Genomic DNA, 55,886 nt, shown 5'->3' with positions numbered 1-55,886 from the left:
TAGGTACCAAACAGACCACGCGGATGGTTCAGACAGGTATGGCTTCTGAAGTTTATGTGGCTGAAGATTGTGATCCGCAGCTTACTTCCAAAATCATTGCTTTGTGTGAACAACACAATGTGAAGTGCACGAAAGTGGACACAATGAAAAATCTCGGCAAAGCTTGCGGGATTGGAGTAGGAGCAGCAATGGCTGCTGTCGTAAAATGATACGGTAAGGAACGTTTTTGTCCGAGAACTTTTAGGGATTCTCCAAGGCAAAAACTTTTCATTTGTCTTTTTATGAACCGCCTGGGTCTGTGGACTTAGCGTAAGAGGTTTATAAAGAAACATGAAAAATTGAGGAAGGGGGTGGCAATCACATGCCAACTATTAACCAACTGGTACGTAAAGGACGTCAAGCTAAAGTTGATAAGTCCAAATCACCAGCTTTGCAAAAAGGGTTCAATGCTTTGAAACGTGAATCAACTAACATCAGTGCCCCACAAAAACGTGGTGTCTGCACTCGTGTAGGTACAATGACTCCACGTAAACCAAACTCTGCACTTCGTAAGTATGCCCGTGTTCGTTTGACGAACCGTCTCGAGGTAACTGCTTATATCCCGGGTATCGGACATAACCTTCAAGAGCACAGTGTTGTTTTGATCCGTGGAGGTAAAGTTAAAGACCTTGCAGGGGTTCGTTATCACATCGTTCGCGGAGCTCTTGATACTGCAGGCGTGAACAACCGTATGCAAGCTCGTTCGAAATACGGTGCTAAACGTCCAAAAGCTAAAAAAGCCTAAAATATTATAAGTAGCAGTCCTGAATATCTTCTGGGTTAATCCCAGGAGGTGTAGGATGTGCTCATGAAGAAAGAAAGGGGGATATCCATGCCACGCAAAGGTCCAGTTACGAAAAGAGACGTGTTGCCAGATCCGGTATACAGCAGCAAGCTGGTTACTCGTTTGATCAATCGCATCATGCTCGACGGAAAACGCGGTGTTGCTCAAAGCATTCTGTATAATGCGTTTAAGTTGATTCAAGAACGTACGGGTAATGACCCTATGGAAGTATTTGAAGCAGCAATCAAAAATATCATGCCAGTCCTGGAAGTTAAAGCTCGCCGTGTCGGCGGTGCCAACTACCAAGTACCAATCGAGGTAAAACCAGAGAGACGTACTGCTTTGGGATTACGTTGGCTCGTGAACTACTCCCGCAACCGCGGTGAGAAAACAATGGAAGAGCGTTTGGCGGCTGAGATCATCGACGCTTCCAACAACACAGGCGCTTCCGTTAAAAAACGTGAAGATACGCATAAAATGGCTGAAGCGAACAAAGCGTTTGCTCACTACCGTTGGTAGGATTCGGTTCACAATAATAACTTCAATTTTGAAGGGAGACCCATTTCATGGCAAGAGAGTTCTCCTTGAAAAATACACGTAATATCGGGATCATGGCTCATATTGATGCGGGTAAAACCACGACAACTGAGCGGATCTTGTTCTACACAGGACGTACGCACAAAATCGGTGAAGTACACGAAGGCGCTGCGACAATGGACTGGATGGAACAGGAACAGGAGCGCGGAATTACAATTACTTCCGCTGCGACTACCGCTGCTTGGAAAGGCCACCGCGTTAACATCATTGATACCCCGGGACACGTTGACTTCACTGTTGAAGTTGAACGTTCCCTTCGTGTATTGGACGGAGCAGTTGGTGTATTCAGTGCGAAAGAAGGCGTTGAGCCTCAGTCCGAAACCGTATGGAGACAGGCTGATAAGTACGGCGTACCTCGTATCGCTTACGTAAACAAAATGGATATCATCGGTGCTGACTTCCTGAACGTTGTATCTGACATGCGTGATCGCCTTCAAGCGAACGCAGTTGCGATTCAACTTCCTATCGGCGCTGAAAATGATTTCAAAGGTATCATTGATATCGTTGCACAAAAGGCTCATATGTACAAAGATGACCTGGGACAAGATATCGAAGAAACCGAAATTCCTGCGGAATTTGTTGAGCAAGTTGCAGAACTCCGGAACGAATTGGTTGAGCGTGTTGCAGAACTCGACGAAGATTTGACAATGAAATACCTGGAAGGCGAAGAGATCACTATTGATGAGATCAAAGCGGCCCTCCGTAAAGGTGTTGTTGATGTTAAGATCTTCCCGGTTATCTGTGGGTCCTCGTATCGTAACAAAGGTGTTCAACTGATGTTGGATGCTGTTATCGACTACTTGCCGGCTCCAACAGACGTTGCATCTATCACTGGTCATCTTGAAGATGGAACTGAAGCAATTCGTAAGTCATCCGATGAAGAGCCTTTCTCCGCATTGGCCTTCAAAATCATGACTGACCCTTACGTTGGTAAGTTGACATTCTTCCGCGTTTACTCCGGTGTTCTTCAATCCGGATCTTACGTATTGAACGCAACTAAAAACAAACGTGAGCGTATCGGTCGTATCCTTCAAATGCATGCGAACAGCCGTCAAGAGATCACTGAAGTTTACTCCGGTGATATTGCAGCTGCTGTAGGTTTGAAAGATACGGGTACAGGTGATACACTGTGTGATGAGAAAAATCCGGTTATCCTGGAGTCAATGAACTTCCCTGATCCGGTTATCGAAATCGCCGTTGAACCTAAAACCAAAGCTGACCAAGATAAGATGGGTGTTGCTCTCGGTAAGTTGACTGAAGAGGATCCTACTCTTCGTGCTCATACTGATGAAGAAACAGGCCAAACGATCTTGGCAGGTATGGGTGAGCTTCACCTTGATATCATCATTGACCGTATGCGTCGTGAGTTCAAGGTTGAAACTACCGTGGGTAAACCACAAGTAGCTTACCGTGAAACTTTCCGTGCACCAGCGCGTGTTGAAGGTAAATTCGTTCGTCAATCCGGTGGTCGTGGTCAATACGGTCACGTATGGGTTGAGTTCGAACCTCTCGAGGCGGGTACAGGCAGCCAGTTCGAAAGTAAGGTTGTCGGTGGTTCTGTTCCAAGAGAATACATTCAACCAGCTCTTGCAGGTATCGAAGAGCAAATGAAAAACGGCGTTATCGCAGGCTTCCCGCTTGTTGACGTTAAGGCTACAATCGTAGACGGATCTTACCATGATGTCGATTCCAACGAGATGGCATTTAAAATTGCCGGATCGATGGCGCTGAAAGCTGCGAAAGACAAATGTAAGCCGGTTCTGCTTGAGCCAATCATGAAAGTAGAAGTAACCGTTCCAGAAGAGTATATGGGTGACGTTATGGGTATGCTTAACTCCCGTCGTGGCCGCATCGAAGGTATGGATTCCCGTAGTGGAGCCCAAATCATCCGTGCTAAAGTACCTTTGTCTGAAATGTTCGGATACTCTACAACTCTTCGTTCCGGTACTCAAGGACGCGGCGTATTCTCCATGGAGCTTTCTCACTATGAAGAAGTTCCTAAGAGCATCGCTGAAGAGATTGTTGCCAAAACAAAAGGAACCGAGTAGTTTTCTCTCATTGAATGAAAGTGCATAAGAGTCATGTATTCTTTGCACTTCATTTAGTGAAAACATAAAATTATAATTTTAAGGAGGCCACGTTCAAATGGCAAAGGCTAAATACGAACGTAATAAACCCCACGTTAACATTGGTACTATTGGTCACGTTGACCATGGTAAAACAACTCTGACTGCTGCAATCACTACTGTATTGTCTAAAACTTACGGTGGCGCAGCAATTGCATTCGATCAAATCGATAAAGCTCCAGAAGAGCGCGAGCGCGGTATCACAATCTCAACATCACACGTTGAGTATGAAACTGACACTCGTCACTACGCTCACGTAGACTGCCCAGGTCACGCCGACTATGTTAAAAACATGATCACTGGCGCGGCACAAATGGACGGAGCTATCTTGGTAGTATCCGCAGCTGACGGCCCAATGCCACAAACTCGTGAGCACATCTTGCTCTCCCGTCAAGTAGGCGTACCTTACATTGTTGTTTTCTTGAACAAATGTGACATGGTTGAAGACGAAGAGTTGTTGGAATTGGTTGAGATGGAAGTTCGCGACCTTCTTAACGAATATGAGTTCCCAGGTGATGATACTCCAATCACTCGTGGATCCGCTCGTGAAGCTCTGCAAAACCCTGATGGTGAGTGGGCTCAAAAAATCGTTGAGATGTTCAAAGAGATCGATACGTACATCCCATTGCCTGAGCGTCAAACTGACAAACCTTTCTTGATGCCTGTCGAGGACGTATTCTCCATCACTGGTCGTGGTACTGTTGCTACTGGCCGTGTAGAGCGTGGTACTGTTAAAGTCGGCGAAGAGATCGAAATCGTTGGTATTACTGAAGAAACTAAAAAATCCGTAGTTACGGGCGTAGAAATGTTCCGTAAATTGTTGGACTCCGCTCAAGCGGGCGACAACATCGGTGCATTGTTGCGTGGTGTTGATCGTACTCAAATCGAGCGCGGTCAAGTACTTGCAAAACCAGGTTCTGTTAAGCCACACACAGAATTTACTGCACAAATCTACGTTTTGACTAAAGAAGAGGGTGGCCGTCACAAGCCTTTCTTCACTGGATACCGTCCACAGTTCTACTTCCGTACAACTGACGTAACAGGCATCATCAACTTGCCTGAAGGTACTGAAATGGTAATGCCTGGTGATAACATCACGGTTACTGTTTCCTTGATCTCCCCAATCGCGATTGAAGAAGGAACTAAGTTCTCCATTCGTGAAGGCGGACGTACAGTAGGTGCAGGTTCCGTAGCATCGATCCAAAAATAATTCGGCTTAACGCTGAATAAAGCATATGCAACAGTGTACTGGAACGAGTAACATTGTATTGTAACGAAGCTTCGGAAGAGTTCTTTATCCGACATCGGATAAAGAACTCTTTTATTATGTAATAGTTTCGGAACCTGCGTCATACGAAATGAACATCATTTACGAATGTAGATTGATTGGTAAGGCAGCATGAATATTGAAGATAAACACTGCACTAAACGAAGTCATTTCATCAGAAAAGATAAGTTTAAATGTTTTTCTTAAATATGCTTGCAATACGCCCATCTTTTCTATATAATAATGAATGTTGTTCTGTGACGTTGCGATGATGTGAGAGGTTACTGGCACACCCGGCCCCTTTGCCATGGGACAGTGGCTAGAAAATTTTCACGGAGTATGTCCGATAAAAAATTGGGCGATAGAAGGAGGGACTAAAATGGCAAAGCAAAAAATTCGTATTCGTTTGAAAGCTTACGACCACAGAATTCTTGATCAATCCGCGGAGAAAATTGTTGAAACAGCAAAACGTTCGGGTGCAGGTGTATCCGGTCCGATTCCGCTTCCTACTGAAAAACAAATCATTACTATTCTTCGTGCGGTGCACAAGTACAAGGATTCTCGGGAACAATTCGAACAACGCACACATAAGCGTTTGATCGACATCGTTAACCCGACTCCACAAACTGTGGATGCCTTGATGCGCTTGGATCTGCCGTCCGGTGTAGATATCGAAATTAAATTGTAATACAAGCTACAACAAAGATCATGTATAAAGGAAAAGAGGTGTCAACATGAAAGCAATCTTAGGAAAAAAACTCGGAATGACTCAAGTATTTACACCTGAGGGTAACGTTGTACCAGTAACGGTTATCGAAGCAGGCCCTTGTGTTGTTTTGCAAAAGAAAGACATTGAGAATGATGGCTACGAAGCAATTCAAATCGGTTACTCCGATAAGAAAGAGAAAAATGCTAACAAGCCAGAAGCAGGTCACGCTAAAAAAGCGAACACTGCCCCTAAGCGCTACGTTCGTGAAGTTCGCGGTATCAACATCGCTGAATATGAGGTTGGCCAAGAACTGAAAGCTGACATTTTCGCTGAAGGCGAATTCGTTGACGTAACGGGTATTTCTAAAGGTAAAGGTTTTGCCGGCGTTATCAAACGTTGGGGACAAAGCACTGGACCTATGTCACACGGTTCGCGTTACCACCGTGGCCCTGGTTCAATGGGTTCGATCCAAGCTAACCGCGTTCCTAAAGGCAAACGCCTGCCAGGACACATGGGACATGATACTGTTACAATCCAACGTCTTGAAGTAGTTAAAGTAGACGCTGAACGTAATGTGTTGCTCGTGAAAGGTTCCATTCCTGGACCGAAAAACAGTCTCATTAAAGTTAAAGAAACAGTGAAAAAATAACCACTGAAGAAAGGAGGAACACAAAATGCCAAAAGTATCAGTTTACAATGTAGATGGTAGCCAAGTAGGCGAAGTTGAATTGAACGATGCGGTTTTCGGAATTGAGCCGAACCAACACGTTCTGTACGATGCAGTTCTTATGCAACGCGCTTCCCTTCGTCAAGGTACCCACAAAGTAAAAGGACGTTCTGAAGTACGTGGCGGTGGACGTAAGCCTTGGAAACAAAAAGGTACAGGTCGCGCTCGTCAAGGTTCAATTCGTTCACCACAATGGAAAGGCGGCGGTATCGTATTTGGTCCAACACCACGGAGCTATGCGTATAAACTGCCTAAGAAAGTTCGCCGTTTGGCGATCAAATCAGCTCTTTCATCCAAAGTGATCGACAATGACATTATCGTTCTGGACGCTCTCACGCTGAGCTCACCTAAAACGAAAGAATTTGCAGCCATCTTGAATAACTTGAAAGTTGGACGCAAAGCTTTGATCGTAGCTCCTAGCTATGATGATAATGTGGCTCTTTCCGCACGGAATATTCCAGGCGTGAAATTCGTAGCTGCTGACGGCATTAATGTTCTTGACGTGCTTTCGCACGACAAACTGATCATTACGAAAGAAGCAGTTCAGAAGGTAGAGGAGGTGCTCGCGTAATGAAGGATCCTCGTGATATTGTAAAACGTCCGATTATTACGGAACGTACTGCTGACATGATGAATGACTTGAAATATGTATTTGAAGTCGATATCCGTGCAAACAAAACCGAGATCAAGAAAGCCGTGGAAGCTATTTTCAACGTAAAAGTGAAAAACGTGAACACGCTTCGTGTTCCAGCTAAGCCAAAACGGTACGGACGTTATTCCGGATATACTAGCGAATGGAAAAAAGCGTTTGTAACGCTGACACAAGACAGCAAAACGCTTGAGTTCTTTGAAACTGTATAATTGAATTTTTGAAGTAAGGAGGGAAACCCAGTGCCAATCAAAAAGTATAAACCAACATCCCCGGCAAGACGGAACATGTCCGTTTCTACATTTGAGGAAATCACCACAGATCAGCCGGAGAAATCGTTGTTGGCCCCATTGAGCAAACAAGCAGGCCGCAACAACCAAGGTAAAATTACAGTTCGTCACCATGGTGGTGGACACAAACGTAAATACCGTATCATCGACTTCAAACGTACTAAAGATGGAATACCGGGCCGTGTTGCTACGATTGAGTATGACCCGAACCGTACATCTAACATCGCTCTGATTCACTATGCTGATGGTGAAAAACGTTATATCATCGCTCCTAAAGGTTTGAAAGTTGGAGATCAAGTATTCTCTGGACCTGAATCAGACATCAAAATCGGAAACGCATTGCCACTCGAAAATATTCCAGTAGGTACTGTTATCCACAACATCGAGTTGAAACCAGGTAAAGGCGGACAATTGGTTCGTGCTGCTGGTACAGAAGCTCAATTGCTTGGTAAAGAAGAAAAATACGTTTCTGTTCGTCTCTCTTCCGGAGAAGTTCGTCGTATTTTGAAAGTTTGCCGCGCAACAATTGGATCTGTTGGTAACCAAGACCACGAGCTCATCAAAATCGGTAAAGCCGGTCGTAGCCGTTGGTTGGGTAAACGTCCTGAAGTTCGTGGTGTAGTAATGAACCCTAACGATCACCCACACGGTGGTGGTGAAGGTCGTGCTCCAATCGGACGTAAATCGCCAATGTCACCATGGGGTAAACCTACTCTTGGTTACAAAACGCGTAAGAAAAATAAAGCTTCTGATAAATACATCATTCGCCGCCGCACGAAGTAATACACATTGTGCATAACTTCGTGAGGCATCTGCGGATGCATAATAGCTACGTTTGAAGGGAGGATCTCCACATGGGTCGCAGTTTGAAAAAAGGGCCATTCATTGATGGCTACATGCTGAAAAAGGTAGAAGACATGGAAGCATCCGGTAAAAAGCTTGTTATTAAAACCTGGTCCCGTCGTTCTACAATTTTCCCGCAATTCATCGGACACACATTTGGCGTATATGACGGTCGTAAACACGTACCAGTATACGTAACTGAGGACATGGTCGGACACAAATTGGGTGAGTTCGCTCCAACCCGTACGTACAAAGGCCATACTGATGATGATAAGAAAACAAGAAGATAAATGAATATCTTTAATGTTTGAGAGGAGGTTACACAATGGAAGCAAAAGCACATGCTAAGTTTATCCGGATTGCTCCTCGTAAAGTTCAACTCGTTGTTGACTTGATTCGCGGCAAGCAAGTAGGTGAGGCGGTTGCCATTCTCCGTCACACTCCGAAATCTGCTTCTCCTATCGTTGAGAAGTTGCTTAATTCCGCTATTGCGAATGCGGAACATAACTATTCTTTGGATGTTAATAACTTGGTTATCTCGCAAGCTTACGTGAACCAAGGACCGACAATGAAACGTTTCCGCCCTCGTGCAATGGGACGTGCAAGTCGTATTAACAAACGTACTAGCCACATCACTTTGGTGGTATCTGAAAAGTAGAAGGAGGGGAAATGTGTGGGCCAAAAGGTAAATCCAGTCGGACTCCGTGTCGGAATTATCCGTGACTGGGAATCTAAGTGGTATGCAGGTAAAGACTTCGGTGATCTTTTGATGGAAGACGTGAAAATTCGTGAATTCCTGAAAAATAAATTGAAAGACTCCGCTATGTCTCGTGTTGAAATCGAGAGAGCGGCTAACCGCGTAAACGTAACGATTCACACTGCGAAACCAGGTATGGTTATCGGTAAGGGTGGTTCGGAAGTTGAAAATCTGCGTAATCAAATTACGAAAATCGCAGGCGGTAAAAAAGTACACATCAACATTTCTGAAATTAAGAACCAAGACCTGGACGCAATCCTGGTAGCTGAAAGCATCGCACAACAATTGGAACGTCGTGTTTCTTTCCGTCGTGCTCTGAAACAAGCTATTCAAAGAACAATGCGCTCTGGTGCAAAAGGTATTAAAACTCAAGTGGGCGGACGTCTTGGCGGTGCTGAGATTGCTCGTTCGGAAGGCTACAGCGAAGGAACTGTTCCACTGCACACGCTTCGTGCCGACATCGACTACGGTACAGCAGAGGCTCATACTACTTACGGCCGTATCGGCGTGAAAGTATGGATCTATCGTGGAGAGGTTCTTCCTACGGCTAAGAAACAAGCTGCTAAGGAAGGAGGCAACTAATCATGTTGGTACCAAAACGTGTAAAACACCGTAAGCAACAACGTGGACATATGAAGGGCCAAGCTAAAGGCGGAACTACGCTGAACTTTGGTGAATATGGTCTGCAAGCTACGGAACCGGCTTGGATTACGAACCGTCAAATCGAAGCGGCTCGTATTGCGATGACTCGTTACATCAAACGTGGTGGTAAAGTTTGGATCAAGATCTTCCCAGACAAACCAATCACTCAAAAGCCTCTCGAGGTTCGGATGGGTAGCGGTAAAGGTAACGTAGAAAAATGGGTTGCAGTTGTGAAACCAGGTAAGATCATGTTTGAACTTGCTGGTGTACCGGAGGATGTTGCTCGTGAAGCAATGCGTCTTGCCGCTCATAAACTGCCAATCAAAACGAAGTTTGTGAAACGTGAAGAATTGGGTGGTGAAGCAAATGAAAGCTAGTGAATTTCGCAACCTAACCTCTGCTGAAATCGAGCAAAAGATTGCCGGATTTAAAGAAGAACTCTTTAACCTCCGCTTTCAACTCGCTACCGGTCAGCTGGATAACCCGACTCGAATCCGTGATGTGCGGAAAGAAATAGCTCGTGCTAAAACCATTATCCGTGAAAGAGAATTGGGAATCGGTTAATTAGGGATCGGATGTATAATCCGTCCGTAATCAGGAAGGAGGCCAACAATGAGCGAAGAACGTAACGCACGTAAAGTGCAAACCGGTAAAGTGGTCAGCGATAAAATGGACAAAACGATTGTTGTTGCTGTAGAAACTTACAAAAAACACAACTTGTACCATAAACGCATTAAGGTTACTAAAAAATTCAAAGCGCATGACGAAGAAAACACTGCGAAAATCGGTGACACGGTGAAAATCATGGAGACTCGTCCGCTTTCGAAAGATAAACGCTGGAGACTTACTGAAATCGTAGAAAAAGCGGTTATCATCTAATGCATCAGCAGCATAGCTGAAAGGAGGAATACTAAATGATTCAACCATTTACACGTTTGACTGTGGCTGACAACTCCGGTGCGAAGGAACTGATGTGTATCCGCGTACTCGGCGGTACGGGACGTCGTACAGCTCAAATCGGTGATCTGATCGTTTGTTCTGTAAAACAAGCAACACCAGGCGGCGTTGTCAAAAAAGGTGATGTAGTTAGAGCGGTTGTCGTTCGTACGAAGCGTTCTGTACGTCGTAAAGACGGTTCCTACATCGGTTTTGATGAAAATGCAGCGGTTGTTGTAAAAGACGACAGAAGCCCGCGTGGAACACGTATTTTCGGACCTGTTGCTCGTGAACTTCGCGAGAAAGACTTCATGAAAATCGTTTCCTTGGCCCCAGAAGTTATCTAAAGCTTAATCTCGTGATGTTAGAAACAGGAGGTGTACGAAATGCCAAGAGTGAAAAAAGTTCTGGAATCCCATAACAATAAACTTCATGTTAAAAAAGAAGATACAGTTATGGTGATCAGCGGTAAAGACAAAGGTAAAAAAGGCCGTGTCATCGCTGCTTATCCTCGTGAGAACCGCGTCCTTGTGGAAGGTGTTAACATGATTAAAAAACACCAGAAGCCTAACCAGCAAAATCCGCAAGGCGGCATTATCGAGAAGGAAGCTCCGATTCACGTTTCCAACGTAATGCACATCGATCCAAAGAGCGGAAAAGTAACCCGTGTAGGTTACAAAGTGTTGGATAACGGAAAGAAAGTGCGCGTTGCTAAACGTTCCGGAGAAATTATCGACTAATTGAACCGAATGAGAAAGGAGGTCTATGATTCATGGCAGCAAGAATGAAAGAACGTTACCTGAACGAAATTGCTCCTGCTTTGATACAGAAGTTTAACTATACAACGGTAATGCAAGTGCCGAAAATCGAGAAAATCGTTATCAACATGGGTGTGGGCGACGCTGTCCAAAACTCCAAAGTGTTGGATTCCGCAGTAAACGATTTGCAATTGATCGCAGGTCAAAAACCTGTAATCACTCGTGCTAAAAAATCTATCGCAGGTTTCAAACTGCGTGAGAACATGCCTATCGGTGTGAAAGTAACATTGCGCGGCGAGCGCATGTACTTCTTCCTCGATAAACTGCTCAACGTTACGCTTCCTCGTGTCCGCGACTTCCGCGGTGTATCGAGTAAAGCTTTCGACGGACGTGGTAACTACACACTGGGTCTGAAAGAACAATTGATCTTCCCAGAGATCGAGTATGATAAAGTAGACAAAGTCCGCGGTATGGATATTGTCATCGTAACAACGGCGAAAACAGACGAAGAATCCCGTGAATTGCTCACGCAACTCGGAATGCCTTTCGTAAAATAATGTTGCTATAACGTTTCCGGGTGTCTGGAAAGACTCCCTTTTCTCCGAAATTATTTAGGAGGTGTCAGGCTAAGTGGCAAAAACTTCGATGAAAGTTAAACAACAACGTACACCAAAGTTTAAAGTACGTGCTTATACACGCTGTGAGCGTTGCGGACGTCCACATTCGGTCCTGCAAAAGTTCAAAATTTGCAGAATTTGCTTCCGTGAATTAGCTTATAAAGGCCAGATCCCTGGCGTGAAAAAAGCAAGCTGGTAAAAAGTCCTGAACGGGAAGGAGGTTAACTCACAATGACTATGTCTGATCCAATTGCAGATATGCTTACTCGTATTCGTAACGCGAACACAGTTCGTCACGAAACGGTAGAAATGCCTGCTTCGACAATGAAAAAACAAATCGCCGATATCCTGAAGCGTGAAGGTTTCATCCGTGACGCTGAAGTTATCGATGATAACAAACAAGGGATTATCCGTGTTTTCCTGAAATACGGTCAAAATAACGAGCGTGTTATTACTGGTCTGAAAAGAATCAGTAAACCTGGTCTTCGTGTTTACACGAAAAGCAACGAAGTACCTCGTGTACTTGGTGGTCTGGGTATCGCTATCATCTCGACATCCAAAGGTATCATGACGGACAAAGAAGCTCGTCAATCAAAATCCGGCGGAGAAGTCGTCTGCTACGTATGGTAATATAACGTCACAAGATAGGAGGTGCAACATATGTCTCGTATTGGTCGCAAACCAATTACAGTACCAAGTGGTGTGGACATCACACTGGACAACACCGTTATTACGGTAAAAGGACCAAAAGGATCTTTGACTCGTGAACTTCATAAAGATATGAAGGTAACAGTTGAAAACAACGAAATTACAGTTGTGCGTCCTTCCGATAACAAAACTCACCGTTCTTTGCACGGCACAACGCGTAGCGTTGTAAACAACATGGTGAGTGGTGTTACTGAAGGATTCGCAAAATCTCTGGAGCTGGTTGGGGTCGGATATCGTGCAAGCAAATCCGGAGATAAAATCGTTCTGAACGTTGGCTACTCTCACCCGGTTGAAATTACACCGGAAGCGGGAATCGAATTCGAAGTTCCTTCGAATACGAAAATCATCGTTCGCGGAATCGATAAAGAGCGTGTAGGTGCTTACGCTGCTAAAATCCGTTCCGTTCGTGAACCTGAGCCGTACAAAGGTAAAGGTATTAAATATGAAGGCGAGCGTATCATCCGTAAGGAAGGTAAAGCCGGTAAGAAGAAATAAGATTTTTCTTGCCGCCTTTGCGCGGTTTTCGGCTTGCTTGCTTCTTGTGTTTCTAATATACCCCGTGGCTTCCGGTTTGAAGCCAGCGAGGTAACCTGAAAGGAGTGAATCCCTGAGATGATTACGAAAACAGATAAAAACAAGGCACGTCTGAAAAGACACCTGCGTGTTCGTAAGAAAATCCAAGGAACGGCAGCACGTCCTCGTTTGAACGTATTCCGTTCTGGTAAACATATGTATGCTCAAATCATCGATGATGTAGCTGGTGTTACGATCGCTTCCGCGTCTACTGTAGACAAAGAATTGAGCGGCGACATCCAAAATGGCGCATCTGTTGAATCTGCTCGTAAAGTCGGCGAACTCGTTGCTAAACGTGCGAAAGACAAAGGCGTTTCAAACATCGTATTTGACCGTAGCGGTTATCTGTACCATGGTCGTATCGCAGCATTGGCTACAGCGGCTCGTGAAGCAGGACTTGAGTTTTAAGATATTTTTCAAAAGGAGGTTAACGACTTGCGTGTAGATCCGAATACTTTGGAACTGACTGAAAGAGTTGTAAATATTAATCGCGTAGCTAAAGTAGTAAAAGGCGGACGCCGTTTCAGCTTTAGTGCACTGGTTGTAGTCGGCGACGGCAACGGCTGGGTTGGAGCTGGTATCGGTAAAGCGGGCGAAGTACCTGATGCAATTCGCAAAGGTATTGAAGACGCTAAGAAAAACCTTGTACACGTTCCACTCGTAGGAACATCGATTCCTCACTTGGTAACAGGTAAGTTCGGCGCAGGACGCGTTCTGTTGAAACCAGCATCTGAAGGTACTGGTGTTATCGCTGGTGGTCCTGTACGTGCGGTTCTCGAACTTGCTGGTGTAGGTGACATTTTGACAAAATCTCTGGGTTCTTCGAATTCCATGAACATGGTCAATGCGACTTTGGAAGGTTTGTCCCGTTTGAAACGTGCTGAAGACGTGGCTAAACTGCGCGGCAAATCCGTCGAAGAGCTTCTGGGTTAAGGAGGGAATCTCATGGCTAAATTAGAAATTACCCTCGTCCGCAGCTTGATCGGACGTCCGGAGACGCAAAGAACAACTGTGAAAACATTGGGCTTGCGCAAAATCAACAGCAAAGTGGTTCAAAACGACAATCCTGCCATTCGTGGTATGATTAACAAAGTAAGCCACTTGGTAGCTGTTAAAGAAGTAGAAGCTTAAAAAAGGGTTAATCCCACAAATCTTTAAGGAGGTGCAACGAACGATGAAGTTACATGAGCTTTCACCATCTCCTGGATCCCGCAAAGAACGTAAACGTCTTGGTCGCGGTCCAAGTAGTGGTACTGGTAAAACATCAGGTCGCGGTCACAAAGGACAAAACGCTCGTTCCGGCGGTGGTGTTCGTCCGGGCTTCGAAGGTGGACAAAATCCATTGTATCGTCGCTTGCCAAAACGCGGTTTCGTAAACCCAACTCGCAAAGAATATGCAGTTGTGAATACTGAAGACCTGAACAGTTTTGCTGCGGGTACTGAAGTAACTCCAGAATTCTTGATGACGACTGGCGTAGTTAAAAACGCTAAATCCGGAATCAAAATTCTGGGTAACGGTGAAGTCACTGTGAAGTTAACTGTTAAAGCTAACAAGTTTTCTCAATCTGCGGTGGAGAAAATTGAAGCTGCCGGCGGTAAAACCGAGGTGATTTAATGTTCAAGACCCTAAAGAATATCTGGCGGGTTGAAGATCTGCGCAAAAGGGTATTATTTACCCTTTTTGTACTGATCATTTACCGCATCGGATCCTTCGTTCCAGTACCTGGGGTTAATAAAGAGGTTTTCGAAGCGACAAATTCTGCGGGTAAAGAAGTTTTTGGACTTCTCAATACGTTCTCGGGTGGAGCGCTCTTTCAGTTCTCGATATTTGCGCTCGGGATCGTGCCTTACATCACTGCGTCTATCATAGTGCAGCTGCTTTCCATGGACGTTATTCCTAAATTAGCGGAGTGGGCAAAGCAGGGTGAACAAGGTAAGAAGAAATCTGCACAACTGACCCGTTATTTAACGGTAGGTCTGGCATTGATTCAAGCGTTTGGTACGTCGATCGGATTCAACCGCTTGTACAATACAGAAATGGTGCCTAACGCAACATTTGCAGATTATATCTTGATCGCAATTGTACTTACGGCCGGTACTTCATTCTTAATGTGGCTTGGTGAGCAGATCACCGAGAAGGGCATAGGAAACGGGATTTCGATTTTGATCTTTGCGGGTATCCTATCAACGGTACCTAATATTATCAAACAAACGATCGAATCCGACTTCATCCAAGCTGATCAACTGTTCATGAACATTCTTAAAGGGGTAATCGTCGCAATTGTTATTGTGCTGATTATCATAGGTGTCATTTACATCCAGCAGGCGATTCGGAAAATTCCTGTACAGTACGCTAAACGTGTCGTAGGTAACAAAATGTACGGTGGACAGAACACACATATCCCGCTGAAGATTAATGCAGCAGGTGTTATCCCTGTCATCTTTGCTTCATCTCTGTTGATGTTCCCATCGATCATCGCAAACTTCTGGGCTGATCGTACATGGGCACAGTGGATCGGAGCCAATCTCACTACTCACAAACCTTTGGGTATGTTACTCTATGTAGTGATGATTTTCGGGTTCACATTCTTCTATACTTTTGTACAGATGAATCCACAGCAGATGGCTGACAACATGAAAAAGAACGGCGGTTACATCCCAGGCATTCGTCCGGGTAAAGCAACCGAGAAATATCTGACCCGTGTCATGACTCGTTTGACAACGGCAGGTGCCATCTTCTTGGCAGTAATTTCCGTTCTGCCTGTAATCTTGGGGGCACTTTCTGGTTTGCCTCAATCAGCGCAAATTGGAGGAACTTCTCTCCTGATCGTTATCGGTGTTGCGCTGGATACGATGAAGCAAATCGAAAGCCAATTGATCAAACGCCACTACAAAGGTTTTATCAATAAATAGGCAATAGGTACCGGTCAAGCTAAGATTTACTTGCCGGCACCTATTGTGCTGTTTGTTGATGTAGGGTAGTCTTGGAGGGAGTGACATAACGTGAACATCCTATTCATGGGCCCTCCGGGGGCAGGAAAAGGAACGCAAGCAGACGTCATTGTGAAAGAGTTCGGTATTCCCCACATTTCAACAGGCGATGCATTTCGTCTCGCGATTAAGCAGGGAACTCCCATTGGCCTGAAAGCCAAGGAATATATGGATCAAGGATTGCTCGTACCAGATGATGTAACCATCGGCATTGTTGAAGAACGTTTGCAGCAGCCTGATTGCAGAGAAGGATTCCTCTTGGATGGATTTCCAAGAACCCTGTCTCAAGCAGAAGCGCTCGATGGCATTCTGGATCGACTGAACTCAGGTCTCGATCATGTAATCAACCTGAAAGTGGACCGCAACAAATTGCTCGCCCGTTTGACGGGGCGTCGCATTTGTAAGAACTGTGGCGCCACATATCATGTCGTGTTCAATCCACCCAAGCAGGAAGGTATTTGTGATAAATGCGGCGGTGACTTGTACCAGCGCTCTGATGATAATGAAGAGAGCGTAGGCACACGTCTCGACGAATATATCAACAAAACAGCACCACTCCTCACATTTTATGAGAACAAAGGCCTTCTTCGTCAAATGGACGGAGAGCAGGATATCGATCAAGTTTCTCATGAAATCGTGTCCCTGCTGCGAGGTTAATTGAATGATCATTGGTAAGTCCGAAACGGAACTGGGCTTGATGAGGGAAGCAGGGAGAATTGTTGCGGAAACGCATCGTCTCTTGGCAGAGCATATCGCTCCCGGTATTACGACTGGAGAACTTGACCATATGGCCGATCAATACATCCGCAGTCAAGGAGCTGTGCCGTCTTTCAAAGGTTATAACGGTTTCCCTGCCAGTGTGTGCGCTTCAGTGAATGAAGAGTTGGTGCATGGATTTCCCGGCAAACGAAAGTTGAACGAGGGCGATATCGTTACGTTTGACATTGGCGCGCAGTACCAGGGTTATCACGGAGATTCCGCCTGGACTTATCCAGTCGGCCGTATTTCCGAAGAAGCCCGTCGTCTTCTGGACGTTACCGAGGCTTCGTTATACGCAGGTCTGGCGCTGGTAAAACCGGACGTTCGCTTGTTTACAATATCTCATGCGATTCAGAAATATATTGAAGATGAAGGGTTCTCGGTAGTACGTGAATATGTCGGTCACGGTATAGGAGCGGATCTGCACGAAGAACCACAGATTCCGAACTATGGTCTTCCTGATCGGGGACCACGGCTTAAAGCGGGCATGGTGCTGGCCATAGAGCCGATGGTTAACGCAGGTAGACGGTATGTGAAAACGTTGGAAGATAACTGGACTGTCGTCACTGTTGATGGATCGTTATGCGCCCACTTTGAACACACCGTAGCAGTTACACATGAAGGCATGGAAATTTTCACAAAACTGAATGCGTAGGTGATAAGGCATGAACAATCAGTCTAATCCGCAGCTCGGTCAACTTGTGAAGATCCGTAAAGGCCGCAATGCGGACCAAGCCGCAGTAATTGTTGCTATAGCGGACAGTAAGTTCGTATATATTGCGGATGGGGACAAACGTAAGTTTGATCAACCCAAGAAGAAGAACATTCTTCATCTTGAACTCCAGCCGATGATTAGCGGCGAGGTTGTAAACAGTTTAAACGAGAGTGGTCGGGTGACAAACGGAAAGCTCCGCTATGCGGTTCATTCGTTTCTGGAATCCACCAACATTCAAGCTGAAGAGAAAGGAGACTGACTAATGGCCAAGGAAGATGTCATTGAAGTGGAAGGTACGGTTCTCGAACCGCTACCGAATGCAACGTTCAAGGTTGAGCTTGAGAACGGTCATCAAATTCTCGCTCACGTTTCCGGCAAGTTGCGGATGCACTTTATCCGTATCCTGACTGGAGACAAAGTGGTTGTTCAGTTATCACCTTATGATTTGACAAAAGGTCGTATAACTTACCGTAAATAGTAGTAGACAGTTGCAATGAACTGTGAAGCTTATGAAGCGGGTTTTGCCCGGCAAAACTTGCGAAAGCTTCGAAGCCGGTTTTACAATAGTAGAACAAGGTCAATGCTTACGAAGAGGGTTTTGCTCAGCAAAACTTTGAGGAGGTAATTCACATGAAGGTAAGACCTTCGGTCAAGCCGATTTGCGAAAAATGCAAAGTCATTCGCCGCAAAGGGAATGTTATGGTTATCTGTGAAAATCCGAAACACAAACAAAAACAAGGTTAAAGAAGGGGGTGTAGCGTAAAATGGCACGTATAGCTGGTGTGGATTTGCCACGTGATAAGCGCGTTGAGATCGCCTTGACTTATATTTTCGGAATCGGTAAAACGACTTCCCAGAAAATTCTGAGCACAACAGGCATCAATCGGGACACTCGTGTCCGTGATTTGACGGAAGATGAAGTCAGCAAATTGCGTGAAAGTATCGACAAAGAGGTCAAAGTAGAAGGTGACCTGCGTCGTGAAATCTCTTTGAATATTAAACGTTTGACGGAGATCGGTTGTTACCGTGGAGTTCGTCATCGTCGTGGTCTGCCTGTTCGTGGGCAACGTACGAAAACGAATGCTCGTACTCGTAAAGGTCCTCGTCGTACTGTAGCGAACAAGAAGAAATAATAAGGGGGGATAAGAGAAAATGGCTAAACCGAAAAAAGTCGTACGTACTAAACGTCGTGACCGTAAAAATATTGAATCTGGCGTGGCACATATCCGCTCCACGTTCAATAACACTATCGTTACCATTACGGACCCTCACGGAAACGCAATTTCGTGGGCAAGCTCCGGCGGCCTCGGATTCAGAGGTTCCCGTAAATCGACTCCGTTTGCTGCACAAATGGCTGCTGAGACTGCTGCCAAAGCTGCAATGGAACATGGGATGAAAGCCGTTGAGGTTATGGTTAAGGGACCAGGCGCAGGCCGTGAAGCAGCGATCCGCTCTTTGCAAGCTGCTGGTCTTGAAGTTAACCTGATCAAAGACGTAACTCCAGTCCCGCATAACGGATGCCGTCCTCCAAAACGTCGTCGTGTCTAATGAGATTTGCCCCTGCGTGTGGTATATTTCCGGCACAATCTGCTAATAATGGTTGTTTAGGCATACTACTACATGTTTTCGCAAGAGAAGGTAAATGTTTCATAGAGGACCGACGTTTTGAAGGAGGGGTATTGCAGTGATTGAAATCGAAAAGCCGAAAATTGAGACGGTAGACGTCAACGATGATGGCACCTATGGGAAATTCGTAGTAGAACCGCTGGAGCGCGGATACGGTACGACGCTTGGAAACTCGCTTCGCCGAATCTTGCTCTCGTCACTGCCGGGTGCGGCAGTGTCTTCGGTTCAAATCGATGGCGTTCTGCATGAATTTGCTACAGTTCCTGGCGTAATGGAAGATGTTACGGAGGTCATTCTTAACCTGAAAGCTTTGTCGCTTAAAATTCACTCTGATGAGGAGAAAGTGCTCGAGATTGATGCTGAAGGCGAAGGAGCAATTACGGCTGGAGATATCCGTGCTGACTCCGATGTGGAAATCCTTAACCCGGATTTGCACATTGCTACGCTCGGACCAGGTTCGAGACTTCACATGCGTATTTTTGCCAATCGCGGTCGCGGCTACGTCCAGGCAGATCGGAATAAACGCGATGACCAGCCGATCGGCGTCATCCCAGTCGATTCCATCTTCACCCCGATCAGTCGCGTTAACTACGCTGTGGAAAATACGCGTGTCGGCCAAGTAACCAACTATGACAAGCTCACGTTGGAAGTTTGGACTGACGGAAGTATTCGTCCTGAAGAGGCTGTAAGCCTTGGCGCTAAAATTTTGACCGAGCATCTGATGCTCTTCGTGGGTCTTACAGACGAAGCGAAAGATGCAGAGATTATGGTCGAAAAAGAAGAAGACAAAAAAGAAAAAGTACTCGAAATGACGATCGAAGAGCTGGATCTCTCTGTTCGTTCCTACAACTGCCTCAAACGTGCCGGTATTAATACCGTACAAGAGCTGACTACGAAAACGGAAGAAGACATGATGAAAGTCCGTAACCTCGGACGCAAGTCTTTGGAAGAAGTTCAAGAGAAGCTTGAGGAACTTGGTTTGGGACTCCGTACAGAAGAATAGACAGCCGAGTGCTTGAAGTGAAGGAGGGAAAACAATGGCATACCAAAAGTTGGGCCGTAATTCCAGCGCACGTAAAGCTTTGTTCCGTGACCTGGTAACCGACCTGTTCTTATACGAACGCATTCAGACAACTGAAGCGAAAGCAAAAGAGGTTCGCTCTATTGCTGAAAAACTGATCACTAAAGCGAAAAAGGGAGATCTTCATGCCCGTCGCCAAGTGGCAGCTTATGTTCGCCGCGAAACAATCGATGGTGAGCAAGATGCAATCCAAAAACTGTTTAGCGAATTGTCCGGTCGTTACGCTGAGCGTCCAGGTGGATACACTCGTATCCTTAAACTGGGACCTCGTCGTGGTGACGCTGCGCCTATGGTTTACTTGGAACTGGTTGACCGCGCGTAAAACAGATGAGATGAGGAAAGGGGACAGAATCACTGATTCTGGATTAACCCTTTTTTTCTCTTCATTTCGGAATTCGTGCTGTAATAGAAGCTCCGAAAGGGGCTTCTTTTGCTGTTCGGGATAGGCACATGTATAGTATGGAACAAAGGTGTGGTATTGATGCGCAACTTGTGTATGACGTTAACTTATGATGGCACTGCCTATTACGGCTTTCAGGTTCAGCCAGGAGGGAACACCATTCAGGATCATCTTGAAGATGCCATTCGTGCTTTAACCGGTGAGAAGGTTAAAATTACGGGTTCAGGCAGAACGGATGCAGGCGTTCACGCGCGCAGACAGATCTTCAATTTCCCTACGGAATCCCAGATCCCGATTGAACGATGGTGTATGGCGCTCAACTCCAGATTACCATCCGATATTATCGTTATTGATGTGGTTGAAGTACCTAACGATTTTCATTCTCGCTATGCTGCGAAAAAGAAAACGTATCGGTATACCGTCAATGCGAATCAATTCCCGGATGTATTTAACCGGAGGCTGCAATATCATCACCATGCCAAGCTGGACATTGCGGCAATGCAGGAGGGGTTGCGTCATTTTATTGGTACGTATGATTTCACCTCCTTTGCTTCACGCAAGTCTCAGAAAGAAAATCATGTACGTTCGGTATACGAAGCATGGATAGAAGTGGACCGTTCAATGTGTAGGGACCATCCGCGCGATCAGGGTGTCATTCACATCTATGTGAGTGGTAACGGCTTTTTGCAGCATATGGTTCGTATTATTGTAGGTACACTGCTGGAGGTCGGAGAGGGCAAACGGAAAGCCTCTGACGTACCGAATATGATTGCTGCTTGTAATCGTTCTTCTGCAGGACCTACTGCGGTTAGCTGCGGTTTAATGCTCTGGGACCTTGAATACAAAAAAGATTAAATTTGCGAAGTGAAATGCTTAATTAACACTTGCGATTTAAGCTCCTATCATGTAATATAAAAGTTGTGTTTTCTTAATGGCTTTCCCACAGCCCCAATTAAGAGGGTCACAACGAAAGAACTATCCATCAACACCTAAAGTTATCACTTAATGAATGAAGATAAATGAATATAATGATGTTGAACATTTTAAGGAGGAACTTTTCATGCGTACCACGTACATGGCGAAGCCTAACGAAGTTGAGCGCCAATGGCACATCATTGATGCCGAAGGCAAAACGCTCGGACGTTTGGCGAGCGAAGCAGCTGCTTTGATCCGCGGCAAACATAAGCCACAATTCACTCCACATGTGGACACTGGCGATTTCGTTGTTATCATCAATGCAGAGAAAATTGTATTGACTGGTAAAAAAATGCAAGGTAAAAAATACTACCGTCACTCGATGCACCCAGGTGGTTTGAAAGTAACTACTGCTGAAGAGATGGTTAAAAACAAACCGGAACGTATGTTGGAATTGGCTGTTCGCGGTATGCTTCCTAAAACTCGCATGGGCGAGAAAATGAAGTTGAGACTTAAAGCGTACAGAGGCACTGAGCATCCACATGCAGCACAAAAACCAGAAGTTTATGAACTTCGCGGTTAATTAAAAGGAGGACAGTTTCATGGCACAAGTACAATACTATGGGACAGGTCGTCGTAAACATTCGGTAGCTCGTGTTCGCCTTGTACCGGGTGAAGGACGCATTGTCATCAATAAACGTGATATTAATGAATACTTCGGTTTGGAAACACTCAAACTGATCGTAAAACAACCACTGAACCTGACAGAAACACTCAGCAACTATGATGTTCTTGTTATCGCTCATGGTGGCGGAATCTCCGGTCAAGCCGGCGCTATCCGTCACGGTATCTCCCGCGCTCTGTTGAAAGCAGATCCGGAATACCGTGCTTCCCTGAAAAAAGCAGGATTCCTGACTCGTGACCCACGGATGAAAGAGCGTAAAAAATACGGTCTCAAAGCCGCACGTCGCGCACCTCAGTTCTCCAAACGTTAATATGCATTACAAGCCTTTGGCCTCGGCCAAAGGCTTTTTTGTATTTTACAGACCAATAGGTGTATTAAATGTTCTTTACTTTAGAAGATGCACCAAAGTAGCTTCGGGTTCCTCTGTATCGGTTAAAGTTTCTTCCTCCAGCTAATACTCCAGTAAACGCAACCCTCCTATAGCACAAAGATCAATTTGCAGGTTAGAACATCATAATGGTTGTAATCATTCATTTTTCATTCTCAATTTTCATCAGTTTTTCTTATGGTTTTGATAAAGGTCCCTTACAATTGAAGAATAGGATTCCCGCATTTATCTCATTATTAAATCCTTCTCATTTTTCTATATTCCTTCGATTCTATAGAGTTATTCTATACTTCGTTTTATCAAATTGGCACCATAAACCCAGCAGTGGCAAAGGATTTCAATGACAACGAGTCGAGGATAAAATAAAAATCGAAGGTGCTACACATGGATGCTTTTATCCACAAATCGATTAAATGCATAATTAACACCAAATTATATTCAAAATGAACAACAAAAAAATGGGACAAAACTGATGTTTTTTACCATATGGCAGGCATTGACATCCCCCCTGAAAGATTTATACTATACATAATTCATATTAGATTAGTCGGCTTTAGTGATTGTTGAAATGCAGAATGGGGGAAATTCAGACATGAACTTGTTGGAGAAAGAAGAACTTGCACGGACGAAAGCTGAAGAGTTGGAAAATGCAAGTCCAGAGGATATTATTCGTTATGCTATTGAGACGTTTCCAAATATCACTTTTGCATGCAGCTTCGGTGCTGAGGATGTTGTACTTGTAGATATGCTTCAGAAGATCAGCCCATCCACGGATATATTTTATCTAGATACTGATTTTCATTTTAAGGAGACATACGAAACTCGTGACAAAATGAAAGAGAAATACAATCTAGATTTTGTACGTGTGGCTCCGAAAATTACTCCGGAGGAGCAGGCGGCTCAACATGGAGAACAATTGTGGAAGTCGGATCCTAATACTTGTTGTAATATTCGGAAGGTTGAGCCGCTGACACGTATTCTATCCCAATACGATGCATGGATTACCGGTATTCGGAGAGATCAAGCACCGACGCGTGCAAATACGAAGAAGGTCGAATATGATGCCAAGTTTGGACTCATGAAGTTTAACCCGATCGCGCACTGGACTTCAGAGGATGTATGGGATTATATTCGTTCTAATAATGTTGTGTACAACCCACTTCATGATCAGAATTACCCGAGTATCGGTTGTGAGTATTGCACACGTCAGGTTATGCCAGGAGAAGATCCACGTGCGGGACGCTGGTCTGGGAATGAGAAAACGGAATGTGGTCTTCATAAATAATTTAGTTAGAGTAAGTGATGGTTTTTTTAATGCACATGCACTGAATTCATTCTTGATGATATAAAAAATGGTGAAACAGGGAGCTGACAAGATGACTTCGATTCTGCCTCATGGAGGTACGCTGATTCAGCGTGTCGTACAAGGAGAAGAACGGGAACAATTATTACGAGAGAGTGAGAAACTTTCCTCTATACGTATTAACAGCTGGACAATTTCGGATTTGGATCTCATTGGTGTGGGTGCATTCTCACCGCTTCAAGGTTTCATGAATGAAGAAGACTATCTTTCAGTTATATCTCGTATGCGTCTTGCTGACGGAACAGTCTGGAGTATACCCATTACCTTAGCTGTAGATGAGCAGCAGGCTGCATCACTCCAGATCGGTGAGACTGTGGCACTTATTGGCGATAATGACCGGGTAACCTATGGATTGCTGGAAGTGAAGAGCTTATACAACGTAGATCAGGGTGAAGAAGCATGTCGTGTCTTCAAGACGGATGATCCAGAGCACCCGGGTGTGAAGAAACTGCTGGAACGACCTGCAACGTATGTAGGAGGTCCAATTCAAGTGCTGAATCGTTCCAAACCGGCCAAGTTCGAACAGTTCTATTATGATCCTGCTGAGACACGGAAAACGTTCCAGGATAAAGGCTGGAAGACGGTTGTCGGATTTCAGACGCGTAATCCGGTCCATCGTGCCCATGAGTACATTCAGAAGAGCGCAATGGAGATTGTGGACGCCTTGTTCTTAAACCCGCTTGTAGGCGAAACGAAGTCTGATGACGTGCCTGCCGATGTACGAATGAAGAGTTATTTGGTTTTGCTGGAGAACTATTATCCGGCTGATCGTGCGTTCCTAGGCGTATTCCCGGCGGCTATGCGGTATGCGGGCCCAAGAGAGGCCATTTTCCACGCGATGGTACGTAAAAATTATGGTTGTACTCACTTTATTGTAGGCCGCGACCATGCAGGTGTGGGTGATTACTATGGAACGTATGAAGCGCAGGAGATTTTTACTAACTTCACACCGGAAGAACTCGGTATCACGCCTTTGTTCTTCGAACATAGTTTTTTCTGCACCAAATGTGGAAACATGGCATCAAGCAAAACCTGCCCGCATGATAAAGAACACCATATGGCACTGTCTGGCACGAAAGTACGTGGCTTGCTAAGAGATGGCCAATGCCCTCCACCTGAATTTACGCGGCCTGAGGTAGCTGAGGTGCTGATTGAAGGAATGGCCGAGCAAGTCCGCTCCTAACGGTATATTTGTCCATCTTGTCCCATATAGATGATTAGAGTCATTTATAGGGACGAGGTGGTTTTTTTATGCGTAAAAATATGGGTAAGCACTTTGTGATCTGGATTAGGTTACGCACCATGAAGAGGGTCATGTTAAGCCTATGTTTGCTTGCCATGTTTGTGGCAGTGGTGACTTATGAGTTGCCCTCCTCCAAAATGTCTGGTTACTGGGGTCTGCCATTAGCGGGTAAAGTCATTGCCATTGATGCAGGACATGGTGGACCAGATGGGGGAGCAGTGAGTAAGCAGGGAGTCATTGAGAAAGATATCAATTTATCCATTGCGCTGTATGTACGAGATTATCTGCAGCAAGCAGGGGCCCTGGTTGTGATGACTCGAGAAATAGACACCGATCTGGCTGCTTCAGATACCAAAGGGTACTCCAAACGCAAGACGGAAGATCTGAAACAAAGGGTAAGAAGAATCGAGGATAAGCAGGCAGATCTCTTTATTAGCATTCATATGAACAGTGTTCCTTCGAACCGCTGGAGTGGCGCTCAAGTTTTTTATACACCCAATCATCCCGATAATGAAGGATTAGCCAACCTGCTTCAGCAAGAAATGATTCGTAATCTGGAAAATACAGATCGAATCGCGAAAACGGTAAATACCGTTTATTTGCTCCAGGCGTTAAAAATTCCCTCGGCACTTGTGGAGGTGGGTTTCCTTTCTCACCCGGAAGAGGCGCGTCTGCTTGCTGATGAAACCTATCAGCGCAAAGTGGCTGCATCCATCTATAATGGAATTCTCCGTTATTCATCAGGAGAACGTCCTAAAAGTTAGTCACAACGAGAAAGGTAATGATATAATTGGATCAGCATACCTAATTACATGCCAATAGATAAAGCTGAGGTGCTGTCTGATGTTATCAAAAGAACAGATACTTGAACTATTGCAGCCATTGCAGGAACCGCAATTGGGCGTAAGTTTGACTGAACTGCAGTGGGTCCGTGATGTCATGGTTAAAGAAAATCATGTTGCTCTTACTATGGTGACGCTGGAGAACCGCATAGAGGATACAACTGCTCTAAGCGATGCCGCGCGCAACCTGTTGTCCCAACACGGAGTGAATGATGTACATATTCGTCTGCGTGCAGCGTCAGAGCATGAGCGTGAGAGCCTGAACATGGGACAAGCGGATCATGAGGACGACGAGGACGAAGTGCTTGTCAAAGGCCATGCAGCAGGGCTGGACGGGCATGAGTTGTTAAGTCCTGAATCCGGCGTACGTTTTATTGCTGTTGCTAGCGGTAAAGGAGGCGTCGGCAAATCGACGGTAACCGTTAACTTGGCTGCGGCTCTGGCACGTCAAGGCAAGAAGGTTGGCTTGATTGATGCAGATATATATGGCTTCAGTGTACCTGATATGATGGGCATTGAGGAATATCCAGTCGTTGAGGACGGAATTATCCAACCTGTTGAGCGTTTCGGGGTAAAAGTCATGTCGATGGGATTCTTTATTCGGGAGAATAACCCGGTGATCTGGCGTGGACCTATGTTGGGGCGGATGTTGCGCCAATTCTTTACCGATGTAAACTGGGGAGAGTTGGATTATATGCTGCTTGATCTGCCTCCGGGTACGGGGGACGTCGCACTAGACGTACATCAGATGCTGCCTCACAGCAAAGAAATCATCGTTACAACACCGCATGCAACCGCTGCTTTTGTAGCTGCACGTGCAGGTGCCATGGCCATTCAGACGGAACATGAGCTGCTTGGTGTGGTTGAGAACATGGCTTATTATGAATGCAGCAAATGCGGAGAGAAAGATTATGTATTTGGCCGGGGCGGTGGGGGTACTCTTGCCGAGAGTCTTCATACAGAGCTGCTTGCGCAGATTCCACTGGGAGCGCCGGATAATCATATTTCGGAGCCGGATTTTTCCCCATCCGTGTATAAAGCAGATTCAAGCATCGGTGCGATCTACGACGAGGTTGCCCAGTCTGTTGATGCCAAGTTTTAATTTTTCTAATGACGTAAAATATAAAAAAAGGCCCACATCCATGGATGCGGGCTTTTTTTTCAACATGTGATAACTTTTAACTTTAAAGTATTATCGACTTACGATCCTCCATTACTGCCATCGCCGCTACTGTTGCCATCACTACTACCGTCATTGCTGCCGCTTCCGCCATTTCCATTGTCGTCTTTGCTTTGTCCGTCCTGTTTGCCACCTTGTTCTGTTTTAGGTTGCAACTCATCCTGGACTACCTTTTTAAGCAAAGTCAGCACTTCCATCCGGAACAAAGGATTTTGCATGACTTCCTGCATAACGGTCATCGTTTGTTTACGATATTCTGGTGTTTTGGTCATATCCATGAACATCTTGGATACTTCCGGAGACTTCATGACATCTCCAATGGACTTTTGATACGTAGGATCTTTGATTAACTGCATATGCAGTTGTTTGCTTTGGGAGTTGATCACTTTGGCGAATTCACCTGCAAACTGTGGATCCGTCATAATTTTCTCGAATTCCTTCTGGTATTCAGGAGCCGTAATGGTATCTTTTACAGCTATACGTATTTGTTCTGAAGATTGCATAGGCATTAACATTTTCATACCCACCGTGCCAGATCCACCGCCTGAAGCTCCACTTTGGCCAGAAGCACCACCTTCACCACCACCAGAAGAACTTTGTCCGGTGAGAGCTTCCTCGACCGCCTTTTTGCCTTCGTCACTTTTGAGAATATCCACGACCATCGTTTTCATCTCTTTATAACCGCCCTGAGGAGGTGAATAATTCTGATCTGAGCCACAGCCGGCGAGCATGACGGATAGTCCAAGTACGACACAGCATAACTGCCACAAAGGCCGTTTCATGTGCACAACCCCTCCTTGATTAGATACTGGATGTAGTATGTGATGGTAAACCGCTAAATATGTTGAATGATGATGGTTTTTTGCTGTGAAGGTTGGTAAAATAAACTCTCGGGGGTGGAAAACATTTGAATTTACGTAAATGGTTTTTCCTATTTTGGTCAGCTTTGCTTATTGGGGCTGCAGGATCATTAGTAACGGGTCTAATTATGATGTTGGTTAATGGAGAAAAAACGAATGGAATGACCGATTTTTTAATTTATCTCCTGATCTTGTTTGGTTCCGGTATTATGATTAGCGTGTATTCGCAAATGGGTTTTTTCGCATACTTGATATTGAACTATATGGGCAAAGGTGTATTTTCGAAACGCAGTTGGCAAATTGTACAGATTGTTCTAACCGTTTTGGCGTTGCTTGATGTCATGTTTTTACGTTTGTTTGTTGGTGGGGAACGAGAACGGCTATCCGATATTGTGCTTGGAATCATTATTTTGGCAGCTGGAATTGTTACCGCTTACGTAAAGGTGAAACAGACACATATTTCGGCGCTAGTGCCTACACTCTTTTTTATGGTGGCTGTTACCGTGGTGGAGACGATCGGTGTGTTGCGAATTGATGTGAATGCGGCTACCATCTTTATTGTGGTTCCACTGTTAATCTGTAATGCATACCAAATGATGATATTGCACAGGCTGGTAGATGGGTCCATGGAGCAACGGGTGAGTGGAAAGACAGAGCAGGTACAAGAAAGTCATGCGTAGCGATTATCTTACAAAAAAAAACGCCAAAAAGAGCTAACCTGGTTAGCTCTTTTCATTTATGGCGCTTCAGCGCCTTTTTACAAGGGAACGCTCCCAAGTTACAATACAGTTTGCCAGCAATACTGATTTATTAACGTTTACTGTACACTGGCTTGGTCGCGAACTTCCCTACCTTTGACACTTGAATGGTTAAGCAGCTCAGAAACCGTCACGAACTCATACCCTTGATTTTTTAACTTGTCGATTATGGCGGGTAATGCTTCATGCGTTTGTTTCGAGGAATCACTGGCGTGCAGCAGCACGATGTCACCCGGATGTGCCTTGCTGACTACACGATCAACAATGGTCTGTACACCAGGGTTCTTCCAATCCTGAGAATCAGTGTCCCATTGAACAACTTGATAATTTAGACTGCTGGCAACCTGGAGAACACGTTTGTCAAAGTCGCCATTAGGCAGACGTAGCAATTTCGGTTCTTTTCCCGTTAGATCGGTTAAAATGCTATGAGCTGTCGAAATTTCTTTACGGATCTCCTCTTCAGTCAGACTGCTGTAATTATCATGTTTGTGACCATGACTGCCAATTTCGTATCCTGCGTCTTTAATGGCTGTTACAATCTCGGGGTGTGTCTTACTCCAGGGGGAGGACAAGAAGAAAGTGGCCTTCTGAACTTTATTTTCTTGGAGGACCTTCAGAATAGGCTCTGTCCTTTTATCTCCCCAGCTAATGTCAAAGGTGAGTGCAATAACCTTCTTCTCGGTTGGAACGCTGTATACGGCGGATGGTGCATCCTCCGAGAATACAGAAATATTGCCGCTCTCCAGATAAATAATCCCGATAGCAAAGACGGCAGCAACCAGCACAATCAGGAAACGTTTGATCTTTTTGCCGCTAAATACATAGAACGAGTTCATTTCAATAAGCGCCCCTCTCCCATAAGAAATGCTTGTTTACTCTCCAATGTATGCTCGTACCTCGTAGTTATTCGTATCAGACGTTTGTTTGTCCAACATCTTGGTTTCACAGGAGGATATTATGTTAAAATTCAGTACATTTCTTAGAGCTTTAGGTTCCATTCGTGGTGCATTAATTTGGTCGATCGTATTGTTTGTTGTTGGCATAGGCACGGGATGGGTGAGTACGGGGCCACTTGAGGATATATTATTGAATCAAATTGGGGGACTAAAGGAGGTTAGTGAGCGGCTGGAGCAGGGGAGCAATGTACAATGGAACTTCTTCCTCTTTATCTTTTTCAATAATGCGATCAAAAGTGTACTTGTAATCTATGCCGGTATCTTTTTTGGCATTCTGCCTGTCGTTTTCCTGTTGATCAATGGAATGGTTATCGGTTTTCTGGTACACACCACAATGAATTATGGGGCCAGCTTCTTTGATATTGTTGTAAAAGGGCTTCTTCCACATGGCATTATTGAAATTCCGGTAATTATTATCGCATGCGCATTCGGTCTAAGGTTTGGTGGATTGGTTCTCAAAAGTCTTGGTCAATTTGGCGGGGAGAAACGAAACACAATTGGTAGCCAGTGGGGTGTGTTTATGCGCACAACGGTAACTGCATCCTTTTGGATTGTTATTTTGCTTTTTGTTGCAGCCATTATCGAAAGTACACTTACCTACAGCTTGGTGCGTGGATAAATTTGTATGGGATGACATTCATAAATTTTCAGAAAGTTGACCATAACAATAAAACGGGTTTCAGTAGCAACCACAAAAGGACACAACAAAGATGATCCTAAGGTTTGCTACTATAACCGGCGCTGTCCGATATATAGCCTGAATTAAAGGGGCTCGAATATGACATACACTGGGCACGCCATTATCCATATGCAGAAAAAGGAGAACTCTAATGCTGGGTATGCTGTTTAACGAGAAGGAATGCAAGGAACTGGATTATGTATTGCGCAAAGAGCTCGATGAAATGTTGTTCGACTTAAGTGACAACCGTCTCGATCAAGAAATTAAATACGCCATAGCGAGTCGCTACAAGACTGTATTCCGTATGTATGCACGCTTTGCGCCACCCAAAGAGCTATCCAAATATGCTAGAGGCGGTAAATTAAAAAAATCCAAGCCATAATGATGTGGTCGGTGGGATACTGAAGATTACCAATATAAGAGAGGTGCGGCCCGTAAAGCCAGCGCTGTACCTCAGACACCATGAATCAGGAATAGGTAGAATAGACAGCTTTGAAAAGGGATATGAAACAATTTGTCGAAAAAGGGTTGACCTTTTTTGTTCAATATGATAAATTAATTTTCGTTCCTTTTTTAAGGAAAAGTTAACCGAAACAAGCGCTGGAATAAAGCGATTGAAAATAAATCGAAAAAAAGTGCTTGCAAAGTAAACTTAAACATGATATATTATAAAAGTCGCCGCTGAAAATACGGTGACAAGAAAAATCGGAACAAATTGAATGTTTGATCTTTGAAAACTGAACAACGAGTGAGTAATGATCTTGCTTGCGAGATCGACGCTGAGAAATCGGTACAAGTCTTCGGACTGTATGATTTCAAAGCAAATAAAAGAGATTTTTAATCTCGTCAGTTTCAAAATGAGCTTATCGCTCTTTTCAATACTTTATTGGAGAGTTTGATCCTGGCTCAGGACGAACGCTGGCGGCATGCCTAATACATGCAAGTCGAGCGGACTTGATGAGAAGCTTGCTTCTCTGATAGTTAGCGGCGGACGGGTGAGTAACACGTAGGCAACCTGCCCTCAAGTTTGGGACAACTACCGGAAACGGTAGCTAATACCGAATAGTTGTTTTCTTCTCCTGAAGAGAACTGGAAAGACGGAGCAATCTGTCACTTGGGGATGGGCCTGCGGCGCATTAGCTAGTTGGTGGGGTAACGGCTCACCAAGGCGACGATGCGTAGCCGACCTGAGAGGGTGATCGGCCACACTGGGACTGAGACACGGCCCAGACTCCTACGGGAGGCAGCAGTAGGGAATCTTCCGCAATGGGCGAAAGCCTGACGGAGCAATGCCGCGTGAGTGATGAAGGTTTTCGGATCGTAAAGCTCTGTTGCCAGGGAAGAACGCTTGGGAGAGTAACTGCTCTCAAGGTGACGGTACCTGAGAAGAAAGCCCCGGCTAACTACGTGCCAGCAGCCGCGGTAATACGTAGGGGGCAAGCGTTGTCCGGAATTATTGGGCGTAAAGCGCGCGCAGGCGGTCATTTAAGTCTGGTGTTTAATCCCGGGGCTCAACCCCGGATCGCACTGGAAACTGGGTGACTTGAGTGCAGAAGAGGAGAGTGGAATTCCACGTGTAGCGGTGAAATGCGTAGATATGTGGAGGAACACCAGTGGCGAAGGCGACTCTCTGGGCTGTAACTGACGCTGAGGCGCGAAAGCGTGGGGAGCAAACAGGATTAGATACCCTGGTAGTCCACGCCGTAAACGATGAGTGCTAGGTGTTAGGGGTTTCGATACCCTTGGTGCCGAAGTTAACACATTAAGCACTCCGCCTGGGGAGTACGGTCGCAAGACTGAAACTCAAAGGAATTGACGGGGACCCGCACAAGCAGTGGAGTATGTGGTTTAATTCGAAGCAACGCGAAGAACCTTACCAGGTCTTGACATCCCTCTGATCGGTACAGAGATGTATCTTTCCTTCGGGACAGAGGAGACAGGTGGTGCATGGTTGTCGTCAGCTCGTGTCGTGAGATGTTGGGTTAAGTCCCGCAACGAGCGCAACCCTTGATCTTAGTTGCCAGCACTTCGGGTGGGCACTCTAAGGTGACTGCCGGTGACAAACCGGAGGAAGGTGGGGATGACGTCAAATCATCATGCCCCTTATGACCTGGGCTACACACGTACTACAATGGCCGGTACAACGGGCTGTGAAGCCGCGAGGTGGAACGAATCCTAAAAAGCCGGTCTCAGTTCGGATTGCAGGCTGCAACTCGCCTGCATGAAGTCGGAATTGCTAGTAATCGCGGATCAGCATGCCGCGGTGAATACGTTCCCGGGTCTTGTACACACCGCCCGTCACACCACGAGAGTTTATAACACCCGAAGTCGGTGGGGTAACCGCAAGGAGCCAGCCGCCGAAGGTGGGATAGATGATTGGGGTGAAGTCGTAACAAGGTAGCCGTATCGGAAGGTGCGGCTGGATCACCTCCTTTCTATGGAGAATCGTTTCCCGAGTGGAAACATTCAAATACGCAGCTTAGCTGCAAAACGACTCACTCGTTGCTCAGTTTTGAGAGCTCAAACTCTCAAACGTTTGGTGGCGATAGCGAAGGGGTTCCACACGTTCCCATCCCGAACACGACCGTTAAGCCCTTCAGCGTCGATGGTACTTGGACCGCAGGGTCCTGGGAGAGTAGAACGCCGCCAAGCGTAAACCCATTACGGGTTTCAATATAATATATAATGTGGGCCCTTAGCTCAGTTGGTTAGAGCGCACCTCTGATAAGGGTGAGGCCGGTGGTTCGAGTCCACCAGGGCCCACCATGTATACCTTATAATCTAATATGGGGCCATAGCTCAGCTGGGAGAGCGCCTGCCTTGCAAGCAGGAGGTCAGCGGTTCGATCCCGCTTGGCTCCACCAACAAGATTTTACAAGCTTGTTCTTTGAAAACTAGATATCGAAACGAAAATTGCGATTTAGAACATTCCTTTTAGGGATGAATGCTTGTTCGGTTCAAGTAACCGAAACAACAATCATCCTAGCTGAACTTGTGTTAAACAAGTTTCAATAAATAGTGAAAACTGCATTGCGATGGTATCGAATGGGAGTGACTTTTGGCTTTGCGCAAGCAAAACAAGGGAAGCGAGCAGTCGAAACCGGAGCAAATATGGTTAAGCTACTAAGAGCACACGGAGGATGCCTAGGCGCTAGGAGCCGATGAAGGACGTGGCGAACAACGAAACTGCCTCGGGGAGCTGTAAGCAAGCTTTGATCCGGGGGTGTCCGAATGGGGAAACCCAGCTGGGGTAATTTCCAGTTACTCATAACTGAATACATAGGTTATGTAGAGGCATACCAAGGGAACTGAAACATCTAAGTACCTTGAGGAAGAGAAAACAATAGTGATTCCGTCAGTAGCGGCGAGCGAACGCGGAGAAGCCCAAACCAGAGAGCTTGCTCTTTGGGGTTGTGGGACGTCTCACATGGAGTTACAAAGGAACCGGTTAAGCGAAGAGGTCTGGAAAGGCCCGCCAAAGAAGGTAAAAGCCCTGTAATTGAAAGTCTGTTCTCTCCGAGATGTATCCCGAGTAGTGCGGGGCACGTGAAACCCCGTATGAATCCGGCAGGACCATCTGCCAAGGCTAAATACTTCCTAGCGACCGATAGTGAAGCAGTACCGTGAGGGAAAGGTGAAAAGCACCCCGGAAGGGGAGTGAAATAGAACCTGAAACCGTGTGCTTACAAAAAGTCAGAGCCCGTTTTAGGGGTGATGGCGTGCCTTTTGTAGAATGAACCGGCGAGTTACGTTCCCGTGCAAGGTTAAGGTGAAGAGCCGGAGCCGCAGCGAAAGCGAGTCTGAATAGGGCGACTTAGTACGTGGACGTAGACCCGAAACCGGGTGATCTACCCCTGTCCAGGGTGAAGGTGCGGTAACACGCACTGGAGGCCCGAACCCACGCATGTTGAAAAATGCGGGGATGAGGTGGGGGTAGCGGAGAAATTCCAATCGAACTCGGAGATAGCTGGTTCTCCCCGAAATAGCTTTAGGGCTAGCCTCGGAAAACAGAGTCGTGGAGGTAGAGCACTGATTGGGTGCGGGGCCCGCAAGGGTTACCAAGCTCAGTCAAACTCCGAATGCCATAGACTTACTTCCGGGAGTCAGACAGTGAGTGCTAAGATCCATTGTCAAAAGGGAAACAGCCCAGACCATCAGCTAAGGTCCCCAAGTGTGTGTTAAGTGGGAAAGGATGTGGAGTTGCACAGACAACCAGGATGTTGGCTTAGAAGCAGCCACCATTGAAAGAGTGCGTAATAGCTCACTGGTCGAGTGACTCTGCGCCGAAAATGTAACGGGGCTAAACACACCACCGAAGCTATGGCTTGATGCTTTGCATCAGGGGTAGGGGAGCGTTGTATAAGGGTTGAAGGTGTACCGTAAGGAGCGCTGGACATTATACAAGTGAGAATGCCGGTATGAGTAACGAAAAGATCAGTGAGAATCTGATCCGCCGAAAGCCTAAGGGTTCCTGAGGAAGGCTCGTCCGCTCAGGGTAAGTCGGGACCTAAGGCGAGGCCGAAAGGCGTAGTCGAAGGACAACAGGTCGAAATTCCTGTACCACCGTAAGCCGTTATGAGCAATGGGGGGACGCAGCAGGGTAGTGACGCGGACTGATGGATGTCCGTCTAAGCAGTGAGGCTGATGTGTAGGCAAATCCGCACATCGTAAGGCTGGACTGTGATGGGGAGCGAAAATTATAGTAGCGAAGGTCATGATCTCACACTGCCAAGAAAAGCCTCTAGCCAGGTGATGGTGCCCGTACCGCAAACCGACACAGGTAGGCGAGAAGAGAATTCTAAGGCGCGCGGAAGAACTCTCGTTAAGGAACTCGGCAAAATGACCCCGTAACTTCGGGAGAAGGGGTGCCCCGGTAGTGTGAATAGCACGAGGGGGCCGCAGTGAAAAGGCCCAAGCGACTGTTTAGCAAAAACACAGGTCTGTGCGAAGCCGTAAGGCGAAGTATACGGGCTGACGCCTGCCCGGTGCTGGAAGGTTAAGGGGAGCGGTTAGGAGCAATCCGAAGCTGTGAACCGAAGCCCCAGTAAACGGCGGCCGTAACTATAACGGTCCTAAGGTAGCGAAATTCCTTGTCAGGTAAATTCTGACCCGCACGAATGGCGTAACGACTTGGGCGCTGTCTCAACGAGAGATCCGGTGAAATTTTAATACCTGTGAAGATGCAGGTTACCCGCGACAAGACGGAAAGACCCCATGGAGCTTTACTGCAGCTTGATATTGAATTTGGGTACGATCTGTACAGGATAGGTGGGAGCCTTTGAAGCAGGAGCGCAAGCTTCTGTGGAGGCACCGTTGGGATACCACCCTGATCGTATCTAGGTTCTAACCTGGTACCGTAATCCGGTGCGGGGACAGTGTCAGGTGGGCAGTTTGACTGGGGCGGTCGCCTCCTAAAGAGTAACGGAGGCGCCCAAAGGTTCCCTCAGAATGGTTGGAAATCATTCGAAGAGTGCAAAGGCATAAGGGAGCTTGACTGCGAGACCTACAAGTCGAGCAGGGACGAAAGTCGGGCTTAGTGATCCGGTGGTACCGCATGGAAGGGCCATCGCTCAACGGATAAAAGCTACCCTGGGGATAACAGGCTTATCTCCCCCAAGAGTCCACATCGACGGGGAGGTTTGGCACCTCGATGTCGGCTCATCGCATCCTGGGGCTGAAGTAGGTCCCAAGGGTTGGGCTGTTCGCCCATTAAAGCGGTACGCGAGCTGGGTTCAGAACGTCGTGAGACAGTTCGGTCCCTATCTGTCGTGGGCGTAGGAAATTTGAGAGGAGCTGTCCTTAGTACGAGAGGACCGGGATGGACGTACCGCTGGTGTACCAGTTGTTCCGCCAGGAGCACCGCTGGGTAGCTATGTACGGAAGGGATAAGCGCTGAAAGCATCTAAGCGTGAAGCCCCCCTCAAGATGAGATTTCCCAGTATGTAAGACCCCTTGAAGACGACGAGGTAGATAGGCTGGGGGTGGAAGTGCAGCAATGCATGGAGCTGACCAGTACTAATCGGTCGAGGGCTTATCCAATATGCAAGTTGTAAGTCGCACATTTCGTTTCGGATCTAGTTTTCAGAGAATGATCTCTGAATGTAAGCTAAGCTATGCGTTTGGTGGCGATGGCGGAGGGGTTCCACACGTACCCATCCCGAACACGACCGTTAAGCCCTCTAGCGCCGATGGTACTTGGACCGCAGGGTCCTGGGAGAGTAGGACGCCGCCAAGCGAACTCTTTCATCTTACATAGAAAACAGGCTCTGCATGTTGACGTTGTACGATGAATTGCATTTGCACTGCAAATGCATATTATTCCCTGATAGCTCAGTTGGTAGAGCACTCGACTGTTAATCGAGTTGTCACAGGTTCGAGTCCTGTTCGGGGAGCCATTTGCTCTCATAGCTCAGTAGGTAGAGTGCATCCATGGTAAGGATGAGGTCACCGGTTCGATCCCGGTTGAGAGCTTTGGAAATGGGGCCCGTTGGTCAAGGGGTTAAGACACCTCCCTTTCACGGAGGTAACAGGGGTTCGAATCCCCTACGGGTCATAGCTATATTTATTAGCTTAATAAAGGGATGAGAATCCCAAAGGTTCGTCGGAGGATAAACTTCGTTAGTAATGGCTTCGCAGTCTCGAACGAAGTGAGAGTATCCCCTACGGGTCATAGGATGGAGGCTTAGCTCAGCTGGGAGAGCATCTGCCTTACAAGCAGAGGGTCGGGGGTTCGATCCCCTCAGCCTCCACCACTTAACTTAATGGGGATTAGCCAAGCGGTAAGGCAACGGACTTTGACTCCGTCATGCATAGGTTCAAATCCTATATCCCCAGCCATTTTAAATTTTAGTTTGAGTCATTAGCTCAGTTGGTAGAGCACCTGACTTTTAATCAGGGTGTCGAAGGTTCGAGCCCTTCATGACTCACCATTACATGCGCGTGTGGCGGAATTGGCAGACGCACTAGACTTAGGATCTAGCGTTTCACGACGTGGGGGTTCAAGTCCCTCCACGCGCATAGGTTTTGCGGACGTGGCTCAGCGGTAGAGCATCGCCTTGCCAAGGCGAGGGTCGTGGGTTCGATTCCCATCGTCCGCTCCAATATTTTGCGCCCTTAGCTCAGCTGGATAGAGCGTTTGACTACGAATCAAAAGGCCGGGAGTTCGAATCTCTCAGGGCGCGCCATTATTTTCATAAGTATCGGGATGTAGCTCAGCTTGGTAGAGCACCTGGTTTGGGACCAGGGGGTCGCATGTTCAAATCGTGTCATCCCGATTTTTATATGCGGGTGTAGTTCAATGGTAGAACTTTAGCCTTCCAAGCTAATAGCGTGGGTTCGATTCCCATCACCCGCTTCATGATTCATTGAAAAGTCTCTGTATATACAGAGACTTTTCTTTTTATTTGTAGGAAAAACACTTCATTAAAATACCAATCTCCCCTCTATTCGTTTGATAAGTGAAAGAATACCTCAACTCTCTTCATTCATTTCTGCTAAAAGAAGCAAAAAATTATAAATACACTCTTTAATTTATTGCATCACTGTGATAAAGTATACAAAAGCTTGCTTTGCCGGTCATGTTTCTTTATGTTTCGTCTGGTTTGTAACAATGGAAATAGAGCAGATACGAATTCATTCAGGTGCAATGAACATTCCCAGTCTAACTGTATATTTATGAAAAATTAAGAATAGGTATGAGTTATTCGAGTAATGAAAAGTACGTGAAAAAGGTATCATGCGACAGCATTTGACCATTAATCGAAGCAGAACAAGAAAATGAATAATAAAGCGTGTTTTTGTGCTGTAAATCAGGGTAAATCCCCATTTTTACTAGTAGAAAAATAAAGATTTTCGTGCCATTTTATTGTATGATGTTATGAAGGTGTCAAATTTACGTGTACGAATGGAACGATCAGATGGGAGGATAAGCATGACTGAAACTATGGTAACCGCCAGCAAAAGCCAATCCAACAACCTGCTTCGGCGAGACGTGCGGTTCCTGGGCAATATACTCGGAGAAGTTCTTGTCCATCAAGGAGGCACGGAGCTTCTAGATATCGTTGAGAAGATTCGGGAAACGAGCAAATCGTTGCGTGCAGAGTTCTTGCCAGAACTTTATGCAGAGTTCAAAACGATGATCCAGGAATTAGACTCGGAAAATCGTCATCAGGTGATTCGAGCTTTTGCGATTTATTTTCAATTAGTTAACATTGCTGAACAAAACCATCGGATCCGGCGTAAACGGGATTATGAACGTTCTGCAGGGGACGCTGTGCAGCCAGGATCGATTGAAAAAGCAGTACAAGATCTGAAGGAACGCGGACTGTCTCACACGGAAGTAGAGGATATTCTAGACGAATTATCGCTGGAATTGGTGATGACAGCTCATCCAACTGAAGCCATGCGTCGGGTTATACTGGACATCCACAAACGGATATCCGAAGATGTCATGCTGCTTGATAATCCTACGCTGACGTTGCGTGAACGTGAACAGTTGCGGGAGAAGCTGCTTAACGAAGTCATTACACTATGGCAGACTGATGAGCTTCGTGACCGTAAACCGACTGTGCTCGATGAAGTACGGAACGGAATGTATTACTTTCATGAAACGTTGTTCCATGTACTTCCGGATGTATACCAGGAGCTTGAACGCTGCCTGAATAAATTTTATCCTGACCATGACTGGCATGTGCCGACGTATTTGCGGTTCGGTTCCTGGATCGGTGGAGACCGGGATGGAAATCCTTCGGTAACTTCAGATGTAACATGGCAGACACTGTTGATGCAGCGTAAGCTCGCTTTGCGTGAGTATCAACGGATTATGATTGAACTTATGGGACATCTCAGCTTCAGCACGAACATCATCCACGTATCGGATGAGCTGGTGCAGTCGATTGAGCAAGACCGTAGTTGTGTAACGTTGAAAAAAGTGGATATGTGGCGGAACGAAAAAGAGCCATATCGCATTAAATTGGCATATATGATAGCCAAGCTGAACAATGTCTTGGATGAGAACAAAGTAGGGCATCCAGATCGCTATGACAGCGCTCAAGGACTGATGGATGATCTGATGATTATCGATCGCAGCCTGCGTCATCATTTTGCAGACTATGTAGCAGATACAACGATTCGCAAAATGATTCGTCAAGTGGAGCTATTCGGTTTCCATACAGCTGCATTGGATGTACGTCAGCACAGCAAAGAGCATGAAAATGCGATGTCGGAGATTTTGGCCAAGATGAACATCGTAGAAGATTATGCCCGTCTGACGGAAGATGGCAAAATCGATTTGCTGGCTCGTTTGCTGGATGATCCTCGTCCGCTGACCTCCCCTTATCACCAATACACAGAGGGGACCAAAGAGTGTCTGGACGTATTCCGTACGATCAAGCGTGCTCAGAGCGAGTTTGGGGCCGGTTGTATCACAAGCTACCTGATTAGTATGACCCAAGGGGCAAGTGATCTGCTTGAGGTCATGGTATTTGCTAAAGAAGTAGGTTTGTTCCGCAAAGAACATAATGGTGAAGTGGTATCTACGCTTCAAGCGGTTCCACTGTTTGAAACGATTGATGATCTTCATGCCGCTTCGGAAATTATGGAGAAGCTGTTCAACCTTCCAGTATATCGCGCAAGTGTGAGCGGGCGGAATGAACTGCATGAAATCATGTTGGGATACTCGGACAGCAACAAGGATGGCGGGGTTGTTACAGCCAACTGGGAGCTGCGAGTGGCGATGAATGCCATCACCGCTGTAGGTAATAAACACGGCGTCAAGCTGAAGTTCTTCCATGGTAGAGGTGGGGCGCTCGGACGTGGAGGCATGCCTCTCAACCGCAGTATTCTTGCTCAACCACCACACACCATTGGTGGGGGCATCAAGATTACAGAGCAGGGTGAGGTTATCTCTTCCCGTTATTCCCTTCAGGGAATTGCATACCGCAGTCTTGAGCAGGCTACATCGGCTTTGATTACAGCTGCTCTAAACGGTCTGGAGCCGCAAGAGTCGGACTCAGAGCGTCAGTGGGACAGCATCATCAAAGATATTTCCGAAGTATCCCTGACAAAATACCAGGATCTCATCTTCCGTGATCCAGACTTCTTTACTTTCTTCAAGGAATCGACACCGCTGCCTGAGGTTGGGGAACTGAATATTGGTTCACGTCCATCCAAACGGAAAAATAGCGACAAGTTCGAAGATCTGAGAGCGATCCCTTGGGTATTTGCCTGGACCCAAAGTCGTTATCTGCTTCCCGCATGGTATGCGGCAGGAACGGGACTTCAAAGTTACTATCAGGATAAAGAAGAAAATCTGGTTGTCCTGAAAGAAATGTATGAAAACTTCCCATTCTTCCGTACACTAATTGATACGGTGCAGATGGCTATTGCCAAAGCAGATTTGGTTATTGCGAAGGAATACTCGGCCATGACTTCCAATGAGGAAGCACGTGATCGCATCTATGGTCAGATTGAATCGGAATTCAAACTCACCAAAGAGCTGATTCTGAAAATTACCGGAGAAGCTGAAATTTTGGATGATGTACCAGTGATTCAAGAGTCGATTCGACTTCGTAATCCTTATGTCGATCCTTTGTCCTACATGCAGGTCCAACTCCTGAGTGAGCTCAGAGATATGCGTGAGCGCGGCGAGGATGACACAGAGTTACTGCGTGAAGTATTGCTTACGATTAACGGCATTGCTGCAGGACTTCGGAATACGGGCTGATCGTTAAGCTGCTTAACCATAAATGAAGTGAATTTTCCAGCCATGTAGATAGTAAAAGCTTAATTCTTTCCTCTACTTGAGTGAGAGATGAAACGGGACTCCTTCTGGAGTTCCCGTTTTTACTGTTTTTGGCGGATATTTTCCGGCACAGTCTTGATTTTTGACCAAAGTTGATTTACGATTTGATTGGTGAATTACAAGTGTGGACGGGTATCAGAAGGCGGAAGACCCATCAGCATGTCTGGGGGAATAAGGGTGGACAATTTGGAGAACAGGCTTATTAAGCTGGTACTGAAGGGTGACCAGCGGGCCTTTGCAGAAATCGTTGAGTTATACAAGGACAAGCTGTTTCATCTGGCATACCGGATGCTGAACAATCGTCATGAAGCCGAAGACGTTGTACAGGAGACGTTTTTGCGTGTGTTTCGCAATATGGAGAAGTATGATCCGAACCAGAAGTTCTCAACCTGGATATACCGGATTGCAACCAATCTGTGTATTGACCGCTTACGGCGGAAAAAACCTTCTTATTCATTGGATGCAGAGCTGAATGATCAGGAAGGGTCTGATGGTTATGCGATGCTTCCAAGTGATGATCGTACACCAGAAAGCGAAGCACTGTTGTCTGAGACACAGACACTTATACGTGAAGCGATTGACAGTTTGCCGGCCAAGTATAAATCAGTCATGATTTTGAGATATTTACAGGACTTGTCGTTACAGGAAATCAGTGATGTGACAGGTATGCCCGTAACAACGATTAAGACTCGTGTTCATCGGGGTCGTGATTTTTTGCGGAAAAAGCTGGAGTATAAGTTGTAAATGTAAAACGTCTGTATTTTGGGCGAAATTATTTGAAACATATCCGAAACGGATACGTATGTAATGTATGCAAGTCTTATGCGTGCTTTTTGGCAATGCAAGGACTAAGTGATCTAAGAAAGGATTGGCTCTCATATGGATTGCAACTCGGCCGTCTCTTTAATGCATGAATGTTTGGATGAGTCGTTGTCCCCGGCCCAGAAGGTTGAACTGAAAAGTCACCTTGTGACCTGTCCGGATTGTCGCATGCGCTTTAAAGAGTTGGAACAGACGGAAATGCTACTCTTTGCCATGAAACACTATTCACCGTCTGCCTCGGATGAGCTGACCAATCGAATTATGAATGCTCTGCCCCAGCCCAAGAGACAGCAAGTATGGCTCAAATGGGTCAAAGGACATCCCGCGCTGACGGCGGCAGCCTTCTTTTTGGTCGTGATGCTCTTTAGCGCCTGGAATTTCTGGAATCAGAATAACGAAATGGTCGTTAAGGGAAATAATCTGGACCAGATCGTGATTGAAGGAAACACGGTTATTGTTCCGGAGGGCAAGTCCATTGCTGGCGATCTTACGATAGAGAATGGAACTGCTCAGGTATACGGTGATGTAAATGGCAATCTGACGGTCATCGACGGACAGTTGTATCAGGCTTCAACGGCACATATTTCCGGTCAGGTGAAAAGTATTGATCAGGCGCTGGACTGGTTCTGGTACAAAATAACCAATATGGTAAATGAAGTGGCTTATCGCTAAAACAGGGTAAATTCTTCAATGGTATATACCAAGCAGGGTACCTCCAGATTGCTGGGGTACTCTTTTTTTATCTAATGACTTTGTAATTTATGGGATTTGTGTTGTTTCTGCGCAGTTTGTGACTCCCGTAACTTGCAACCTGAACGTTAACGTTATAACCTAGATACTAAAGAGAACATACTACTACATATAGATAAGCTTTTTGCATAAATCCAAAGAGCGTTTTTCAATCAGGCAAAATATAGATCGAAATGATTCTATTCGTCTATACGTTGGTTGGATCAGAGTGCTCCTTCCTGGCCAACTTTTGTACTTGAGGGCGAGCCTGAATGGATTATGCAAATGCGAGAAAAGGATTAATTAAATCCTAATGGGTTAATATGAGAGCAGGGTTTACTCATCAATGGGGATAGCGGGGGCTGGCTTATGAACTATTTTGCTGACTTAACGTGGAAAGAGTCCATTAAGGACGTTATCGATATATTGATCGTTACTTATATTATGTACAAATTGATTTTGCTTGTGCGGGGTACCCGTGCTGTTCAGTTGCTTAAAGGTATTCTGTTCCTTGTGGTGATCTGGGCATTAAGTACGTGGCTAAACCTCTATACGCTCAAATGGCTGATGAACCAGATGTTTACGTTTGGTGTCGTTGCGGTCTTTATTATCTTTCAACCGGAACTGCGCCGTGGTCTGGAGCAATTGGGTCGTGGCAAGCTGTTTGGGCGTTCGGCAGCAGCAAGTGATGAAGAATTAACGGTATTAATTGGTGAGATTATTAAGTCTGTGAATTATTTGTCACGGCGAAAAATTGGTGCACTGGTTGTATTCGAACGGGAAACGGGTCTGAACGATTACACGGAGTCCGGGATCCAGATGCAATCACTGGTCAGCTCAGAGCTGATGATTAACATCTTTATTCCGAATACACCGCTCCATGATGGAGCCGTCATCATACAGGGCAAACAGATTTCGGCGGCAGCCTGTTATTTGCCTTTGTCCGAGAATCCGTTTATCAGCAAAGAGCTAGGAACGCGTCACCGTGCAGCTATTGGGATTACCGAGGTTGCGGATGCGATCTGTTTGGTTGTTTCGGAGGAGACAGGACAAGTGTCGCTTGCGATGAATGGACAGGTTGTTCGTGATATTAAGGAAGAATCGCTGATTGCCAAACTATACGAAGAACTCCGTCCAACATCAAATTTGACTAAAAAGAATGGTTGGACTACCTTCTGGAAACGGAAGGGGGGACGTAAAAATGGATAAATGGTTCAATAACAACAATTTTGCCAAGATTCTTGCCCTAGCGGTGAGTTTGTTGCTCTGGTTTATGATACATCTGGACGAAGTACCAACTACACCAACGATCTCGACTGGGACGACCAATAAGGTTGTTGAGCGCACTGTGCCTGTTCAGCCTTATGGACTCGACAGCAACTCCTATGTACTTACTTCATTAAGTACGGACGAGGTCCGTCTGGAGATCAAAGGGCAGCGTTCGATGTTAACTTCGATTTTTACGAATGATGATTATAAAGTGCTAGTGGATCTTAGTCAGGTGAAGGATGGGTCCAATACGTTACCGCTAGTACCCGATCTGCCTTCCGGGGTTGAGGTAGTCAGCATGGAGCCTTCCATGGTTACGGTCAACGTGGAGAAATTGGGCACCAAATCCTTCGATGTGAATATTGTACCCGAAGGAGAACCATCCGCCGGATATAACGCTGGAACGCCCGTTGTTGAACCTTCAGGTCCAGTTAAGGTAACTCTGCCGGAAGGGCAGCTTGACGCCGTAGCGAAGGTTCAGGGCAGTGTGAGCGTGAAGGATGCGAAGGGTGACGTTACGCAGAAAAAAGTGAAGCTTCAGGCATATGATGCGGAAGGCAAGGTCATTGAAAATGCGATTGTTACACCAGAAACCGTTGAAGTCCGTATTCCGGTCAGTCAGCCCTATACAACTGTGCCCTTAAGAATCAAATATTCGGGACAGCTGCCGGAGGGAATGGTGCTCTCCACGGTTGAGCCAAGCGTGAAAGAAGTCTCGGTTTACGGAACAGAGGATGCGCTTGCGGGTATACAGTCCTACGACCAAGTAACCCTTGATCTTACTCAGTTCGCTGAGGCAGGAACGTCGACAGTTAACGTGGACTTGACGCCGCCGCCCGGTTTTGAGAAAATCGAGCCTAGTTCGATTCAGCTTAAGGTGACGGTATCGCCTTATGATGAGCTTCAGGAGACGACCAAAGTCTTTCCGAACGTACCCATTACGCTTACTGGCGCGGGGAACGGGCTGGAAGGGACACTGGTTACTCCCAAAAGTGGTGGCTTGAATATTACGCTTAGAGGTTCTTCAACGATGCTTGAAGGTCTAAGTAGCGATGATATCAAGCTGACTGCGGATCTTGCTGGACTTGCGGTAGGTACGCATGAAATAAAGCTTGAGGCTGACTTGCCTCGTTTTGCCAAACTGGATGAGTCATCAGTTGATCTGAGCGCTACCGTCAAAATTAGCGAAAAGGCTGATGATACGACGGTTGCTCCCGGCGAGGAGCCGAGTGATGAAGGAACGGTGGGGCCTGATCCTTCGCCAGCCGAAGTCGAGAATGGGGATACCGAAACTGCTCCTGGAGAAGAAGAAACGGAATCGAATACGGACAATCAGGAGCAGAGCCAGCAGGGGAATATCAGTCGAGGTAACTCCAATAACAGCGGTAGCAGTAATAGTGGCTCCAATCCGTAAAAGAAAATGTTCAGTTCAGAATTTTAAAAATAACGTTTATGCTCTTATATGATGCGAATAGAAGGAGTTAGATCATGGGGAAATATTTTGGTACAGACGGCGTAAGAGGTGTTGCCAATAAAGAGTTAACGGCGGAGCTGGCTTACAGCATCGGACGTTGTGGTGGTTATGTGCTTGCAGGTGGTGTGGAAAGACCAAAAGTGGTTATCGGTATGGATACCCGAATCTCGGGGCTTATGCTGGAATCCGCACTGGTTGCAGGTTTGTTGTCCATTGGCGCCGATGTAATTCGTCTGGGCGTTGTATCCACTCCTGGAGTGGCGTATATTGCTCGTCTGCTGAAAGCCGATGCAGGGGTAATGATCTCGGCCTCCCACAATCCGGTTGAGGATAACGGAATCAAATTTTTTGGGGGAGATGGCTTCAAACTGTCGGATGAGACGGAGAACCAGATCGAAGAACTAATGGATGCAGAAACGGATCAATTGCCGCGCCCTGTGGGTGGTGGTTTGGGGACCGTTACTGTGGATGAAGAATCCCGTTATCGTTATTTGGACTACCTGAAAACAACGGTAAATGAATCGTTCTCAGGACTCAAAATTGTTCTGGACTGTGCTAACGGAGCAGCATATGAGCTGGCACCCAAATTGTTCAGAGAACTTGGTGCAGAAGTCATTGCCATTGGCGCTGAGCCTAACGGCCTGAATATCAATGAGCAATGCGGATCAACGCACCCGGAGCATTTGAAACAAGAGGTGCTGAAACATAATGCGGATCTGGGCCTTGCTTTTGACGGGGATGCGGATCGTCTGATTGCTATTGATGAGACAGGCGCTGAGGTCGATGGTGACTTTATTCTGTGTATCTGTGGTGATGCGATGAATCGAGCAGGCAAGCTGAAAGACAGTACCGTGGTATCTACCGTAATGAGTAACATCGGATTCTACAAAGCAACGGAGAAACTGGCACTGAAAACAGCAAAGACTGCCGTGGGTGACCGTTATGTGATGGAAGAAATGCGCCGTGGGGGTTACAACCTGGGTGGAGAGCAATCCGGTCATGTTATTTTCCTGGATTACAATACAACAGGCGATGGCATGCTGACAGCGATTCAGCTCGTGGACACGCTGAAGGCTTCTGGTAAAAAACTGAGTGAACTTAAGGCGCTGATGACCCAGTACCCACAAGTATTGGTGAACGTGCGTGTTGAAGATAAGAGTAAATACGAGGGCAATTCTGCGATTGAGCAAGCCATTGCTACAGTAGAGCAGCACCTGGGAGATAATGGACGTGTACTTGTTCGTGCGTCCGGGACCGAATCCCTGATCCGTGTTATGGCGGAAGGACCAGATAAGGATGAACTTGAACAATTCGTATCTCAAATTGCAGATGTTGTGCAAAAAGAACTGGTATAGGACCTGATCGATAGGCCTTCCAAACACGGTTGTTTCAAGGGAATCACTGTCTCATAAGGTTTAATCTAACAGGGGTTATGCCATACAAACCCATATTCCTACGTCCCGGCCTAGTGAGACCATGGGTCTGTTTATCTGGTCGGGATTGTGGGTAAATATGCCGAAATTGTCACAGGTACTTTGCTCCATTGCAAAATGAACCTGACGTGCATATAATGAGTGGAGTCGTCATTCAGACACAGAAAGTGAGGATCGTAAGGTACTAGTTACACAAGCGCCAGAGCTTGAAGTTGCGCGGGAAGGATTTTGATCGGTACGAATCTTGAAACAATGAAGATGCTACTGAGCAAGATCGACGGCAATCAAGCTGACGAGGTGGAGGTGTTCGGATTGTTCGGCGGGGACCTCCCGGTGATGCACCAGAGCCGTAAACCGGATTGCGGAAAATGGATGGGTGACTGTCCACACAACGCGCCGGTAGGTGCAAGAGTCAACTAAAATTCAAATGAATGTGCGCGAAGAGCGTGAACAGTGCGCGGACGGGAAAATGATGTACATTCATGATTGCATCTAATAACAGCTTATGACTGCGGGGCGGCAAGAGGCTGCTCTGATCATTGATAATTGAATAATTGAAAGTATTCATGATACGTTAGGCAATCATTTTCATTTTTCCGATATGCCGTGCCAGCTTGTTTCTCTTCGTGACACAGTATTCATATACAATCGGAGGAACTAAACTATGTGCGGTATTGTTGGATATATTGGTAATAAGAACACTCAATCGGTATTGGTCGAAGGATTGAAGAAACTCGAGTATCGTGGTTATGATTCTGCAGGTATCGCGGTATTCACACCAGAAGGTCTGCAAATCACGAAAGCTCTTGGTCGTCTTGCGAATCTTGAAGCTAAGCTGGATGGTGCACCACTGGTAGGTAATGCCGGAATCGGACACACACGTTGGGCAACTCATGGTAAACCATCGGATGAGAACTCTCATCCACACACGGATGGAAGCCAGAAGTTCTCAGTTGTGCATAACGGTATTATTGAGAACTATCTGGATCTGAAGGACGAATTGATGGCTCAAGGTCACACGTTCACTTCCGAGACAGATACTGAGGTTATTTCTCACCTGATCGCACGTGAATACAATGGTGATATCGTTAAAACAGTGCAAAAAGTGATCACGTTGTTGCGTGGCGCATTCGCACTGGGTGTATTGACAGAGCATGAGCCTGAGAAACTCGTAGCTGTGCGTCAAGCAAGCCCATTGATTATTGGTATTGGTGAAGGCGAGAACTTCATTGGTTCCGACATCCCGGCAATTCTGGAACATACACGTAACGTGTACATTCTGAATGATGGTGAAATGGCTGTATTGACACATGATGCTGTCGAATTGATGACGATTGAAGGTAACTTTATTTCTCGGGAAATGATTCGTGTCGATTGGGATGCTGTAACCGCAGAAAAAGGCGGATTCGAGCACTTCATGCTGAAAGAAATTCATGAGCAACCAAAAGCATATCGTGATACAATGCTGGGTCGCATCGATAATGAAAGCAAAAAGGTTCAACTTCCTGAGTTGAAAATGACTGAAGAACAAATCAAAAATATCCGTAACGTTCAAATCATTGCATGTGGTACAGCGTACCATGCAGGTCTGGTTGGACGTACAGTGATTGAGCAATTGGTACGTATTCCGGTTGAAACGGATGTGGCTTCCGAGTACCGCTACCGTTCCCCGATCGTGAGCAAAGATACACTTGTGATCGTGGTGAGCCAATCTGGTGAAACGGCTGATACACTTGCTGCACTGCGTGAAGCACAGTCAAATGGTGCACATGTACTCGCCATCACTAACGTTGTAGGTAGCTCCATTGCACGTGATGCGGACGATGTGATTGCAACACTGGCAGGACCTGAAATTGCTGTAGCTTCCACTAAAGCGTACACTTCGCAATTGATTGCGTTCAACCTGCTGGGTCTGTACCTTGCACAAGTTCGTGGAACACAAACAGCAGAAGAGATTGCTCATACGCTGGCAGCAATGCAAGCATTGCCTGAGCAAGTTGAATCCATGCTGGAGCAAGCGGAAGCCATTAAAGGATATGCAGAGCAAATCTCCAAACATGAACATCTCTTCTTCATCGGCCGCGGTCTGGATTATGCAGTAGCACAAGAAGGATCGTTGAAACTGAAAGAGATCTCTTATATTCACTCCGAGGCGTATGCTGCGGGTGAGTTGAAACATGGTACGCTCGCATTGATCGAGGACGGTATCCCTGTCATTGCTCTGGCAACGCAGGAGAACGTTCTGGAGAAAACAGTGAGCAACATCAAAGAAGTAAAAGCACGTGGTGCAGACGTACTGGCAATTACGTATGAAGAGCACGTAGCACCATTGCTGAAATCCGTTGACCAAGCGTTTGCGATTCCTAAGACGTTGCCACTGCTCAGCCCGGCTCTGTCCGTTGTAGCATTGCAATTGCTTGCATACTACGCTTCCCTGGCACTGGGTCACGATGTGGATAAACCACGTAACCTGGCGAAAAGCGTAACGGTAGAATAAGGGATTAATCCTTAATCTCAACGATGTTAAATCAAAAAGGGTCCTGATGACTAACAGTCATTAGGACCCTTTTTGCTATGCACGAATAATTAAATTTGTGTCCAGAACATCTAAATATAAAGGCATTGTCCTCTGTGATAAGTAAGCAAAACTTTTCAGTTGAATGTAGGGGGAATCACAGCACACGACTCTCCAAATTAATTTGAATCAATAGAGTAAAAACCATTCTGTAGTCGAATACTCCCAGTCCGTCCAGTTTCAACCTTCACCTCAGTGGAAAATACACCAGGCATACGCCCGTCTGGGAACCAGGGCATCTCTTTGTCGATTACAATAAACATGCCTCCTGCGTCACCGATCGGGGCAAATTGTTTTCCGTCTCCGGCAAAGGGTTGAAGGTGATACTGTCCATTCATTTTGCTTATGGTATCGGGTACATCATCGACAGGCAGGCCGATCTCGCTAATGCATAGCAGCTGCCTAGAATCAAAGGTTTCTTCGGCTGCATTATCCAACGAATGGTGAGCGATGAACTCCATCAAATTACCACTCGGGTCATAGAAATAGAAAGCTGTTGCATCCCAGTAGGGAAAATAGAACTCATCTTTATCGTCCTTGGAAAGCAAAGAGATGTTTCGATCTTGAACCCACTTCTTGGCTTCAGCGAGTTGGTTTGTCGGAATCGTAAATGCGACATGATAGAAGGGCTTTTCCTGACCAGAAGCCTGCTGAAATGAAAGGATCGAATCTCCTGTGCAGAACGATACGGCCGATGTACTTTCCTCCAGTAGCTCCAACTCCAATAACGTACCGTAAAACTGCTTCATGGCCTCCATTTGATCTGTGAACAAGTTAACCTCTTTTATTTGCATTCAAGTCACTCTCCCACTGAACTTATCCTTGATTAAAATAATCAATAGTTTTCTCAATAAATGCTTTGGCAGATTGGGTCAGGTAACGGTCGGACCGATGAATGATCTCAAAGTGACGGTAAGGGGCATCGTCCGTGATTCGGATGATGCGTAGTGTTGGTTCATTCATTGCCTTGATCAGTGGATATGGCAGCACTGTTCCGCCAATGTTAGCTTTGACCAGACTAATAATAGAGGTTGCCGAGCTTGTCTCCATGATCGTATTCAAGGTAAAGCCATATTTGCGGCAATAGCCATCAACCAGTTCTCTGCCTGTGAATCCTTCCGGAAACATCACCGTCTGAATATCGCGCAGTTCCTTAATTCCAATCTCATTTCGTTCAGCCCAAGCGTGGTTCTCAGAAACGACGAGTACGTATTCTTCGCTGCACAAAGGAATGCGGACAAGACGATCATCAGAAATGGAAGTGAGCTCGATGCCGATGTCTACTTCGTTATCCAACACTTGATTTAGTACATAAATCGAAGAAACAACCTTTAATTTCACCTTGGGATAATCGGCATGAAAATTAACGAGCAATGGAGTAAGACGGTAGTCCAAATCGGACGGTAGGACCCCAATCACCAGCTTGCCTCGCTGATCATTGCGGAATTCAGCTAACGCATCCTGGGTATTTTGTAAATGCCGAACCATTTGTACACAGTGCTCCAGGAATAACGTTCCCGCCTGGGTCATCACAATCTTTTTGCCCACCCGATCGAACAAGGGAACGCCCAACTCATCCTCCAACGCTCGAATCTGTTGACTCAAGGTAGGTTGAGAAATGCCGATTTTATCTGCTGCACGTGTGAAATGGAGTTCCTCACAAACAACGATAAAGTTCTCCATTTGACGGATTTCCATATGTATCTCCTCGAATCATTGGTTTTTATAATCATTTTAATAGAAACTATTGTATTGTTCAATCATTGTAATGCTTCTATACTAGTCTTGCACCACAAAAAGATCTACAGCCTGGATCATTAGTGAATGCAACTATATAACCATACATGAGGTGATCCATAGTGAAACTGTTTTATATTCTTCTGGCGCTTATTCTGGCTTCATTGAATTTGCGACCACCCATTACATCCATTTCACCACTAATGAGTACCATACAAAGTGATCTGGGTATTAGCGGAATTACCGCAAGTCTGTTAACCACGCTTCCGGTATTATGTATGGGTATATTCGCTCCATTTTCCGTGAAGCTAAGCAGGAGGTGGGGGAATGAAGGCGCGATCGTTTTGGCTTTATTCCTCATTGGACTAGGTACGGTATTGCGGTTGTTCGTGGGTGCAACACCTCTGATGATGTTTACTTCATTTCTATCCGGTGTAGGGATAGCATTGGCCGGTCCACTGTTGTCCAGCTTTATCAAGCAGTACTTCCCTACGCGAGTTGCTGCCATGGTGGGGCTCTACTCTACAGCCATGGTCGTGGGGGCCAGCATTAGTGTTGGATTATCGGTTCCCCTTCAAAATCTCCTGGGGGGTTCCTGGAAGGGGTCGTTATCGCTGTGGGCATTGCTTGCCGTCATTGCTTTGCCGATCTGGATGAAATTAGCCTTGTCAGCACGAAAGGATCGACAATCGGGGCAGATTTCTGCTGTGAACGTTGAAGCTCTTCCAGTGAAAAATATACGAGCATGGGTGCTGACATTGTTCTTCGGACTGATGGCAGCGATCTTCTATTCATTGACTGCATGGCTTGCGCCTGCGATCCAGAGCCAGGGATACACGAAAGAGACTGCCGGCAGCATCCAAACGTTATTTACGTTGATTTCATTGCCGTCTACGTTATTCATTCCAATGCTCGTTCACCGTTACCAAAGACGTGTATTTTGGCTTGTTGGATGTGCGTTAATGGAGCTAATAGGAGTCTTAATGCTGAACCTGTCCGTCAGTCCATGGCTGGCCGCGATCCCACTCGGCATTGGTGCCGGGGGACTGTTTCCGATCGCTCTGATGCTGCCCATTGATGAGACGAATAACGCTCAGGAAGCCAGCGCCTGGTCAGCCATGACTCAATCGGGCGGTTACATTCTGGGCGCGCTTGGTCCACTGGCGATCGGCTGGCTCGGTGATATCACGGGCAGCTTTGTTCAAGCGTTCTATGGTCTGGCTATAATCATCGTGCTGCAAATCATAGTTCAGTTGGCGATAGGCAATAAAAGAAGCTCTCCAGCGATTCATGATAAATCAGAGTCCAGAGTTTGACGAAAAAAGATTGATATCGATGTGCGATGAGGTCGTAAACATCAAGTGGTTAGTTGGTGGCGATAGTTAAACATGGTCGAGTAAATCCAGATAGTGTTGTTTTAAGGATTCCTTTAAGGTATCGGGCTCCATGATCTTGATGGACTTGCCAAAGTTTGCGAGATAGCGAATGATGAACTCAAGCTCATGGGCTTCATACGATCCGACAAGAGTCATCTCTCCAGATTCGTTGATGAGCTGCATGGATGGAAACTGTTCTTGCTGGAATAGTTCAACCCCGGCTTCATTGATCATACATTTGAATGGGATGGCATTCTCTGATGGTTTCCATAACGAGTGGGCATCCTGTAGATTGAGTTCATTAATATGTGTTATAGGTTCGATGTCTGTCGCCTCGGATGAGGTGATTCGGTCACATCGGAACACACGGTACGCCTGTTTATCGAGATCATACGCCTGGCAATACCAGTAGCCTTTCATGGCATAGAGGGCGATTGGCTGAATGGTACGTATGCTCGGCTTGGGTTTGTCGGGATTTGAGCTGTTATCGGGGTTACTGCTACTGCTGAGAATATGTTGTTGATACGTGATCTGTATCACTATATTCTGAACAGCGGCCATCAATAGAAACTCCAGATGCTCACTATCCCGGATTTGCTCGGTGTGTCGGAAAGAGACCCGATGCTGGATTTGTTCAATATCCTGTCTCTGGTTTTCGGATAGGGCACTTAGAAACTTCTCGTGAATGGAGCGAAAAGAGATCTGAAAGGGCAGGTTGGTAAAGCTGCGTAATGCCTGCATGGCAAAGTAGAGGGCATGGAGCTCACTCGTATTAAACGAAATGGGTGGCAGCTGCATCTGCTGAAGCAAACGATACCCTCCATAACGTCCATACTCGACATAAATGGGTGCACCGATTTCCTCCAATGACGCGATGTCTCGTAATGCGGTTCTCTTGGATATCTGAAACTCCTGCATGAGATCTTGCAGGGTGAAGTGTTGTTTTTGATTGATAAAGCGCAGCATCTGGTTCATGCGTTCTGATTTTTTCATAAAAAAGCCTCTCAATGGTGCCATGGATTGGCACCTATTTTCGTTATATTAAATAGTGTAATCCAATCAAACGAAGGAGGCAATACAGATGAATTTTGAAGTGATCCCGTTTCTGTCGATGAATGGAGACGCTGCGGCAGCCATTGCTTTTTATGAGAAGTACCTGGGGGCTAATGTGTTATTCAAGAAAAATTACAAAGAGATGAAGGAAATGAACCCGGGGTTTGAGTATCCTGAAGGGCAGGATGAATATATTACACATTCGGTACTCCAGATCGGGGTAAACAAATTGATGATTGCTGAGGAAGAAATGGATACGGGTCGACCGTGGCAGCTGGGAAACAGCACGTCATTATGCATTCAATCGAAAGATAAGAATACGATGACAGAGCTGTATAATTCGCTGGTACAGCATGAGCAGGTTACGGTGTTGGTGCCTTATGAGCAAAACGAGTTTAGTCCGGGGTATGGAATTGTACGTGATCCGTTCGGAATCGTAATTCAGCTTTGTGTGACGGTGCATGATTTTTAATTAGGTGAAAATGAATCCGTCATGAGCCTGGAGGATGTATATCCTTTGGGCTCATTTTGAATTCTTTACAAGTTGCAGTGTTCTCTAAACTTTCTGTAAACGGGCGGCATCCAACTTGGCAAGACGTTTCATCACTTTCTTAAGCATAACGGAGGCTTTGACACGGAGAGGAAGATCGTTGGAGATTTCGATGCTGTACGTACCAGCGAGAATCTGCTCTTTGAGTTCGGCAACCGATGCGCATGGACGATCCAGCACATTGAATACACTGCCGTATTGCAGGCACTGGTGAGTATCGCTTCCGGCAGTGACGGGTTTACCGTGGGACTGGGCGAATGGTTCAACCTGGCTGCGGCACGTCTCGATGCCGTATTGGTACATATCCTTGGCGTTCAGATCAAAGGCGTCCAGGCGTCCCAACAAATCACGGTCCAACTGATACAACGGGGTGGACTCGCGGAAAGGGTGTGCGCCAATTTTGAGCAGAGGCCAGGCTTCGGCCAAATCCAGCAACTCGGCAAAAGGAATGAATGAACCTTTGGATGTATATTGTTCCAGGCCGCTGCGGACGACAAGGATATGTTCTTTTTGACCCACCAGCAAAATATGTCCTGTCTCCTGAATATCCACTTCCATACCGGGAAAAATGCGCAGCCCATCTGCATCGTAGTACTCTCCGTTGTATGGATAGAGACGATCCAGCGTCTCATAGACCTCGTAGAAGTTGCGGGTGTTAAAATGTTCGGTAAGCGCGAGGGCTTCAAGCCCGCTGGTTTTGGCTTCGCTGACCATTTCGGTGAAGTAATCGACTGAGAAATCAGAGTTTTTGGATAATTTGCCGTGAGTATGAAGATCAATGCGCATAAAAGACACTCCTTTATTCCGTGAATGGTTAATGAGTTGAATTACAGTATTTCGTAATGCCCGCCAAGCCAGAACAGCAGTGCAACATAGATTGCCGATCCGGCGAGAAATCCGAGGTCACGTGAGGTGATTTTCAGATGGGCGAGCTTCAGGCGTTTGGACTCGGGATGTTTCATGCCGTACGAGAAACCGCGTGTCTCCAGTGCTTCCACGGTTGTGCGGGAACGTTTGGCGGTAGCCAGCATTAGCGGGAAGAAAGACACAATGAACAGCTTCATATAGTAGACAACGAGCCGCCAGTAGAGCCATCCGTGCCGGGAGGGAACCTGACCCCGCAGTCTGTAGGACAGCATGATGTTGCGGAATTCACCGAACAGCACCGGCAATATGCGGTAAGCATAAGAGAGGCTGAAGGAGAACGTGGCAGGCATGCCGAGCGCAAGCAACCCATCGCCAATCCGTTCCGGGTCCATGCCCGAAAAGACGGTGATACTCGCCAGCGAGACGATCGACAGCTTCAGGGTAAGCAGTAGCAGGGGGAATGCAGATTCCAGATTGCCCCCGAAGAACAGCGAGATGATAAACATCCATCCAACTTGACCGACCAACCCCAGGCAGAGAATGATAATGATAAAAGGAGCGGCTCTAGATAGTATGGTGGTAGTCACCATCAACAGAAACATGCCGAGCAGAACAGTTCCGTTATGAACAAACCAGGGAACGATGGCAAAAAAGAGATACCAGATCAGCATGGCACGGGGATCAATCCGAGATAGGCTGGCATGTCCGCTGCCATATACAGTAATCATCAGCTCAAG

62 protein-coding genes, 13 tRNA genes and 4 rRNA genes (2 of these 79 running past the window's edge) are annotated in these 55,886 nt (G+C 46.2%); 72 read left to right on the top strand and 7 right to left on the bottom strand.

Annotated elements, in window-relative coordinates:
• From AC3ITG_RS28415 to AC3ITG_RS28205, 43 genes are all read left to right on the top strand, one after another.
• Nucleotides 1-209: the 3' portion of a ribosomal L7Ae/L30e/S12e/Gadd45 family protein gene (locus tag AC3ITG_RS28415; protein WP_024633591.1), read on the top strand. Its footprint begins 40 nt before the window's first position; only the last 209 of its 249 coding nucleotides appear in the window; its start codon lies off the left edge, out of view; the stop codon is at nt 207-209.
• A gap of 152 nt (nt 210-361) precedes the next feature.
• Nucleotides 362-784 (top strand): 30S ribosomal protein S12, encoded by a 423-nt coding sequence (gene rpsL / locus AC3ITG_RS28410; RefSeq protein WP_056697677.1) that lies wholly within the window; start codon nt 362-364, stop codon nt 782-784.
• An 87-nt stretch (nt 785-871) separates the two neighbouring features.
• Entirely contained in the window at nt 872-1,342 is a 471-nt protein-coding gene (rpsG, locus tag AC3ITG_RS28405; RefSeq protein WP_024633590.1) for a 30S ribosomal protein S7, read from the top strand.
• Between the two features lie 47 nt (nt 1,343-1,389).
• The gene (gene fusA, locus AC3ITG_RS28400; RefSeq protein ID WP_413373792.1) at nt 1,390-3,468 is read left to right on the top strand and encodes an elongation factor G; all 2,079 of its coding nucleotides are present in this window, start codon (nt 1,390-1,392) and stop codon (nt 3,466-3,468) included.
• A gap of 97 nt (nt 3,469-3,565) precedes the next feature.
• A complete protein-coding gene (tuf, locus tag AC3ITG_RS28395) occupies nt 3,566-4,756 on the top strand; it encodes an elongation factor Tu (protein ID WP_024633588.1) in 1,191 nt (396 codons plus the stop codon).
• 436 nt (nt 4,757-5,192) lie between these two features.
• The gene (gene rpsJ / locus AC3ITG_RS28390; RefSeq protein WP_017692074.1) at nt 5,193-5,501 is read left to right on the top strand and encodes a 30S ribosomal protein S10; all 309 of its coding nucleotides are present in this window, start codon (nt 5,193-5,195) and stop codon (nt 5,499-5,501) included.
• A 46-nt stretch (nt 5,502-5,547) separates the two neighbouring features.
• Nucleotides 5,548-6,171 carry a 50S ribosomal protein L3 gene (gene rplC / locus AC3ITG_RS28385; RefSeq protein ID WP_024633587.1) on the top strand — a complete coding sequence of 208 codons (624 nt, stop codon included), beginning with the start codon at nt 5,548-5,550 and terminating at the stop codon, nt 6,169-6,171.
• A gap of 25 nt (nt 6,172-6,196) precedes the next feature.
• On the top strand, nt 6,197-6,820 hold the full coding sequence (rplD, locus tag AC3ITG_RS28380; protein ID WP_063567425.1) for a 50S ribosomal protein L4: 624 nt from the start codon (nt 6,197-6,199) through the stop codon (nt 6,818-6,820).
• Nucleotides 6,820-7,110, top strand: a complete 291-nt coding sequence (gene rplW, locus AC3ITG_RS28375) for a 50S ribosomal protein L23 (RefSeq protein ID WP_024633586.1) — start codon at nt 6,820-6,822, stop codon at nt 7,108-7,110. The genes rplD and rplW overlap by 1 nt, the downstream gene beginning before the upstream one ends.
• Before the next feature lie 30 nt (nt 7,111-7,140).
• Complete coding sequence (gene rplB, locus AC3ITG_RS28370; RefSeq protein ID WP_024633585.1) at nt 7,141-7,971, top strand: 50S ribosomal protein L2; 831 nt, start codon at nt 7,141-7,143, stop codon at nt 7,969-7,971.
• A gap of 71 nt (nt 7,972-8,042) precedes the next feature.
• Complete coding sequence (gene rpsS / locus AC3ITG_RS28365; RefSeq protein WP_053779207.1) at nt 8,043-8,321, top strand: 30S ribosomal protein S19; 279 nt, start codon at nt 8,043-8,045, stop codon at nt 8,319-8,321.
• Nucleotides 8,322-8,356: 35 nt separating this feature from the next.
• Nucleotides 8,357-8,689 carry a 50S ribosomal protein L22 gene (rplV, locus tag AC3ITG_RS28360; protein ID WP_024633583.1) on the top strand — a complete coding sequence of 111 codons (333 nt, stop codon included), beginning with the start codon at nt 8,357-8,359 and terminating at the stop codon, nt 8,687-8,689.
• 15 nt (nt 8,690-8,704) lie between these two features.
• Nucleotides 8,705-9,370 (top strand): 30S ribosomal protein S3, encoded by a 666-nt coding sequence (gene rpsC / locus AC3ITG_RS28355; RefSeq protein WP_024633582.1) that lies wholly within the window; start codon nt 8,705-8,707, stop codon nt 9,368-9,370.
• 2 nt (nt 9,371-9,372) lie between these two features.
• Nucleotides 9,373-9,807, top strand: a complete 435-nt coding sequence (gene rplP, locus AC3ITG_RS28350; RefSeq protein ID WP_024633581.1) for a 50S ribosomal protein L16 — start codon at nt 9,373-9,375, stop codon at nt 9,805-9,807.
• Complete coding sequence (gene rpmC, locus AC3ITG_RS28345; RefSeq protein WP_017692083.1) at nt 9,797-9,994, top strand: 50S ribosomal protein L29; 198 nt, start codon at nt 9,797-9,799, stop codon at nt 9,992-9,994. The genes rplP and rpmC overlap by 11 nt, the downstream gene beginning before the upstream one ends.
• 48 nt (nt 9,995-10,042) lie before the next feature.
• Nucleotides 10,043-10,309: a 30S ribosomal protein S17 gene (gene rpsQ / locus AC3ITG_RS28340; RefSeq protein ID WP_017692084.1), complete on the top strand. Its 267-nt coding sequence runs from the start codon at nt 10,043-10,045 to the stop codon at nt 10,307-10,309.
• Between the two features lie 35 nt (nt 10,310-10,344).
• Nucleotides 10,345-10,713: a 50S ribosomal protein L14 gene (rplN, locus tag AC3ITG_RS28335; RefSeq protein WP_024633579.1), complete on the top strand. Its 369-nt coding sequence runs from the start codon at nt 10,345-10,347 to the stop codon at nt 10,711-10,713.
• A gap of 39 nt (nt 10,714-10,752) precedes the next feature.
• A complete protein-coding gene (gene rplX / locus AC3ITG_RS28330) occupies nt 10,753-11,106 on the top strand; it encodes a 50S ribosomal protein L24 (protein WP_024633578.1) in 354 nt (117 codons plus the stop codon).
• A 32-nt stretch (nt 11,107-11,138) separates the two neighbouring features.
• Nucleotides 11,139-11,681, top strand: coding sequence for a 50S ribosomal protein L5 (gene rplE / locus AC3ITG_RS28325; protein WP_489251990.1), 543 nt, complete (start codon nt 11,139-11,141; stop codon nt 11,679-11,681).
• 73 nt (nt 11,682-11,754) lie between these two features.
• The gene (locus AC3ITG_RS28320; RefSeq protein ID WP_013312154.1) at nt 11,755-11,940 is read left to right on the top strand and encodes a type Z 30S ribosomal protein S14; all 186 of its coding nucleotides are present in this window, start codon (nt 11,755-11,757) and stop codon (nt 11,938-11,940) included.
• 32 nt (nt 11,941-11,972) lie between these two features.
• Nucleotides 11,973-12,371, top strand: a complete 399-nt coding sequence (rpsH, locus tag AC3ITG_RS28315; RefSeq protein ID WP_017692088.1) for a 30S ribosomal protein S8 — start codon at nt 11,973-11,975, stop codon at nt 12,369-12,371.
• A gap of 30 nt (nt 12,372-12,401) precedes the next feature.
• On the top strand, nt 12,402-12,944 hold the full coding sequence (gene rplF, locus AC3ITG_RS28310; protein WP_024633576.1) for a 50S ribosomal protein L6: 543 nt from the start codon (nt 12,402-12,404) through the stop codon (nt 12,942-12,944).
• Nucleotides 12,945-13,061: 117 nt separating this feature from the next.
• The gene (gene rplR / locus AC3ITG_RS28305) at nt 13,062-13,430 is read left to right on the top strand and encodes a 50S ribosomal protein L18 (RefSeq protein WP_379449595.1); all 369 of its coding nucleotides are present in this window, start codon (nt 13,062-13,064) and stop codon (nt 13,428-13,430) included.
• A 27-nt stretch (nt 13,431-13,457) separates the two neighbouring features.
• On the top strand, nt 13,458-13,955 hold the full coding sequence (gene rpsE, locus AC3ITG_RS28300; protein WP_017692091.1) for a 30S ribosomal protein S5: 498 nt from the start codon (nt 13,458-13,460) through the stop codon (nt 13,953-13,955).
• Nucleotides 13,956-13,967: 12 nt separating this feature from the next.
• Nucleotides 13,968-14,153, top strand: a complete 186-nt coding sequence (gene rpmD / locus AC3ITG_RS28295) for a 50S ribosomal protein L30 (RefSeq protein ID WP_017692092.1) — start codon at nt 13,968-13,970, stop codon at nt 14,151-14,153.
• Nucleotides 14,154-14,196: 43 nt separating this feature from the next.
• Complete coding sequence (rplO, locus tag AC3ITG_RS28290; protein ID WP_413373789.1) at nt 14,197-14,637, top strand: 50S ribosomal protein L15; 441 nt, start codon at nt 14,197-14,199, stop codon at nt 14,635-14,637.
• Nucleotides 14,637-15,935, top strand: coding sequence for a preprotein translocase subunit SecY (secY, locus tag AC3ITG_RS28285; RefSeq protein WP_285080657.1), 1,299 nt, complete (start codon nt 14,637-14,639; stop codon nt 15,933-15,935). The genes rplO and secY overlap by 1 nt, the downstream gene beginning before the upstream one ends.
• A 90-nt stretch (nt 15,936-16,025) precedes the next feature.
• Entirely contained in the window at nt 16,026-16,670 is a 645-nt protein-coding gene (locus tag AC3ITG_RS28280; protein WP_024633570.1) for an adenylate kinase, read from the top strand.
• 4 nt (nt 16,671-16,674) lie between these two features.
• A complete protein-coding gene (map, locus tag AC3ITG_RS28275) occupies nt 16,675-17,427 on the top strand; it encodes a type I methionyl aminopeptidase (RefSeq protein WP_053779202.1) in 753 nt (250 codons plus the stop codon).
• A 10-nt stretch (nt 17,428-17,437) separates the two neighbouring features.
• On the top strand, nt 17,438-17,746 hold the full coding sequence (locus AC3ITG_RS28270; protein ID WP_413373788.1) for a hypothetical protein: 309 nt from the start codon (nt 17,438-17,440) through the stop codon (nt 17,744-17,746).
• Between the two features lie 3 nt (nt 17,747-17,749).
• Entirely contained in the window at nt 17,750-17,965 is a 216-nt protein-coding gene (gene infA, locus AC3ITG_RS28265; protein ID WP_017692098.1) for a translation initiation factor IF-1, read from the top strand.
• A gap of 152 nt (nt 17,966-18,117) precedes the next feature.
• Nucleotides 18,118-18,231, top strand: a complete 114-nt coding sequence (gene rpmJ / locus AC3ITG_RS28260) for a 50S ribosomal protein L36 (RefSeq protein ID WP_003333770.1) — start codon at nt 18,118-18,120, stop codon at nt 18,229-18,231.
• A gap of 20 nt (nt 18,232-18,251) precedes the next feature.
• Nucleotides 18,252-18,620 carry a 30S ribosomal protein S13 gene (gene rpsM, locus AC3ITG_RS28255; RefSeq protein WP_053779200.1) on the top strand — a complete coding sequence of 123 codons (369 nt, stop codon included), beginning with the start codon at nt 18,252-18,254 and terminating at the stop codon, nt 18,618-18,620.
• Between the two features lie 19 nt (nt 18,621-18,639).
• Nucleotides 18,640-19,035, top strand: a complete 396-nt coding sequence (rpsK, locus tag AC3ITG_RS28250; protein ID WP_017692100.1) for a 30S ribosomal protein S11 — start codon at nt 18,640-18,642, stop codon at nt 19,033-19,035.
• A 136-nt stretch (nt 19,036-19,171) separates the two neighbouring features.
• Entirely contained in the window at nt 19,172-20,116 is a 945-nt protein-coding gene (locus AC3ITG_RS28245; protein ID WP_017692101.1) for a DNA-directed RNA polymerase subunit alpha, read from the top strand.
• Nucleotides 20,117-20,150: 34 nt separating this feature from the next.
• Entirely contained in the window at nt 20,151-20,516 is a 366-nt protein-coding gene (gene rplQ / locus AC3ITG_RS28240) for a 50S ribosomal protein L17 (protein ID WP_017692102.1), read from the top strand.
• 159 nt (nt 20,517-20,675) lie between these two features.
• Nucleotides 20,676-21,449, top strand: a complete 774-nt coding sequence (gene truA, locus AC3ITG_RS28235; protein ID WP_489251989.1) for a tRNA pseudouridine(38-40) synthase TruA — start codon at nt 20,676-20,678, stop codon at nt 21,447-21,449.
• A gap of 205 nt (nt 21,450-21,654) precedes the next feature.
• Nucleotides 21,655-22,092 (top strand): 50S ribosomal protein L13, encoded by a 438-nt coding sequence (gene rplM / locus AC3ITG_RS28230; protein ID WP_024633564.1) that lies wholly within the window; start codon nt 21,655-21,657, stop codon nt 22,090-22,092.
• Between the two features lie 19 nt (nt 22,093-22,111).
• Nucleotides 22,112-22,504, top strand: a complete 393-nt coding sequence (gene rpsI / locus AC3ITG_RS28225) for a 30S ribosomal protein S9 (protein WP_024633563.1) — start codon at nt 22,112-22,114, stop codon at nt 22,502-22,504.
• Nucleotides 22,505-23,174: 670 nt separating this feature from the next.
• The gene (locus tag AC3ITG_RS28220) at nt 23,175-23,867 is read left to right on the top strand and encodes a phosphoadenylyl-sulfate reductase (protein ID WP_413373783.1); all 693 of its coding nucleotides are present in this window, start codon (nt 23,175-23,177) and stop codon (nt 23,865-23,867) included.
• A gap of 91 nt (nt 23,868-23,958) precedes the next feature.
• Nucleotides 23,959-25,128, top strand: a complete 1,170-nt coding sequence (gene sat / locus AC3ITG_RS28215; protein WP_489251988.1) for a sulfate adenylyltransferase — start codon at nt 23,959-23,961, stop codon at nt 25,126-25,128.
• A 68-nt stretch (nt 25,129-25,196) separates the two neighbouring features.
• Nucleotides 25,197-25,952, top strand: coding sequence for an N-acetylmuramoyl-L-alanine amidase CwlD (cwlD, locus tag AC3ITG_RS28210; RefSeq protein ID WP_091001954.1), 756 nt, complete (start codon nt 25,197-25,199; stop codon nt 25,950-25,952).
• Between the two features lie 79 nt (nt 25,953-26,031).
• Nucleotides 26,032-27,132 carry an Mrp/NBP35 family ATP-binding protein gene (locus tag AC3ITG_RS28205; protein ID WP_489251987.1) on the top strand — a complete coding sequence of 367 codons (1,101 nt, stop codon included), beginning with the start codon at nt 26,032-26,034 and terminating at the stop codon, nt 27,130-27,132.
• A gap of 98 nt (nt 27,133-27,230) precedes the next feature.
• Here the strand turns inward: AC3ITG_RS28205 and gerD are convergent, their stop codons facing one another.
• On the bottom strand, nt 27,231-27,992 hold the full coding sequence (gerD, locus tag AC3ITG_RS28200) for a spore germination lipoprotein GerD (RefSeq protein WP_413373778.1): 762 nt from the start codon (nt 27,990-27,992) through the stop codon (nt 27,231-27,233).
• 125 nt (nt 27,993-28,117) lie between these two features.
• Here gerD and AC3ITG_RS28195 point away from each other — a divergent pair, with 125 nt between their 5' ends.
• Entirely contained in the window at nt 28,118-28,750 is a 633-nt protein-coding gene (locus AC3ITG_RS28195; RefSeq protein ID WP_489251986.1) for a KinB-signaling pathway activation protein, read from the top strand.
• A 137-nt stretch (nt 28,751-28,887) separates the two neighbouring features.
• Here AC3ITG_RS28195 and pdaB read toward each other — a convergent pair whose 3' ends face one another.
• Entirely contained in the window at nt 28,888-29,664 is a 777-nt protein-coding gene (gene pdaB / locus AC3ITG_RS28190; protein ID WP_489251985.1) for a polysaccharide deacetylase family sporulation protein PdaB, read from the bottom strand.
• A 121-nt stretch (nt 29,665-29,785) separates the two neighbouring features.
• Here pdaB and AC3ITG_RS28185 point away from each other — a divergent pair, with 121 nt between their 5' ends.
• From AC3ITG_RS28185 to glmS, 26 genes are all read left to right on the top strand, one after another.
• Nucleotides 29,786-30,403 (top strand): stage II sporulation protein M, encoded by a 618-nt coding sequence (locus AC3ITG_RS28185; RefSeq protein WP_489251984.1) that lies wholly within the window; start codon nt 29,786-29,788, stop codon nt 30,401-30,403.
• Nucleotides 30,404-30,614: 211 nt separating this feature from the next.
• On the top strand, nt 30,615-30,845 hold the full coding sequence (locus AC3ITG_RS28180) for a hypothetical protein (protein ID WP_017692114.1): 231 nt from the start codon (nt 30,615-30,617) through the stop codon (nt 30,843-30,845).
• A 501-nt stretch (nt 30,846-31,346) separates the two neighbouring features.
• A 16S ribosomal RNA gene (locus tag AC3ITG_RS28175) occupies nt 31,347-32,898 on the top strand.
• Nucleotides 32,899-32,998: 100 nt separating this feature from the next.
• Nucleotides 32,999-33,115, top strand: a 5S ribosomal RNA gene (gene rrf, locus AC3ITG_RS28170).
• 37 nt (nt 33,116-33,152) lie between these two features.
• Nucleotides 33,153-33,229, top strand: a tRNA-Ile gene (locus tag AC3ITG_RS28165).
• A gap of 22 nt (nt 33,230-33,251) precedes the next feature.
• Nucleotides 33,252-33,327 (top strand) — tRNA-Ala (locus AC3ITG_RS28160).
• A 249-nt stretch (nt 33,328-33,576) separates the two neighbouring features.
• Nucleotides 33,577-36,502, top strand: a 23S ribosomal RNA gene (locus AC3ITG_RS28155).
• A 79-nt stretch (nt 36,503-36,581) separates the two neighbouring features.
• Nucleotides 36,582-36,698, top strand: a 5S ribosomal RNA gene (gene rrf, locus AC3ITG_RS28150).
• The 16S, 23S and 5S rRNA genes sit together here with 13 tRNA genes alongside, the layout of an rRNA operon.
• 84 nt (nt 36,699-36,782) lie before the next feature.
• A tRNA-Asn gene (locus AC3ITG_RS28145) sits at nt 36,783-36,858 on the top strand.
• A gap of 3 nt (nt 36,859-36,861) precedes the next feature.
• Nucleotides 36,862-36,934, top strand: a tRNA-Thr gene (locus tag AC3ITG_RS28140).
• Nucleotides 36,935-36,944: 10 nt separating this feature from the next.
• Nucleotides 36,945-37,016, top strand: a tRNA-Glu gene (locus AC3ITG_RS28135).
• Nucleotides 37,017-37,139: 123 nt separating this feature from the next.
• Nucleotides 37,140-37,215: transfer RNA gene (locus AC3ITG_RS28130), tRNA-Val, on the top strand.
• A 10-nt stretch (nt 37,216-37,225) separates the two neighbouring features.
• A tRNA-Gln gene (locus AC3ITG_RS28125) sits at nt 37,226-37,300 on the top strand.
• 16 nt (nt 37,301-37,316) lie between these two features.
• A tRNA-Lys gene (locus AC3ITG_RS28120) sits at nt 37,317-37,392 on the top strand.
• Nucleotides 37,393-37,398: 6 nt separating this feature from the next.
• Nucleotides 37,399-37,480, top strand: a tRNA-Leu gene (locus AC3ITG_RS28115).
• An 8-nt stretch (nt 37,481-37,488) separates the two neighbouring features.
• Nucleotides 37,489-37,563 (top strand) — tRNA-Gly (locus AC3ITG_RS28110).
• A gap of 7 nt (nt 37,564-37,570) precedes the next feature.
• A tRNA-Arg gene (locus tag AC3ITG_RS28105) sits at nt 37,571-37,647 on the top strand.
• A 16-nt stretch (nt 37,648-37,663) separates the two neighbouring features.
• Nucleotides 37,664-37,737 (top strand) — tRNA-Pro (locus tag AC3ITG_RS28100).
• A gap of 9 nt (nt 37,738-37,746) precedes the next feature.
• A tRNA-Gly gene (locus tag AC3ITG_RS28095) sits at nt 37,747-37,817 on the top strand.
• 576 nt (nt 37,818-38,393) lie between these two features.
• On the top strand, nt 38,394-41,186 hold the full coding sequence (gene ppc / locus AC3ITG_RS28090; protein WP_489251983.1) for a phosphoenolpyruvate carboxylase: 2,793 nt from the start codon (nt 38,394-38,396) through the stop codon (nt 41,184-41,186).
• A gap of 255 nt (nt 41,187-41,441) precedes the next feature.
• Nucleotides 41,442-42,008: an RNA polymerase sigma factor SigW gene (gene sigW / locus AC3ITG_RS28085; protein WP_036614044.1), complete on the top strand. Its 567-nt coding sequence runs from the start codon at nt 41,442-41,444 to the stop codon at nt 42,006-42,008.
• Between the two features lie 135 nt (nt 42,009-42,143).
• Nucleotides 42,144-42,758, top strand: coding sequence for a zf-HC2 domain-containing protein (locus AC3ITG_RS28080; RefSeq protein ID WP_062329949.1), 615 nt, complete (start codon nt 42,144-42,146; stop codon nt 42,756-42,758).
• 426 nt (nt 42,759-43,184) lie between these two features.
• The gene (gene cdaA / locus AC3ITG_RS28075) at nt 43,185-44,024 is read left to right on the top strand and encodes a diadenylate cyclase CdaA (RefSeq protein WP_063567044.1); all 840 of its coding nucleotides are present in this window, start codon (nt 43,185-43,187) and stop codon (nt 44,022-44,024) included.
• Nucleotides 44,017-45,498, top strand: coding sequence for a CdaR family protein (locus AC3ITG_RS28070; RefSeq protein WP_489251982.1), 1,482 nt, complete (start codon nt 44,017-44,019; stop codon nt 45,496-45,498). The genes cdaA and AC3ITG_RS28070 overlap by 8 nt, the downstream gene beginning before the upstream one ends.
• Before the next feature lie 74 nt (nt 45,499-45,572).
• Nucleotides 45,573-46,913: a phosphoglucosamine mutase gene (gene glmM / locus AC3ITG_RS28065; RefSeq protein WP_489251981.1), complete on the top strand. Its 1,341-nt coding sequence runs from the start codon at nt 45,573-45,575 to the stop codon at nt 46,911-46,913.
• 742 nt (nt 46,914-47,655) lie between these two features.
• The gene (gene glmS / locus AC3ITG_RS28060) at nt 47,656-49,488 is read left to right on the top strand and encodes a glutamine--fructose-6-phosphate transaminase (isomerizing) (RefSeq protein ID WP_076291158.1); all 1,833 of its coding nucleotides are present in this window, start codon (nt 47,656-47,658) and stop codon (nt 49,486-49,488) included.
• Between the two features lie 197 nt (nt 49,489-49,685).
• On the opposite strand, the gene AC3ITG_RS28055 is transcribed toward glmS, so the two are convergent.
• A complete protein-coding gene (locus AC3ITG_RS28055) occupies nt 49,686-50,360 on the bottom strand; it encodes a VOC family protein (protein WP_489251980.1) in 675 nt (224 codons plus the stop codon).
• Nucleotides 50,361-50,382: 22 nt separating this feature from the next.
• On the bottom strand, nt 50,383-51,264 hold the full coding sequence (locus AC3ITG_RS28050; RefSeq protein WP_489251979.1) for a LysR family transcriptional regulator: 882 nt from the start codon (nt 51,262-51,264) through the stop codon (nt 50,383-50,385).
• A gap of 161 nt (nt 51,265-51,425) precedes the next feature.
• Here AC3ITG_RS28050 and AC3ITG_RS28045 point away from each other — a divergent pair, with 161 nt between their 5' ends.
• A complete protein-coding gene (locus tag AC3ITG_RS28045) occupies nt 51,426-52,619 on the top strand; it encodes an MFS transporter (protein WP_489251978.1) in 1,194 nt (397 codons plus the stop codon).
• A 66-nt stretch (nt 52,620-52,685) separates the two neighbouring features.
• Here the strand turns inward: AC3ITG_RS28045 and AC3ITG_RS28040 are convergent, their stop codons facing one another.
• Complete coding sequence (locus tag AC3ITG_RS28040) at nt 52,686-53,672, bottom strand: helix-turn-helix transcriptional regulator (protein WP_489251977.1); 987 nt, start codon at nt 53,670-53,672, stop codon at nt 52,686-52,688.
• Nucleotides 53,673-53,760: 88 nt separating this feature from the next.
• On the opposite strand from AC3ITG_RS28040, the gene AC3ITG_RS28035 reads away from it, so the two are divergent.
• Nucleotides 53,761-54,204, top strand: coding sequence for a VOC family protein (locus AC3ITG_RS28035; protein WP_489251976.1), 444 nt, complete (start codon nt 53,761-53,763; stop codon nt 54,202-54,204).
• Between the two features lie 84 nt (nt 54,205-54,288).
• Here the strand turns inward: AC3ITG_RS28035 and AC3ITG_RS28030 are convergent, their stop codons facing one another.
• Nucleotides 54,289-55,068 carry a PHP domain-containing protein gene (locus AC3ITG_RS28030; protein ID WP_489251975.1) on the bottom strand — a complete coding sequence of 260 codons (780 nt, stop codon included), beginning with the start codon at nt 55,066-55,068 and terminating at the stop codon, nt 54,289-54,291.
• 41 nt (nt 55,069-55,109) lie between these two features.
• A protein-coding gene (locus tag AC3ITG_RS28025; RefSeq protein WP_489251974.1) for an energy-coupling factor transporter transmembrane component T family protein crosses the window boundary here: on the bottom strand, nt 55,110-55,886 show its 3' portion. It continues 51 nt past the right edge of the window; the window shows 777 of its 828 coding nt (coding positions 52-828); the start codon falls outside the window, past its right edge; its stop codon occupies nt 55,110-55,112.

This window comes from Paenibacillus sp. GL_099_B (genome assembly GCF_057835695.1).
The sequence above is the reverse complement of the archived record's forward strand: the minus strand, read 5'-3'. Positions and strand labels throughout refer to the sequence as shown.

What these genes read in the sequence shown, in the direction of transcription:
- rpsL (WP_056697677.1), top strand. Translation starts at nt 362, where the DNA reads ATGCCAACTATTAACCAACTGGTACGTAAAGGACGTCAAGCTAAAGTT.
- rpsG (WP_024633590.1), top strand. Translation starts at nt 872, where the DNA reads ATGCCACGCAAAGGTCCAGTTACGAAAAGAGACGTGTTGCCAGATCCG.
- fusA (WP_413373792.1), top strand. Translation starts at nt 1,390, where the DNA reads ATGGCAAGAGAGTTCTCCTTGAAAAATACACGTAATATCGGGATCATG.
- tuf (WP_024633588.1), top strand. Translation starts at nt 3,566, where the DNA reads ATGGCAAAGGCTAAATACGAACGTAATAAACCCCACGTTAACATTGGT.
- rpsJ (WP_017692074.1), top strand. Translation starts at nt 5,193, where the DNA reads ATGGCAAAGCAAAAAATTCGTATTCGTTTGAAAGCTTACGACCACAGA.
- rplC (WP_024633587.1), top strand. Translation starts at nt 5,548, where the DNA reads ATGAAAGCAATCTTAGGAAAAAAACTCGGAATGACTCAAGTATTTACA.
- rplD (WP_063567425.1), top strand. Translation starts at nt 6,197, where the DNA reads ATGCCAAAAGTATCAGTTTACAATGTAGATGGTAGCCAAGTAGGCGAA.
- rplW (WP_024633586.1), top strand. Translation starts at nt 6,820, where the DNA reads ATGAAGGATCCTCGTGATATTGTAAAACGTCCGATTATTACGGAACGT.
- rpsS (WP_053779207.1), top strand. Translation starts at nt 8,043, where the DNA reads ATGGGTCGCAGTTTGAAAAAAGGGCCATTCATTGATGGCTACATGCTG.
- rplV (WP_024633583.1), top strand. Translation starts at nt 8,357, where the DNA reads ATGGAAGCAAAAGCACATGCTAAGTTTATCCGGATTGCTCCTCGTAAA.
- rplP (WP_024633581.1), top strand. Translation starts at nt 9,373, where the DNA reads ATGTTGGTACCAAAACGTGTAAAACACCGTAAGCAACAACGTGGACAT.
- rpmC (WP_017692083.1), top strand. Translation starts at nt 9,797, where the DNA reads ATGAAAGCTAGTGAATTTCGCAACCTAACCTCTGCTGAAATCGAGCAA.
- rpsQ (WP_017692084.1), top strand. Translation starts at nt 10,043, where the DNA reads ATGAGCGAAGAACGTAACGCACGTAAAGTGCAAACCGGTAAAGTGGTC.
- rplN (WP_024633579.1), top strand. Translation starts at nt 10,345, where the DNA reads ATGATTCAACCATTTACACGTTTGACTGTGGCTGACAACTCCGGTGCG.
- rplX (WP_024633578.1), top strand. Translation starts at nt 10,753, where the DNA reads ATGCCAAGAGTGAAAAAAGTTCTGGAATCCCATAACAATAAACTTCAT.
- rplE (WP_489251990.1), top strand. Translation starts at nt 11,139, where the DNA reads ATGGCAGCAAGAATGAAAGAACGTTACCTGAACGAAATTGCTCCTGCT.
- rpsH (WP_017692088.1), top strand. Translation starts at nt 11,973, where the DNA reads ATGACTATGTCTGATCCAATTGCAGATATGCTTACTCGTATTCGTAAC.
- rplF (WP_024633576.1), top strand. Translation starts at nt 12,402, where the DNA reads ATGTCTCGTATTGGTCGCAAACCAATTACAGTACCAAGTGGTGTGGAC.
- rplR (WP_379449595.1), top strand. Translation starts at nt 13,062, where the DNA reads ATGATTACGAAAACAGATAAAAACAAGGCACGTCTGAAAAGACACCTG.
- rpmD (WP_017692092.1), top strand. Translation starts at nt 13,968, where the DNA reads ATGGCTAAATTAGAAATTACCCTCGTCCGCAGCTTGATCGGACGTCCG.
- rplO (WP_413373789.1), top strand. Translation starts at nt 14,197, where the DNA reads ATGAAGTTACATGAGCTTTCACCATCTCCTGGATCCCGCAAAGAACGT.
- secY (WP_285080657.1), top strand. Translation starts at nt 14,637, where the DNA reads ATGTTCAAGACCCTAAAGAATATCTGGCGGGTTGAAGATCTGCGCAAA.
- map (WP_053779202.1), top strand. Translation starts at nt 16,675, where the DNA reads ATGATCATTGGTAAGTCCGAAACGGAACTGGGCTTGATGAGGGAAGCA.
- AC3ITG_RS28270 (WP_413373788.1), top strand. Translation starts at nt 17,438, where the DNA reads ATGAACAATCAGTCTAATCCGCAGCTCGGTCAACTTGTGAAGATCCGT.
- infA (WP_017692098.1), top strand. Translation starts at nt 17,750, where the DNA reads ATGGCCAAGGAAGATGTCATTGAAGTGGAAGGTACGGTTCTCGAACCG.
- rpmJ (WP_003333770.1), top strand. Translation starts at nt 18,118, where the DNA reads ATGAAGGTAAGACCTTCGGTCAAGCCGATTTGCGAAAAATGCAAAGTC.
- rpsM (WP_053779200.1), top strand. Translation starts at nt 18,252, where the DNA reads ATGGCACGTATAGCTGGTGTGGATTTGCCACGTGATAAGCGCGTTGAG.
- rpsK (WP_017692100.1), top strand. Translation starts at nt 18,640, where the DNA reads ATGGCTAAACCGAAAAAAGTCGTACGTACTAAACGTCGTGACCGTAAA.
- rplQ (WP_017692102.1), top strand. Translation starts at nt 20,151, where the DNA reads ATGGCATACCAAAAGTTGGGCCGTAATTCCAGCGCACGTAAAGCTTTG.
- truA (WP_489251989.1), top strand. Translation starts at nt 20,676, where the DNA reads ATGCGCAACTTGTGTATGACGTTAACTTATGATGGCACTGCCTATTAC.
- rplM (WP_024633564.1), top strand. Translation starts at nt 21,655, where the DNA reads ATGCGTACCACGTACATGGCGAAGCCTAACGAAGTTGAGCGCCAATGG.
- rpsI (WP_024633563.1), top strand. Translation starts at nt 22,112, where the DNA reads ATGGCACAAGTACAATACTATGGGACAGGTCGTCGTAAACATTCGGTA.
- AC3ITG_RS28220 (WP_413373783.1), top strand. Translation starts at nt 23,175, where the DNA reads ATGAACTTGTTGGAGAAAGAAGAACTTGCACGGACGAAAGCTGAAGAG.
- sat (WP_489251988.1), top strand. Translation starts at nt 23,959, where the DNA reads ATGACTTCGATTCTGCCTCATGGAGGTACGCTGATTCAGCGTGTCGTA.
- cwlD (WP_091001954.1), top strand. Translation starts at nt 25,197, where the DNA reads ATGCGTAAAAATATGGGTAAGCACTTTGTGATCTGGATTAGGTTACGC.
- AC3ITG_RS28205 (WP_489251987.1), top strand. Translation starts at nt 26,032, where the DNA reads ATGTTATCAAAAGAACAGATACTTGAACTATTGCAGCCATTGCAGGAA.
- gerD (WP_413373778.1), bottom strand. Translation starts at nt 27,992, where the DNA reads ATGAAACGGCCTTTGTGGCAGTTATGCTGTGTCGTACTTGGACTATCC.
- pdaB (WP_489251985.1), bottom strand. Translation starts at nt 29,664, where the DNA reads ATGAACTCGTTCTATGTATTTAGCGGCAAAAAGATCAAACGTTTCCTG.
- AC3ITG_RS28185 (WP_489251984.1), top strand. Translation starts at nt 29,786, where the DNA reads ATGTTAAAATTCAGTACATTTCTTAGAGCTTTAGGTTCCATTCGTGGT.
- AC3ITG_RS28180 (WP_017692114.1), top strand. Translation starts at nt 30,615, where the DNA reads ATGCTGGGTATGCTGTTTAACGAGAAGGAATGCAAGGAACTGGATTAT.
- ppc (WP_489251983.1), top strand. Translation starts at nt 38,394, where the DNA reads ATGACTGAAACTATGGTAACCGCCAGCAAAAGCCAATCCAACAACCTG.
- AC3ITG_RS28080 (WP_062329949.1), top strand. Translation starts at nt 42,144, where the DNA reads ATGGATTGCAACTCGGCCGTCTCTTTAATGCATGAATGTTTGGATGAG.
- cdaA (WP_063567044.1), top strand. Translation starts at nt 43,185, where the DNA reads ATGAACTATTTTGCTGACTTAACGTGGAAAGAGTCCATTAAGGACGTT.
- AC3ITG_RS28070 (WP_489251982.1), top strand. Translation starts at nt 44,017, where the DNA reads ATGGATAAATGGTTCAATAACAACAATTTTGCCAAGATTCTTGCCCTA.
- glmM (WP_489251981.1), top strand. Translation starts at nt 45,573, where the DNA reads ATGGGGAAATATTTTGGTACAGACGGCGTAAGAGGTGTTGCCAATAAA.
- glmS (WP_076291158.1), top strand. Translation starts at nt 47,656, where the DNA reads ATGTGCGGTATTGTTGGATATATTGGTAATAAGAACACTCAATCGGTA.
- AC3ITG_RS28055 (WP_489251980.1), bottom strand. Translation starts at nt 50,360, where the DNA reads ATGCAAATAAAAGAGGTTAACTTGTTCACAGATCAAATGGAGGCCATG.
- AC3ITG_RS28050 (WP_489251979.1), bottom strand. Translation starts at nt 51,264, where the DNA reads ATGGAAATCCGTCAAATGGAGAACTTTATCGTTGTTTGTGAGGAACTC.
- AC3ITG_RS28040 (WP_489251977.1), bottom strand. Translation starts at nt 53,672, where the DNA reads ATGAAAAAATCAGAACGCATGAACCAGATGCTGCGCTTTATCAATCAA.
- AC3ITG_RS28035 (WP_489251976.1), top strand. Translation starts at nt 53,761, where the DNA reads ATGAATTTTGAAGTGATCCCGTTTCTGTCGATGAATGGAGACGCTGCG.
- AC3ITG_RS28030 (WP_489251975.1), bottom strand. Translation starts at nt 55,068, where the DNA reads ATGCGCATTGATCTTCATACTCACGGCAAATTATCCAAAAACTCTGAT.